General features: G+C 46.2%; 41 protein-coding genes. 6 read left to right on the top strand and 35 right to left on the bottom strand.

Features of this window, described 5'->3' with window-relative positions; genetic code table 11:
- Positions 1-679: 679 nt before the first annotated feature.
- Genes ASG89_RS29570 through ASG89_RS37045 form a run of 5 tightly spaced genes read right to left on the bottom strand, consistent with a single transcriptional unit; the run spans position 680 to position 3,538 of the window.
- The gene (locus ASG89_RS29570) at positions 680-1,279 is read right to left on the bottom strand and encodes a sulfatase/phosphatase domain-containing protein (RefSeq protein WP_157276861.1); all 600 of its coding nucleotides are present in this window, start codon (positions 1,277-1,279) and stop codon (positions 680-682) included.
- Positions 1,254-1,376, bottom strand: a complete 123-nt coding sequence (locus ASG89_RS35910) for a sulfatase-like hydrolase/transferase (RefSeq protein ID WP_082593697.1) — start codon at positions 1,374-1,376, stop codon at positions 1,254-1,256. The genes ASG89_RS29570 and ASG89_RS35910 overlap by 26 nt, the downstream gene beginning before the upstream one ends.
- Positions 1,373-2,188, bottom strand: coding sequence for a sulfatase-like hydrolase/transferase (locus ASG89_RS29575; protein ID WP_082593698.1), 816 nt, complete (start codon positions 2,186-2,188; stop codon positions 1,373-1,375). Before ASG89_RS29575 ends, ASG89_RS35910 begins: the two co-directional genes overlap by 4 nt.
- The gene (locus tag ASG89_RS29580; protein ID WP_057314943.1) at positions 2,185-3,312 is read right to left on the bottom strand and encodes a glycoside hydrolase family 43 protein; all 1,128 of its coding nucleotides are present in this window, start codon (positions 3,310-3,312) and stop codon (positions 2,185-2,187) included. The genes ASG89_RS29575 and ASG89_RS29580 overlap by 4 nt, the downstream gene beginning before the upstream one ends.
- A 34-nt stretch (positions 3,313-3,346) precedes the next feature.
- Positions 3,347-3,538, bottom strand: a complete 192-nt coding sequence (locus ASG89_RS37045) for an RICIN domain-containing protein (protein WP_057314944.1) — start codon at positions 3,536-3,538, stop codon at positions 3,347-3,349.
- Positions 3,539-3,760: 222 nt separating this feature from the next.
- Between ASG89_RS37045 and ASG89_RS37980 the strand changes: the two genes are divergently transcribed.
- A complete protein-coding gene (locus tag ASG89_RS37980) occupies positions 3,761-3,934 on the top strand; it encodes a hypothetical protein (protein WP_235549975.1) in 174 nt (57 codons plus the stop codon).
- A 106-nt stretch (positions 3,935-4,040) separates the two neighbouring features.
- On the opposite strand, the gene ASG89_RS29590 is transcribed toward ASG89_RS37980, so the two are convergent.
- From ASG89_RS29590 to ASG89_RS29620, 7 genes are all read right to left on the bottom strand, one after another.
- On the bottom strand, positions 4,041-5,477 hold the full coding sequence (locus tag ASG89_RS29590; protein WP_057314945.1) for a sulfatase: 1,437 nt from the start codon (positions 5,475-5,477) through the stop codon (positions 4,041-4,043).
- A gap of 119 nt (positions 5,478-5,596) precedes the next feature.
- On the bottom strand, positions 5,597-7,639 hold the full coding sequence (locus tag ASG89_RS29595) for a glutaminase family protein (protein WP_057314946.1): 2,043 nt from the start codon (positions 7,637-7,639) through the stop codon (positions 5,597-5,599).
- Positions 7,640-7,704: 65 nt separating this feature from the next.
- Positions 7,705-9,099, bottom strand: a complete 1,395-nt coding sequence (locus tag ASG89_RS29600) for a sulfatase (protein ID WP_057314947.1) — start codon at positions 9,097-9,099, stop codon at positions 7,705-7,707.
- Between the two features lie 87 nt (positions 9,100-9,186).
- Entirely contained in the window at positions 9,187-10,842 is a 1,656-nt protein-coding gene (locus tag ASG89_RS29605) for an ABC transporter substrate-binding protein (protein ID WP_057314948.1), read from the bottom strand.
- A 26-nt stretch (positions 10,843-10,868) separates the two neighbouring features.
- Positions 10,869-11,765 (bottom strand): carbohydrate ABC transporter permease, encoded by an 897-nt coding sequence (locus ASG89_RS29610; RefSeq protein WP_057314949.1) that lies wholly within the window; start codon positions 11,763-11,765, stop codon positions 10,869-10,871.
- A gap of 37 nt (positions 11,766-11,802) precedes the next feature.
- Positions 11,803-12,705: an ABC transporter permease gene (locus tag ASG89_RS29615; RefSeq protein WP_082593718.1), complete on the bottom strand. Its 903-nt coding sequence runs from the start codon at positions 12,703-12,705 to the stop codon at positions 11,803-11,805.
- Between the two features lie 275 nt (positions 12,706-12,980).
- The gene (locus ASG89_RS29620; protein ID WP_057314950.1) at positions 12,981-15,176 is read right to left on the bottom strand and encodes a helix-turn-helix domain-containing protein; all 2,196 of its coding nucleotides are present in this window, start codon (positions 15,174-15,176) and stop codon (positions 12,981-12,983) included.
- Positions 15,177-15,371: 195 nt separating this feature from the next.
- Here ASG89_RS29620 and ASG89_RS36820 point away from each other — a divergent pair, with 195 nt between their 5' ends.
- Positions 15,372-15,617 carry a hypothetical protein gene (locus ASG89_RS36820; protein WP_235549976.1) on the top strand — a complete coding sequence of 82 codons (246 nt, stop codon included), beginning with the start codon at positions 15,372-15,374 and terminating at the stop codon, positions 15,615-15,617.
- 538 nt (positions 15,618-16,155) lie between these two features.
- On the opposite strand, the gene ASG89_RS29625 is transcribed toward ASG89_RS36820, so the two are convergent.
- Positions 16,156-16,569, bottom strand: coding sequence for a DUF421 domain-containing protein (locus ASG89_RS29625; protein ID WP_235549977.1), 414 nt, complete (start codon positions 16,567-16,569; stop codon positions 16,156-16,158).
- A gap of 378 nt (positions 16,570-16,947) precedes the next feature.
- Between ASG89_RS29625 and ASG89_RS29630 the strand changes: the two genes are divergently transcribed.
- Entirely contained in the window at positions 16,948-17,451 is a 504-nt protein-coding gene (locus ASG89_RS29630) for a C40 family peptidase (RefSeq protein ID WP_057314952.1), read from the top strand.
- A 356-nt stretch (positions 17,452-17,807) separates the two neighbouring features.
- Here ASG89_RS29630 and ASG89_RS29635 read toward each other — a convergent pair whose 3' ends face one another.
- The 3 genes from ASG89_RS29635 to ASG89_RS29645 all read right to left on the bottom strand — a co-directional run bounded on the left by ASG89_RS29635 (position 17,808) and on the right by ASG89_RS29645 (position 20,969).
- Positions 17,808-18,659: a carbohydrate ABC transporter permease gene (locus ASG89_RS29635; protein ID WP_057314953.1), complete on the bottom strand. Its 852-nt coding sequence runs from the start codon at positions 18,657-18,659 to the stop codon at positions 17,808-17,810.
- Complete coding sequence (locus tag ASG89_RS29640) at positions 18,619-19,575, bottom strand: carbohydrate ABC transporter permease (RefSeq protein WP_057314954.1); 957 nt, start codon at positions 19,573-19,575, stop codon at positions 18,619-18,621. Before ASG89_RS29640 ends, ASG89_RS29635 begins: the two co-directional genes overlap by 41 nt.
- Positions 19,576-19,649: 74 nt before the next feature.
- Positions 19,650-20,969 carry an ABC transporter substrate-binding protein gene (locus tag ASG89_RS29645; RefSeq protein WP_057314955.1) on the bottom strand — a complete coding sequence of 440 codons (1,320 nt, stop codon included), beginning with the start codon at positions 20,967-20,969 and terminating at the stop codon, positions 19,650-19,652.
- A 229-nt stretch (positions 20,970-21,198) separates the two neighbouring features.
- Between ASG89_RS29645 and ASG89_RS29650 the strand changes: the two genes are divergently transcribed.
- Positions 21,199-23,523 carry a helix-turn-helix domain-containing protein gene (locus ASG89_RS29650; protein ID WP_235549990.1) on the top strand — a complete coding sequence of 775 codons (2,325 nt, stop codon included), beginning with the start codon at positions 21,199-21,201 and terminating at the stop codon, positions 23,521-23,523.
- Positions 23,524-23,603: 80 nt separating this feature from the next.
- On the opposite strand, the gene ASG89_RS29655 is transcribed toward ASG89_RS29650, so the two are convergent.
- The 13 genes from ASG89_RS29655 to ASG89_RS29715 form a co-directional block, all read right to left on the bottom strand.
- Positions 23,604-24,392 carry a class I SAM-dependent methyltransferase gene (locus ASG89_RS29655; protein ID WP_057314957.1) on the bottom strand — a complete coding sequence of 263 codons (789 nt, stop codon included), beginning with the start codon at positions 24,390-24,392 and terminating at the stop codon, positions 23,604-23,606.
- Positions 24,393-24,529: 137 nt separating this feature from the next.
- Positions 24,530-30,172 (bottom strand): hypothetical protein, encoded by a 5,643-nt coding sequence (locus ASG89_RS29660; protein WP_057314958.1) that lies wholly within the window; start codon positions 30,170-30,172, stop codon positions 24,530-24,532.
- A gap of 655 nt (positions 30,173-30,827) precedes the next feature.
- A complete protein-coding gene (locus ASG89_RS29665) occupies positions 30,828-32,042 on the bottom strand; it encodes a GDSL-type esterase/lipase family protein (protein ID WP_235549978.1) in 1,215 nt (404 codons plus the stop codon).
- Positions 32,043-32,056: 14 nt separating this feature from the next.
- Positions 32,057-34,273, bottom strand: a complete 2,217-nt coding sequence (locus ASG89_RS29670; RefSeq protein ID WP_082593702.1) for an FAD-dependent oxidoreductase — start codon at positions 34,271-34,273, stop codon at positions 32,057-32,059.
- A gap of 87 nt (positions 34,274-34,360) precedes the next feature.
- Entirely contained in the window at positions 34,361-35,980 is a 1,620-nt protein-coding gene (locus tag ASG89_RS29675; RefSeq protein ID WP_057314960.1) for a response regulator, read from the bottom strand.
- Positions 35,981-35,983: 3 nt separating this feature from the next.
- Positions 35,984-37,723 carry a histidine kinase gene (locus ASG89_RS29680; protein WP_057314961.1) on the bottom strand — a complete coding sequence of 580 codons (1,740 nt, stop codon included), beginning with the start codon at positions 37,721-37,723 and terminating at the stop codon, positions 35,984-35,986.
- An 89-nt stretch (positions 37,724-37,812) separates the two neighbouring features.
- Positions 37,813-39,399, bottom strand: coding sequence for an extracellular solute-binding protein (locus ASG89_RS29685; RefSeq protein WP_057314962.1), 1,587 nt, complete (start codon positions 39,397-39,399; stop codon positions 37,813-37,815).
- 71 nt (positions 39,400-39,470) lie between these two features.
- Positions 39,471-40,340, bottom strand: a complete 870-nt coding sequence (locus ASG89_RS29690) for a carbohydrate ABC transporter permease (protein ID WP_057314963.1) — start codon at positions 40,338-40,340, stop codon at positions 39,471-39,473.
- A 13-nt stretch (positions 40,341-40,353) separates the two neighbouring features.
- Positions 40,354-41,301 (bottom strand): ABC transporter permease, encoded by a 948-nt coding sequence (locus ASG89_RS29695; RefSeq protein ID WP_057314964.1) that lies wholly within the window; start codon positions 41,299-41,301, stop codon positions 40,354-40,356.
- A gap of 292 nt (positions 41,302-41,593) precedes the next feature.
- On the bottom strand, positions 41,594-42,481 hold the full coding sequence (locus ASG89_RS29700) for an ADP-ribosylglycohydrolase family protein (protein WP_057314965.1): 888 nt from the start codon (positions 42,479-42,481) through the stop codon (positions 41,594-41,596).
- 5 nt (positions 42,482-42,486) lie between these two features.
- The gene (locus ASG89_RS29705) at positions 42,487-43,530 is read right to left on the bottom strand and encodes an AAA family ATPase (RefSeq protein ID WP_057314966.1); all 1,044 of its coding nucleotides are present in this window, start codon (positions 43,528-43,530) and stop codon (positions 42,487-42,489) included.
- A complete protein-coding gene (gene pnuC / locus ASG89_RS29710; protein WP_057314967.1) occupies positions 43,506-44,171 on the bottom strand; it encodes a nicotinamide riboside transporter PnuC in 666 nt (221 codons plus the stop codon). The genes ASG89_RS29705 and pnuC overlap by 25 nt, the downstream gene beginning before the upstream one ends.
- 77 nt (positions 44,172-44,248) lie before the next feature.
- Complete coding sequence (locus ASG89_RS29715; protein ID WP_057314968.1) at positions 44,249-45,019, bottom strand: NUDIX domain-containing protein; 771 nt, start codon at positions 45,017-45,019, stop codon at positions 44,249-44,251.
- A 234-nt stretch (positions 45,020-45,253) separates the two neighbouring features.
- Here ASG89_RS29715 and ASG89_RS29720 point away from each other — a divergent pair, with 234 nt between their 5' ends.
- Entirely contained in the window at positions 45,254-46,144 is an 891-nt protein-coding gene (locus ASG89_RS29720) for a helix-turn-helix transcriptional regulator (RefSeq protein WP_057314969.1), read from the top strand.
- 65 nt (positions 46,145-46,209) lie between these two features.
- Here the strand turns inward: ASG89_RS29720 and ASG89_RS29725 are convergent, their stop codons facing one another.
- The 6 genes from ASG89_RS29725 to ASG89_RS29750 form a co-directional block, all read right to left on the bottom strand.
- Entirely contained in the window at positions 46,210-47,721 is a 1,512-nt protein-coding gene (locus tag ASG89_RS29725) for an alpha-N-arabinofuranosidase (protein WP_057314970.1), read from the bottom strand.
- Between the two features lie 187 nt (positions 47,722-47,908).
- Positions 47,909-51,037 (bottom strand): DUF5695 domain-containing protein, encoded by a 3,129-nt coding sequence (locus ASG89_RS29730; protein WP_414813309.1) that lies wholly within the window; start codon positions 51,035-51,037, stop codon positions 47,909-47,911.
- 335 nt (positions 51,038-51,372) lie between these two features.
- Positions 51,373-52,242, bottom strand: coding sequence for a carbohydrate ABC transporter permease (locus ASG89_RS29735; RefSeq protein ID WP_057314971.1), 870 nt, complete (start codon positions 52,240-52,242; stop codon positions 51,373-51,375).
- A complete protein-coding gene (locus ASG89_RS29740) occupies positions 52,239-53,162 on the bottom strand; it encodes a carbohydrate ABC transporter permease (protein WP_057314972.1) in 924 nt (307 codons plus the stop codon). The genes ASG89_RS29735 and ASG89_RS29740 overlap by 4 nt, the downstream gene beginning before the upstream one ends.
- Before the next feature lie 72 nt (positions 53,163-53,234).
- Complete coding sequence (locus tag ASG89_RS29745; protein WP_063868225.1) at positions 53,235-54,638, bottom strand: ABC transporter substrate-binding protein; 1,404 nt, start codon at positions 54,636-54,638, stop codon at positions 53,235-53,237.
- A gap of 161 nt (positions 54,639-54,799) precedes the next feature.
- Complete coding sequence (locus ASG89_RS29750) at positions 54,800-56,776, bottom strand: glycoside hydrolase family 127 protein (RefSeq protein ID WP_057314974.1); 1,977 nt, start codon at positions 56,774-56,776, stop codon at positions 54,800-54,802.
- A gap of 449 nt (positions 56,777-57,225) precedes the next feature.
- Here ASG89_RS29750 and ASG89_RS29755 point away from each other — a divergent pair, with 449 nt between their 5' ends.
- Complete coding sequence (locus ASG89_RS29755) at positions 57,226-57,561, top strand: hypothetical protein (protein WP_057314975.1); 336 nt, start codon at positions 57,226-57,228, stop codon at positions 57,559-57,561.
- Positions 57,562-57,671 lie beyond the last annotated feature (110 nt).

The raw sequence follows: 57,671 nt of genomic DNA on the forward strand, positions 1-57,671 counted from the left end.
CACCACGCGGACGTTCGCCTGGCAGCATCGCCCATTCGATTCGATCGATCAACCAATCCTTTTGTAAGAAATTCAAGTTCATCGCCATTTCCTCCTAAACATTAGTTAATAAGGGAATACTCCTGCTTGACTGTCTATATGCAGGGTAACTTCCTTGGACATCCACCACCTGAGCAGTTTGCGCTCCAGTTTGGAGCGAATGCCGTCGTATGCCTCGTTCTCGTAAAGATTCGAAGCTTACTGAATCCCCCACCGTTCACAGAAATATTAGAAAAATTGCAAACAACGGAGTTATTCAAATTAATATTTTACAATCATGCATTATATTGAATGTTTCCGAGCACGTACAGTATTGATAATGTTCATGACCTAAATTAGACACTCAAATTGAAATATCCTGCCTATTTGAGAAGGCTGCCGTTCAAAATTCTATCGGCAGCCTTCTCTTGATGTCTACTAAGCTATAGTTCACCAATAGGGCAAACGCATCTTTTTATTGAAGACTTCAAATCTTCAAATTAAATGTTGAATTAATCTAATCTATGATAACGGAGTTAGCTGTATTTTCTTTACTAATATTGCTTCCTTCTCTAAATAACAAAACCTCAGTCCAGAAACTATGTGGAATCACGCCATTTTTCACAAGGCTACCATATGAGTGAAGTAGCCTGAACGTTGCTCATGCATGCTTCGCTTTAACTTCTGAATAATTCAACTTCACTGTTACATTCAGAGGAAGGCGGTCCTCCTTCTCCATAGTCCAATACAGCAGCTTACGCTCGAACTCAGACCTAATGCTTGTGAATGTTGGGGCATCGAAGCAATTGTTCAGTTCTTCACGATCGTTCACCAGGTCATAGAGCTCGCAATCACCGTTGGCGTAGATGTTCAGCTTCCATTCCAGCGTGCGAATGCTCTTACCCTTTCCCATCCATGCTTCACGGTAGGCACACCAGACGAAATAGCGGTCATCAAACGGATGTTCCGGACGAACTGTAATATCGGAGACACGCAGTGGCTCTCCTTCCTCGCCGCTCTCGATGACGACATATTCACGTGGTGTGTAGTCCTGACCTTTCAGGTACGGCGCCAAGCTCTTGCCCTGAGTACCTGGCGGAATCGGGATACCAGCCATATCCAGGAAGGTCGGCATAATATCCACAAGCTCGACCAGTTGCTTCGTTCGCCGTGGCCCCTGATAGCCCGGTGCTGCAACAATGAACGGCACATGGGTAAAGGAGTCGTAAAACATATTATGCTTCTGAATCAACATCGCCATGGTCAGACGTAAAAACGATGACGGTATTGTCCGTTAAGCCCAGCTCGTCCATCTTCGCGAACACACGGGCGAGTGTATCATCGATGAAGCGAATCATGCCGTATGAATCCCTCGAACCTTACGAATCAATTCATCATCCGCTGTATCCATCGCATCCATCAGATAAGCCACCTTCTGCCGTTCCGGCTTCCCTTCAAGGTTGTCCTTGGGTGGAAGCGGTACCTCAGCAGGATTAATCATACTCGCATAGGGCTCCGGAGCTTGATACGGCGTATGCGGGTCCGGGAATGACAGCCAGGTGAAGAATGGCTTTTCCGGATCACGCTGATTCTCCAAGTAGTCAATCATGGTATCCCCAAGCAGGTAGGTACCGCATTTTTCCGGACGGGCAGGATTCGTGCCGTGCCCCATAGGGCTCACCCAGCAAGTATGGGACCACTCATGCGCTGCCTTGCTTTCGGGATCATCCCTATAGCCGTCAACCAAATGTCCATGATCAGCCAGTCGGACGTAATCAAATACTTGTCTCAATACACTTGCCTTTTCGCGGTCCACAATTTCACCCGGATAGTATGTCTTTGTGTTTTCCATAAAAGCATGATTCTTCCCGATGATAGCCGTCTGATAACCGTGCTTCTTAAGCACTTCAGGCAGCGTTACCTCCGCAGGATTAATCATCATATGATTAGCTTGGACTCCAATGGTAGATGCATACCTTCCCGTAAACATCGATGATCTTGACGGGGAACAAGCAGGATAATTGCAGAATGCAAATTCAAAAACAACACCGCGTTCGGCTAAGCTCTCCAGCATCGGCGTCTTTAAGACGGAGTTTCCGTATAGACTGAGTGTTTCCTCCGTTTGCTGGTCCGTCTGGATGAGAAGTAAATTGGGCCGGCTGTCCATCATGATCCTCCTTTGTAGCCACTGGATCGCGAGGGTGCTGGCTGTTCGGTATTTGTCGGTCCATGTACCTCGATCGAGCCGTCTTCAAGAAAGCTCATACGATCCAGGCACACTTGACGATTACCGCCGCCCTCCTGAGGATCGGTGTGTGTTTGGTAAATAATAAACAACTCCGTACCGTCTGGAGATTTGGTTACACTATGGTGACCTAGGCCGGAAATATCTGGTCTATCCGAAAATAAAATAGGATTATGCTCATATTTCTCAAACGTGCCAAGCGGCTGCTTCGAAATCACATAACCGACGGAATAGTCTCGGTGGGCAAAACAGTTTGCCGAGTACATTAAATAGTAGAGACCATTGCACTTCACAACGAAGGGTCCTTCATTCCAGCGAAATTCGTTTCCGGATTTGAGTTCCCATTGCTGATCCGGTTTGAGCAGTAATTGACCCTCCGATTTCACTGTCAGAAGATCTGAATTCAGCTCCATGCCATAGATGTGGCTTTCTTTTCGTCCGTCGACCACATTCTCCGAGCAGTCATGGGAGTAATACAGGAAAACTCGTCCGTCCTCTTCAAGCATCACATGAGCATCAATGGCCGCATATCCGAAATCGAACATAGGCTGATCGAATGCGTCCACGAACGGTCCAACCGGACTGTCGTTTACGGCAACACCAATGCGCAGGCTGTCCTTTTCTAGCCAACGGGCCGTGTAGTACATGTAGTATTTGCCTTCGAACTCAACTACCTCGGGAGCCCAGAACTGCTTATAGCCCCACGCCTTGGTGTTTTTGCTCTTCTCATATACGAAACCCTCCTCTTTCCAATCGAGGGAATTGAAATAATTACTGTGAATATCTTGCAGGACGTCCTGGACTATTCGGTCGTCCTTATCCCCATCAGTAAGAGCTGGTTCCGAAGCACGGAGCGCATTTGCATGGTAAGACAGCAGCAGCGTCTCCAGCTCATTACGCAACAGATCTTCCGAAAATTCATTCAGCCGCTCCTGCTGACCTTCTTCCTCCAATTGCAGCGATGACGCTTTGGCTCTACGGAGATGAGTCCAGCATAACCGCGATTTCAAAATTTGATTTGGACGCTGCTTGTACGCATGCTGATGCAAATATTGGCAGTGGATTCTGGATGCGCTTATAACTTCAGTCCAATCGGTACATGAACCAAAATTGCGCGGTCCCGCCGGGGACCCCTCCGTCGGTATCATCCCACATCCGTGTCCATGTCCCATCGGCTATACCTGCGCCGTTCATATCAAGCGCCTTTCCCCCGCTTGGGTTGACGAGCTTATATTCGGCTCCCGACTTGATCAAGAATGTGTTACTGCCCGACATCTCGATTTAATCGATCTCGAGGGCATGTTTAACCTTCGTGAATTCGATGACGTTGTTGTAGCCCTTTTTCAGATACACGGTAACTGGCTGTGAAAGTTGCCGAAAGCGCTTTCTTTAAGCGGTTAAACAAGCCGAAATTGAACTGATTTCGACGGTCGAATTCACTTTTGACAATGGGGCGCGAATGAAAAAAAAACGACCGAATGATAGCCCAACTGGGGTATGGTCACCTTTCCTTTAATGCCGGCCAAAATATACTTTGCCTCGATTGCGATTGATCGGCTGATGCTTGTTTTTGAAATCTATCTTGAACATATAAAAGATGAATTAAAAAGCCCTGCTCGATCGCTGATGTCGGATAACAGCAATTTGCCGTCGGAAGCTTTCAAAATATAAGGATCGCCGATTTTTTGAATGGGAAGCGGATTTTTGTAATGATCCGTGCTTACGGGCATGCCTGGTTTCTCTCTTTTGCTAGGACTGATTAGTTGGTGGGGCCGAATTACCACGGTGCAACCTTTTCCGGGAGAGGATCGACGGTTTCCGCCATCCGGTGGCAAAGCCGTTCCATCATCCGAAGCTTCAACGCCGCATGCTCGGCCGCATGCCATAAATTGACGGACTCGTTCGGATCATTCGCCAGATCGTACAGCTCTCCGTCATCCCGCGTATTGTAGAGGATGATTTTGCTGTCGCGGTCCCGAACCATCACGCTGTATCCGAGATTGTACTTCCCGGGAATCGTCTCGTAATTCTCGCAGTATACGTCCTCGCGGTGCTCGCCGGTCTCGCCGGTCAACAGCTTCATGAGTGACTTACCCTGCATGCCGGGATACAACTCGACACCGGCCGCTTCCAGGAACGTCTGCGCCAGATCGACCAGCTCGACGAGTGCGGGAACACGATTCTTTTCCCGGAACCGCCCCGGCCACGATACGATCAGCGGCACATGCACGGAAGGCTCGTAGAAATGCGGCCCCTTCAAATAGACCCCGTGATCACCCAGCAGCTCGCCGTGGTCGGACATGAACACGATGATCGTGTTATCCAGCTGTCCGGTCCGTTCCAGCGCGTCGATCATTTTCCCCACCTGCTCGTCGATCAGATCCACCATCGCCCAATATGCCGCGGTTAAATACCGGTGATCCGAGTCTGTCATTTTGACGAAAGGATACAGCTTCGGATTGCCGTAGGCTCCCTGATGGTCCTTGCGTTGATAACTCGTTTTTGAATCCGGCTCCCCGTCGGCGTAATTCGGAAGCGCGATATCGTCCAGCTTGTCTAAATACTTGCGCAAATGGCTTTCCGGCGGATCGAACGGATGGTGCGGAGCAAAGATGTTGGCCGAAAACAGCCAAGGCTGCTCCTTGCCGGTATGAGCTTCCATGAATTGAATCGCCTTCTCGGCGCACCACGCCGCTTGATGGTCTTCGACGTCCGGGCCGTAGACGACATATTCGCAGCCTTCCACCGGCCTCGTTTCGAATGTTTTCCCTTTGGCCCTCAGCCAGTTGCTGTATTCGTTGGAAGGCCAGTCGTCCTTAGGATGATGGGACCAGTGAAACATATCGTACCCGTCGTCGATTCGCCGTTCCGTTCCGTGGCAAACCTCAGGATGACAGGCGGACAAGTGCAATTTTCCGGCAAGCCCGCACGTATATCCGGCGTCATGCAAAATTGAGGTGACCAGCCTTTCATCGTCAGGAATATTTTGTCCGTTTTTGCGAAGGCGGACGGTTCTCGGATAGCGGCCGGTCAAAAAGCTTCCCCGGCTCGGCGCGCATACCGACGATTGGCAAAATGCGTTTTCGAACAGCGTCCCCCGTTCGGCCAAACGGTCGATGTTCGGCGTGCTGACATACGGATTGCCGTAGCATCCGAGCGAGTCAAAACGCTGCTGATCGGTGCATATCCATAAAATGTTCGGTTTGGTACTCATAGTGCTGTTAGCCTCCCAAAAAGTAGTTGTAGCTGTTAAATCTGACCCAGCAGTAAATGTCCTTCACGCTTTCCGTTATAAACAATCGGGATAAATACGACGGAGGCAGGTTTAAAAGCCTAGCCGTTACGATTTTTCCAGCTGCTATCCTTCATTAGACGAATGAATAATCCACCCACAACCGTCCGATTCACAAATGCCTGGTAAGTTCCGTCAATCGTATAATACCAGTCGGTAAGAGGAACCCGGCTGCGTGATTCGTTAAGGAAGTGCCATACCGGCTCGATGAGCCGCACGAATTCGTCTTTCTCTTCCGCAAGAGATGCCGCCCATACGAGCCAGTCCACCTTGGTATACGTCTTACGGCTGTCGAGAGGCGTACCGTACCTGTTCTGTTTCTTTTGGTAGTATCTAGTTTCTTTGGATGCTACTTCCTTCGGAAACAAGTTAAGATCGAACAGCGTGTCCCAAACCAGGTTATATTTCAAGCTCCAGCTGCCCGGCGAATCGAACGTTAATCGGTAATGATCACCATCGTCCGCCATCTTCACCCACTCGGCTGCCATTGTCTTAGCGGTTTGTAAATACCGTACAGCAGTGTCTGCTTGACCGAGCATGTTGCATAGCAGCGAATATCCGCCGATCCCTTCGATCGCTTTGATGGACAGGTTCGTATTGTGCGCCAGATGACCGGCAAAGTCGTCCGTACACAGCTGGTTCCCCGGATCCAGCCCGAATTCGACCAGGTAGTCGGCCCATTGGGTCAGGAGCGCCCAATTTTGTCGGGCGAAATCGCCATCGCCTTCCGCTAAGCATATTGCAGCGGTCATAATGAGCATGTTTCCGCATTCTTCAACCGGCATTTGCCTTTCGATACTTTTACCATAAATTTGACCGTTCGCGATCGGATACCTTCCTACGTCATGCGGTGCAAATTCATATGGCCAGTCTTCGGAGACGGCATATTTAAATATCGGGCGGAGCATGCCTTTTACAAGCTCAGGGTTGTAGAGCAAGAACAACGGGACGGATGGGTAGCTGACATCGACCGTTCCAATACAGCCGTTGCTGTCGCATTCCTTCGAGAAGAATAAAATATTCCCTTCCTCGTCCTCCACCAGCTTGTGTGCGGCAATCGCCTGCCTGTAGGCAAGACTGAGAACATCCGCATATTTGCTGCCGCCGACCGCGGTGGCATCCTTAATAAGCTGCTCATTGAACTTGCGGCACAATTCCATAATTTGCGGATATTCATCGACGGCCGCACGGATCGCCTCTTCAATAGAAACATGGAATTTATGCCAATAGCCCGGGAGCATCTTATGGAAATACTCGATCGAAAATACATCGTCGTAGGCTAACGCAACAAACCGGGAAACAGCGGTCCCGCCTATCTGACCTAACGACAAGCAGCAAGCCATCATAGGAGTACGTTCCTCTACCGGACGCGGCATATCCTCATCGTCTTCCATCCGCTCAAAACGCCCCGTCTGGGCAAATTGTTTACGGTAGCTGACCGGTGCGATTACCGTATCGTTACGGTCGCACTCGGGAACCGCCAAATAAAAATAGCCCCAATCGATTCTCGTCCTATCACCTTTGCGGCCCAGCACGTTCTGCTTTACCGTGCCCATGCGCATCGATTGAATGTCATCGCGAACTTCGACGCGACTCCACTCGATTTCCTGAACCGCCGTGTGCACGCACCATTCTCCGGTAGCATCGAAGTAAATTTGCACATCGTGCGTTTTCCCGTCGTTGGCAGCCGCTTCGAAAGTAACGTACGATACAGGCCTTGATAAAATATCGAGCCGATCCAGAAGCAGTGGCGAGGTGAAATCCAATGTCAATGTAATTCCGGCCGCTTCGAAGGTGTATTGGGTGGACGTCGGTTTCACGACAAGGGAAACCTGCTTCATGACGGCAGGCTCACTGAAGAAATCGTAATTGTCCTCATCGTAACTCAATTTCCCCATAAACCTGTAGACGGTGCCGTCGATGACAGCCATGCCGACCATGCCGTGCCTTTCTTCTTGGTCATGCCGTCTGGCCGTCCAATGTTTCGTATTTTCCTCGTGCAGCAAATTTCGTGTGGACCAAACGCTGAAATATGGATCTATAGTGACAAGAGGGACCGCCGGCGGCCTTAACTGAGTATTCATGATCGAACCCACATCCATTTCTAGTAGTAATTGCTTGATTCTGATTTATTGTCTATTGTCTATTGTCAATTACTGTTTCCGGATTGCTTTACCGCATTTACGCTCTCAAGCCATGACTTTAAGTTCTCGTCCAGCTTATGTGTAAGCTCCGGCTCGCTCCGGCTCTGATCGACAGATTCGGCTTCATCATTGCTAAGGTTGTACAGCTCCTTGCTCTCATCATCGAAGAACGAAATAAACTTCCAATCGCCTGTTCGATTAGCTGCCGATGACCGCCCTCCCAGGAAATGCGGTTTGTCCAGCGGATAGTGCCAGTAAAATGAGCGATCAACCAAATCAGCCGGTATTTCGGCACCTTCCTCCAGCCCGTGCATCAGAGGAGTAATCGATACGCCATCCACGATATGATGCTCCGGAATTTGGTAGCTAATTATTTCGGCAAAGGTTGGATAAAAATCCATATTAATAGTTGGGACGTGGCATTCCGTTCCCTTGGCCACCATTTGCGGCCAGCTCATCGCCAGCGGGATCCGCAAGCCGCCTTCGTAGGTCGTCGACTTGCCCTCGCGAAGGTGACCGTTCCTTGTAACCCTCGTCTCACCTCCGTTATCACTGGTAAAAATAATCAGCGTATTTTGATCCAAACCAAGCTCCTCAAGTGTTTTCCGAATCATGCCTACTCCGTCGTCAACGCTTTTGAGCATGGCGGCCAGGATCGGATTATGGTACTTGATCCAAGCCAGATCATCGGAGCTGGTTAAGCCTGCTTTTTCTGCAAAATATCGGACATCCTCCGGTTTCCCGACCAAAGCGGTATGAACGGCATAATGACTTAAATACAAGAAGAACGGACGATCCGCATTCCGGCGAATGAACCGGACGGCTTCTTCGTTCATCCGATCCACCAAGTACTCCTCTTCTTTGCCGTCAAGCGGCTGAATGGCAGGGTCAACCAGCTTGTACGGCCAAAAATAACTGCCACTGCCGATTCCGACCTGCTCGGAAACGATGGATTCATTAAACCCGTATTTCGTAGGACCGAATTTCACGCCATTCTGATCGTAGCCGGAAAGATGCCATTTCCCAATAATCCCAGTATGATAGGATTGCTGCTTGAACATATCCGCCAGTGTGACCATACTCGGATCGAGCCGGAATTCGGTATCCTCCGGCAGCTCGTTGTCCGCGAACGAATTCGGATTCAGCGGCAAATGCCACTCCGTATCCGGTCTTAAGTAGTCCGTAATTCCGTTGCGCGGAGGAGCTTGACCCGTCATTAACGCGGCTCTGGACGGACTGCACACGGTTGAGCTCGCATACGCTGTCGTGAACCGTATGCCGCCCGTGGCAAGCGCGTCAATATTCGGCGTTTCATTAAAGGTGTTTCCGTAGCAGCCCAGCTCCCCCCATCCTAAATCATCTACTAAAATAAAGATGACGTTCGGCTTATTCTGACTCATGACTTCTACTCCTTTCGCTTATAAAGGGATTTGCATCCAGTTTCGGCTTACGTGTTGCAGAAAAGAGCCCCGCAGGGCTCATCTTCATTATTTTTTATACACCGCGTCATAAGCTTCCTGGCGTATTTCAATAAACCGATTCAGGCCCAAGCCCTCAAGCTGCTTCAAATAATTGTCCCATTCCTTATTGATGTCCACATCGCCCATGATGGCTCTCGCCATCGTTTCATTCACATAATCGTAGATCGTCTTCTGTAAGTCCGCTATTTCCGTCGCTTGTTGCTCGTTGAAAGTGAGCGGTGGCACAATCTCTTCCTTCTTCGATTGATATGGAAAGTATTTCGTGGTCGATTCCTCGTACAGCACCTGCGCCAGCTCGCCCTTCTTCACCACTAGGCCGGAGCGCATTGGCGACGGCTGAACCATCGGCCCTTGGTTGTTCCAGAAGAAATTCTGCACACCCGACGGTACCACTAGCTTGGTCCACGTACCCTGCTTGCCGTCAAGCCCCAGCTCACCTTCCTTCGCTTTACGCCATTCGACGTCAGGTCGACCGTTAATGCCGCGCATCGTGAACTCCTCCGTCATCATCATATCTCCCCAGCGGAAGCATACATCGGGCTGATTGCACGCACTAGTCACAATGAATTGGCCTTGTACAATTGGGAAAGGCTTATACGGAGCTACCTGCAATCCGCTTGGACCTTTGAGCGGCGGTACCGCCTTGTAGCTGCTCCAACGATCTCCATTCAACGCCATAACCTCCGTAATGACGGCCCTAGGTACTGCACCAAGAATTGGGACGCCAGGATTCTCGCCCATGCGTTTGAGCTGAGTCGTATCCTGGGTGAACGTCTCCGGCGCCAGCAGCCCTTCCTTGTAGAGCTTGTTCAAATACAACAGCCCCTCTTTCCAGGCCGGCTTATTGAAAGCAGTTTCGATTTTTCCATTTTTGAGATACAAATTGTCATTTCCGCTTCCTTTATCATTGTAAATAAAAGCGTTCATCAGGAAGTTGTCAATGCCCGCATGGCCACCGTCTGTGGAGCTGGCCAACGGAATTTCATCAGCTTTGCCGTTTCCGTTCGGGTCCTTCGTCTTAAACGCCTTCAGCACCTCATAGAATTCGTCTGTTGTAGTAGGCATCTTCAGCCCAAGCTTCTCCAGCCAAGGTGTATAGATCCACATCCGCTGAGGAGCCATAACATGGGGATTCATATCGACTCTAGGCAGTCCGTAGATTTTCCCGTCCGGTGCGGTGATTACTTCCTTGGAGCCCGGAACATTTTTGTACATTTCCTTCACACCATATCCGTACTTCTCAATGAGATCATTAAGAGGCAGAAAAACACCTTGGGAGCCGTACACCATCATTTTGGAAGGAGAGACACCGAAATTCAGAATGATATCCGGGTAATCTCCACTCGCCAGCATAAGGTTCAACTTCTGCTCGCCATCCTTTTGGGGAGCAACTTCCCACTCGATCTCAATATTCGTCTGCTCTTCGAGCCATTTCGAATATTCGTTCGTTTTATAGTCTTCCACGTTGGTCGCTCCGAGCATCAGCACACGCAATTTGGTTTTGTTCTTGACGATCGGCAGCTGCCCGGCAGGGGTCACAATAGAGGATGTTCCCTCCGCTTGTTTGTTGTTGCTTGCACCGGAATCCTCCTTCGAACATGCCGACAATACTGGCATAAGCGCTAACGTCGATAATAGCGCAATAAGCACCATCTTTTTCATCCAATAGACCTCCCTTATTGTATGCATTACCCTTTTATAGAACCAATCATAATTCCCTTGACAAAATAACGCTGCACGAAAGGATACACGACCAAAATCGGAACGGTCGCTACGACAATGAGTGAAAACTTCAGCAGCTCCCGTAGTCCTGCCAGATCGGCAGCACTCTCCGCATCGCTGATCATTTCTTCCTGAATCGAATTCTGAATTAAAATATTTCGCAATACGATTTGGAGTGGATACATCTCCTGATCCTTTAAATAAATGAGAGCATTAAAAAATTGATTCCAGTGACCCACCGCATAAAATAAAGAAATCACAGCAATGATTGGACCCGATAGTGGGAGGACGACCTTCCACATAAAGTTGAAATCGTTGCAACCGTCCATTTGCGCTGCCTCCAGCAACTCATGCGAGATCGTTTGCTGGAAATAGGTGCGAGTAATAATCATGTTCCAGATGCTCAGCGCCCCTGGAATGATGAGCGCCCACCTCGTATTCAGTAACCCGAGATCTTTAACAAGCAAGTAATTCGGGATTAAACCGCCGCTGAACATCATCGTGAAGACGAACAGAAACATGAGCGCCTTCTTGCCATACAGGTCGCGCCGCGACATGGGATAGGCTGCTAGCAGCGTAAACACGACGTTAACGAGTGTACCGACTACCGTGTAAAATATGGAATTGGCAAATCCCACGCCAATCTGGCTGCTCTTGAATACTGCAATATATCCTTCTAAAGTAGGCTTGACGGGCCACAGCCAGACTTGGCCGGAGATAACCGCTTCAGTCGAACTGAAGGAAGCGCTTACAATTAATACCAAAGGATATAGCACCACTAAAAGCAATACACCCAAGAGTGTATGATTGACAAAATCGAACCTTCTGTCCCCAGCTGATTCTCGAATGACATGACGTGCCAAGTTTAATCCCTCCACTTTCCAAATTGGCGAAATAGAGCTACCAGAGACTCGTCTGGGTCAGCTTCTTTGCCAGCTTATTCACGCTCACCAGCAAGATGAGGGCGATTACATTCTTGAACAATCCGATCGCTGCAGCATAATCAAAGCTTGGAATTGTCGAGGTCAAACCGATCTTATACACGTAAGTGTCGATAATCTCTGAGGAGCGGAGATTCAGCGGATTTTGCAGCAGCAGCGCCTTCTCAAATCCCAAGTCCAATATATGACCCATGTTAAGAATGAGAATAATCATGGCAACAGGCATAATGCCGGGCAAATCGATATGCCACATCCGCCGGTACTTCGATGCTCCGTCCATGACTGCCGCTTCGTGCTGCTGCGGGTCGATACCCGCCAGCGCAGCCAAGTAGATGATGCAGGCAAAGCCGATGTTCTGCCAGATGTCCGACCAGACATAAATTGATTTAAAAAATTCCGGCTTTGCCAGAAAATTGATCGGCTCGAAGCCAAGAAGCACGATCAATTTGTTCAATGCTCCTGTCCGCGGGGCAAGGAACTGTGTGATGATGCCAGCCATAACAACCACTGAGATAAAATGCGGTGCGTAAGTCACCATCTGCACCGTTTTCTTAAAAAATTCATTTTTTACATAGTTGAGCGCCAAGGCCAGTGCAATGGGAAACGGAAAGGTTGCTGCCAGCTGGTAAAAGCTGAGTCCTATTGTATTCTCCAGCACCTCGTAAAATTTGGGATGGTTCAGGAAACGAACGAAATGATCGAATCCTATCCATTGACTGTCCCATATCCCCTTCGTAATGACGAACTTTTTGAATGCGATTTGTGCGCCGTACATGGGAACATACCGAAACACGATCAGGTACAGAAGGGGTAGCGCGAGCAGCACGTAGAGCTGCCAGCATCTAGCTAAAGACTTCCCCATGGCCAACCCTTTCTGTCTCGTTACTGTGTGCGCACCTGCTTGGGATCTCGATGTGAGCACAGAACGACCTCCTTTCTATAGTAAGGTTGAATATCCGAACAGTGCTGACCTACTTCGTTCAAGCATCGTATCGGATACCCTTAGTATAGAAACCGCTTTCACTTCTGGTATATAGGATTGTCATGCATTCGTGTGCTTTTGATAGCTTGGAGTTGTGTGCTATCGATGCGGGATTGTGCATTTCATATCCTGCATGAACAATAAACCCTGTTGTGTCAAGGCTTTCCGGCGCTGCGGAAGGAAGTGGCGCTGACACCGTATACCCGCTTGAAGGCCCGTCCAAACGTATTGGAGGACTGGTATCCGACCTCCTTAACGATCACGCTTACCGGTAAGTCCGTATCCTGGAGCAGCTCTCCGGCCCGTTTCATCCGCAGCTCCTCCAAATAATCTGAGAAGGCATGTCCTGTATGCTCCTTGAATATTCTTGACAAATACGTCTCCGAGAGCTGAAAGTAATCGGCAACGGCCGACAACGATAAATCCGGATTGGAATAGCTATCCTGCAAGTAAGTTACAAGTTGATGAACCAGCTCGATATTCCCGCTCTTTTTGCGCTGTCTGCCAGCATCCGTGATGGCCAAGAGAATTTCTGTCAGCTGGTGATACACAGCTCTGGCGCCCTCCAGCGAGTCGGCTTGCTTCGCTAGTACAGGAATAGCCTCGCCAAGGTCCGTCGTTAGGAGCTGCTCCGACAGCTTAAGCATATTTCCAATGAGATTGGCTATAAAGAGCTGCAGCATTTGCAACGATAACGTCCTATGGACAAAATTTTCATCGAACAGCTCTTCCATCATCTGCTGCAGCTGCTCTGTTTCTCCTGCCCTCACCACATTCATCAGTCGCTGCTCGGTATCTGTTGGGAAATAATACTTATGAGACTCCTTAGGCAACTGTTCGAACCAGACTGTGTCCTTGCCCCGATGCCAAATGTTATAATTCAGCGCGTATTTCGCCTCCTCATACGATCGGGCAATGCCTTTGTACGAAGGCTGCACGCTTCCTATGGCAAAAACAGGATGCATACCATGGAGCTGGCCCATCTCCTCCTTTGTCTCCTCCAACAGCTCTCGAATGAAGTCAATGCGCACTTCCTGACTCGAGAATGTTCCACCAATGATGGCAGCAAGCTTACTAGACTCCACATCATGTAGGTAGACTTCAATCTCCGTGCTTGTGGAGAAGTACTCCCGCAATAGCAGCCGATGCAGCTCACGCTGAAGCAGCATATCCGTGCTCAGCACTTCCTCATTATCATGGTCACGCAGATGGAGCAACACTACGACGAACCCGTTACCTTCCATCCGGATTCCCAAATGCTCCATCAGAAGCTCAATCTCACTATCTGAGGCAAATTCACCCTTGAGCAACCGTTCGAAGAAAGCATGCCGCAGGAACGGCATTTGGTCCTTGAGCTTTTGCTGCAATTGCTCATTATTCGTAACGAGACGACCGACTGGCCGCCAATTCCGGTAAGCCAGCACGATAGCAAGTCCAATGCCCAGAAAAAGCGATCCGATCGCTATAAAGAGCGTAATCCGTTTCACGTAGTTCACTTTTTCTAGAACAATATGCGTCGGCTGGACAGTTACATACTTCCAGCCGTTGTAGGTGGAGGTCGTGTACGTCACCATCATCTCCTTCGAACCGATCCCCATCTTGAGCACCCCCTTGTCGCCGTCCAGTTTGACGATCTCGGGAATCACATCCGATCCTTTCGTTACGTAACTGATAAGCCTTCCATCCTTATCCGCAATATAGGCCCAGCCATCAGTGGACAAATCCAGCCCTTCCAGCAGAGTCTGCACTTCCCTGTTATCGATAGAGACCGCAATGACGCCGGATGAAACCGGCGGCAATCCCATCGAATGAATGTACGTTAGCATTGTGTGCGGCTTGCCATCAAGCAGCATTGGCGATGCTGGCAGCACAGTGAACTGGCGAAACTTGTCGAATATCTCCGAATACCACTGCTCATAGGTCTTATCGGCAACTGAATAACGATACTCATAGAAAGCAGGCAGCTGCTCTGCCATCGTACGGTTAATGACCATGTTGCTGCGGCGGAATAATAAATAATAGTTGGTGATGAATTTATTCGTAAGCCCATGCTCGTACAAATGCTTGTGCATCTCAACAATTCGGTACGTGTTCGTCCCTTCAAGCGGGCGCTCCACCGTCAGAAACTGAGCCACCTTCGGATCTAGTTCCAGTTGACGCACAATGGAGGCAACCTCGTCTAGTCGCAGGTCAAGAATTTCTTTTCCTTGATCAAGCACCATCATATTCGCATCTTTCATTTGCGTCTCGACCACAGACAACGTCTGCTCATGCATGAACCATCCGATGAACAAAGCGAATAGCAAGAAAATCGCATATGGGATGAAAAATCTGATGACCATCGGCTTCATATTCCGTGACCCCCTCTTTTTTTGTGCATATTCCCGAATTTTATTGTGCCATACTTTTGTCCCGAGAGCTATCTTGGAAAAGAAGAAACACCCCCGTTGGGGGAGATGTCCCTTGCTTGACTCACGTGCGCTTTGATTTTCGCTGATAGGATGAGTGGTTTATTGAAGTAAGCGCCGGTGTCTTCTCTAAAGGAGTTGAAACAGTTCGTACTTTCTGTAATCCAATGCTCGCTTTACAAAGCGCTTGCCCCACAGACTGCGAAGTTGCAGCCTGGCTCAACCCATTCCGCAATGCCGATTTCAGGTGCCAATATCCGAATCGACATAGGAGCCGACCATGTAAAGTTAGTAAAAGAAAGAGGAACCAAAAACCAGGTCCTGCTGCAGCGCACGTGGGTGGTTGGGGGGCCGCTTTCTACGAAGGGTTCATCTGGAAATTGACGATATTTGCTCATCCAGTTGCTCAATGTCTTCGCTGAGATGTTCAATGTTCAATTCGTCTGCAATTTCCGAGGAACATTATTTGTCACTTCAAAACTTATTTGTCACCCGATACTTTTTCGTTAGTAGTGTATGTATCATCGATGGTTTACATTTGTTTGTTGTGTTGTTGTTTTTTGTTGTTCAAAACTCCATCTCCAATACGAGGATCGTACCACCGCTTGTGGTAATCTGTAACGACCTGAACGTCATGTCGCGGCCTTATCTCACGGAACATCTCGCTATTCTACATAAATTCTTCAATAAGTTCACTAACTTATCATCATTAGGGAATTGTGCTTAATCCGCACGAAGCGCACAATCATGACCTGCTCATTGGATTCCCAATCTTTGTTGTTCGATTTAATTGACGAATTCATCAAAAAACGTCTCAACCAATTTTGTTGTCTAAGCTTTTTTTACTTCCTTAAGCTGATAATATAAACCTCTAGAATCCGACCATTCCGCGAAAAGGACGTGCTCATGATGCGGAATTCCGCTAAGTTGCAAAAGCTGATCCACCCAAACCCGGTCTCTCCCGAAGCAGCATCCCCAATTGGGCGAAATCGAGATTGTAGCGCTTCATTGCCTTGAAATCAACCACGCCGTTTCGGATAATTAGGTCTGGTGTTCCCGCGGCATAGCGGGACAATCTGGGGAATCGTGCGATAAACTTTTCCAACCCCCACGCTAGAAGCGTCCAGATTACCAGAGCAAAAAGTAGATGACTCAAATGAATTTCATTATCATAAATCGTATTGCCGACCAGTTCACTGAGCATTAAAGAGGAAACGAAATCAAAAGCTGTCAATTGGGAGATCTCTTTTTTTCCCAGCAGTCTAGTCATGATCAAAAGACCTATTAAAGCGACTGTAAGCTTGACACCGATACTTACATACAGATTGGTATCCATCTTCATCTTTCCCTTCGGAGTATACATAAAGCAGAAATCATGTGTATGTGTTTGATATCTTTTTACCCAATAATTTAGAAAAATTATCATATGCTTGTACACCCAGCAGTAACTTTATCTACTGAAATGATCCGAACCAATTCGCGTACCATACCGATAATAATGGTTCAAAACATGGATAGATCAAGCTTTTTGTTGATCTAAGCTAGTCAAGAATAATTTTCAAAGAAGATTCTCATGGTTTTCTAATAAAGTGGGCTTATCCCCTCCAAACTCACGGTTTTCTCTGCTTCTAGCAAATTATAGGAGACTTCCAGTCTGCTATACTAGGCTCAGCTAAGAAAACAGCGCTCAAAAACAAGGAGGAGGACAATAACTATGAAATTACATCATAAATGGAGCAAACGCTTGGCAATTATGGCAATTGGAGCAACCGTTGCGATCTCAGGAGGGGTAATCAGTAGTCCAAAGCCTACTCAAGCTGCTACTGCTTCAATAACCTCAACAACGAAAGCTAATAGCATTATCTCATTAGGTAAAAGATATCTGGGCACGCCATATAAATTCGGTGCTAAAGTTGGACAAACGCGCAACTTCGACTGTTCGACATTAACGAAATACATTTTCGGAAAATACGGCATTAGCCTACCGCGGACAGCTGCTCAGCAATCTAAAGTCGGTAGTTATGTTTCGAAAAAGAATTGGAAGAAAGGCGACCTGCTATTCTTCTCTGTCCCTGGCAGATCAGGAGTCGGTCATGTAGGCGTTTACATTGGAAATAACAAAATGTTAAACACTTATGGTGCTGGCGGTGTGAAAATCACTACGATTAACTCCTACTGGAATTCTCACTACATGACAGCACGACGCGTGATTAAATAGTCAAAATAATTGTTATCACAGAACGTTTGACGAACTATTGATCTCTTTGAGATTAGTAGTTCGTTTATTTTATGTTACCCTAAATAATTATGTACTATAGAGGAAACAATAAGTCCAAACCCAGCTTTCAAAATTTTATTTCAGGGTTCCACTATATTGATTCAACTCTTTATCATGCAGGAGTTTGCCATATTGAAAGAGAGTGGGATTGTCATGGTTTTGTAAAGGAAAGGGCCGCCCCAATGGCAGATTTGCCAGGGACAGCCCTTATCCGAAAAGCTTTATAGATTAATTTGCGATAGGCTAACATCCTGCCATTTCCGTTATACATAATCGTAGCTCTCCGAACAGATCACTTATTCTTTGACAGCCCCTGCCGTCAATCCAGCCACCATATACTTCTGGAAGAAAAGAAATAAAATCACAATCGGTATCGTTGCGGTCACACATACGGTCATGATGTTCGCCCAGTCATAGGCCACCTCGCCCATGTACCGAACCGAAATCCCTGGATTCAATGTGCGTAAGTTGTCTTTATTAATGAGCGTTAGGGAGTATAGCAAATCATCCCAGGATAGAATAAACGTATAAATACCTACTGAGAATATACCTGGCTTGGACAGCGGAAAAATAATCCGAAACAAAATGCCGAACCGATTGCAGCCGTCTATTTTTGCCGCTTCTTCGAGTGAATGCGGAATGTTGTCAAAGAAGACTTTGATCATCCAGATTGAGAATGGTAAGGATGCTGTCGTCAAGGCAATAACGAGCCCTGCATGGGTATTCAGCAACCCATACGATTTATACATCGAATACAGTGCGATCAGAAGTGAGACTACCGGCAGCATCTGCGTCGACAGGATAGCGAACATCAGGGCATTCTTAAATTTAAAATGAAATCTAGAAAATCCATAGCCCGCAAACATGGCGACGAGCAGCGTAATCAGTGTCGTGCACAAGCTAACAAATAAGCTGTTGCGATAATAGATGAGAAAATAGTTATCTGAGAAAAGCTTGACGTAATGTTCAAGGACAGGCTTGGATGGCACCCATTCAGGCGGAATGTTGAACAGAACGGAATTATCTTTGAATGACGTGACGAACATCCAGTAAAGCGGGAAGATCAGAAAGGCCACAAAGACGAGTAAACCTGCGTATTGGCCGATATTATACAGCTTGCTGTTTTTGGGCTGAGCTGGACTTTGCATAATTCTTCCCCTTTCCTGGCTTGTCTTCTCCTAGAGCGAACAATTTATTGTAGAGTCCCGAAATTAGGATCATAATGATGAGCCACAGTGCGCCGATCGCTGCGCCTTTCCCCAAATTCATTTGCACGAAAGCCGCTTTATAGCTGTAAATGGCGAGCGTCGTCGTCTTATTCAGCGGGCCTCCCCCCGTCATGATCCAGAAGAGCGGGAACATCTTGAAATTCTCGATAATAGAGATGAGCGTAATCGTTTTAATGTTGTTTTTTAGCAATGGCAGTGTAATGTTAAGCAAAATTTGTGTACGATTCGCGCCGTCAATCCGAGCAGCTTCATACATATCTTCGGAGATCCCTTGCATTCCCGCGAGCAGCATCGTGCTCATGAAAGGCAGCTGGCGCCAAAGTGCCGTTACGATCACCGCAGGCAAAGCAAGATCCATATTCGTTAACCATTCCTGCGGTTTGTCAATGATATGCAGCTGCTGCAGGATGTAATTGATCAAGCCGTATTGCGGTTGGAACAGCCACATCCACAGCAATGCGGATACGATCGTCGGTACAATCCATGGAATGAGAATGAGCGTACGGAAAAACTTCTTGAATCGAATGGAACTGTTCAGCAGCAGCGCCAAGAATAGTCCCAGCACAAACTGAATGCTCACAATGCAAAAGACATACGTTAAAGTGACGCCCAGCGCGGAGAAAAATTCCCCGTCCTGCAGAATTTCTTTATAATTGGCAAAATCGTTCCATGGCTGCTGCTTCATACTCAGCAGTGAGACTTTAAAAAAACTCATATAAATGGACTTTACAATTGGAATGCCGATCGTAAAGAGCAGCATAGCCAGCGCCGGCAAAATCAGGACAAGGAGAAACATGCGATCCTTCGCCAGCTCGGATAATCTTTTACCTCTCATCTGTTGTCCACTCCTATCCGAACTTCCGTTCGAGAAGATCCCTTTGCAGGGACCCTCTTTCCGGAGGTTTCTCGTTATTTCAAAGATGTTTTCAGCTTTGCATCCAGTTCTTGAGCCGCTTTTTCTGGAGTTGCTGTATCCGTCGACACTTTTAGCAACGCATCAGCAATATCAATGTAAGCTTGCTCCATGCCAGGGTGATTTTTAGGCAGCGGTTGAATATTATTCATTTGCTGCATAAGCACCTTGTCAAAATCGCTCTCAGTGAACATCGAGCTCAAAGATTTGCGAGCGGAAATCACATCATTTTTCTGGTGATAGATCGAAATCGCTTCTTTGTCCGTTAAATATTTAATGAAATCGGCAGCAGCTTGCTTATGCTTGGAATCAGCAGAAACAACAAGACCGTGTGCTTCGCCGATGGATACGCTTTTGCCGGATACGCCTGCAGGAATTGGAGCCGCTCCCCACACTTTGTCAAACTCTGCGCCTTTGCCGCTCAAATTGCGGAATACCGCTTTCCCGTAGTTGCCGTCTACATACATGCCCAGCTGCCCGATGGAGAACAGGTTTCGCAAATCTTTCAGCTTCGCACCAGACGGGCCGATGCCATCCTTCACCAATCCTTTGTAATAGCTCAACGTATTGACCATCTCTGGCGTATTGGCATTTACTTTGCCTTCTTTATCTAGGATGGAGCCCCCGAAACTGTACAGGTTCCTCATCGCGATCTCGCCGTTAATCGCCAGCTTGTCGGTCGGCTCGCCGAAGCCGTAAATTTTTTGACCGCTGTCCGTTTTCAAGCTCGATATCGCTTTCGCGGCTTTCAATAGCTCTTCAACCGTTGCAGGGGCTTTATCCGGCAGTCCAGCTTTTTTGAATATTTCCTTGTTATAGTAGAGAATATAAGGCGTAGGCGCCCAAGGAACGCCCATCAGCTTCCCGTTATAAGAGAAATCCTCTTTGAAACTCGGCATAAGATCGTCGACATACGCTTTGCCCATCAGATCGTCGAGCGGCGTAATAATATCGGAAGCGGCGTAGGAGCCAAACCACGCTGGGAACGTTTGAATAATATCCGGCGCATTGCCAGTGGATGCCATAACGAACGTCTGCTGCTTGATATCCGCAAACGGAATGCCGACGAACTCTATCTTGACGTTCGTGTTCTTCGCTTCATAATTCTTGACCATTTCTTCTAAAGCGCCTTTCGTGGCAGCTTCACTAATACTCCACGATGCAAACGTCAATTTGATCGGTTCGCTGCCTTTCGCACCTGACGTTGCGGACGCTTTTGAAGGCGTATCGTTTTCTGTGCTCGCTCCGCATGCGGTAAGAGCGCCTGTCAATAATACCGCGGATAAGGTTACATATACTGTTTTTTTCATGTTCATCTAACATATCCTCCCTTTTGGTTAAAGCTTGCTTGTGTGTTCCGAAGACATCTTAATTATTGAGGAGTTCCGCTCTTTCGTATATCTGCAATCCGAGATGAAAGCTCATAAATCGTGACTTTTGGCATCATGAAGTCGTGACATCTCTCATCGATTCATGACTTTCCTCCTAAAAAACGTACGTATTCCGAACAAGTATGGCATAATAGGAGTACTTAAATTGAAGCAGGTGATGGCGCTGGTGCCGTTCAACAATCTCCGTACGTATGTACAAGGATTACCCAAAGTATTTTGGACTTATTTTGTTTCCTATCTAATTGTCATCCTGCTGCCAATCGTTGCGCTCAGCTATGCTTCCTATAACTTCACCGTTTCCACACTGGAGGATGAATTAAGCCAAGCGACCATCCATTCCTCCAAGCAAAAAAAAGGATCGATTGAGAACATGATCGTAGAAATGCAATCGATTGCCATCCGCATCGGTCTGGATGGTCGCATCGCCAGCTTTTTGAACGACTCGGCAAATTCGTTTCTTTTAAATGAAACGCGAGATATTCTGAAAACAGCCGCATCGGCGAATGAAGCCATTCAGTCCATCGATTTTTACGCCAAAGACGCAAATTTAATTATCGCTTCAGACGGATACACGCGAACATATACGGAATCCCAAAAGGATATTTGGATTAAAGAAGGAATGACCTCGGGCTCCTCCGGCATTTGGCTGAGCTCCAGACAAGGCAACGAAATCGATTTGAATAAAATTGTGACCTATGTCGTAAAAGTGCCCGTTCAGCGCAAAGAATTTCAAGGACTATTAGCCGTGCATGTCCATGAATTCGCGCTCAGCAACTTGCTGCAGAAGATGGAAGGTAACCGCCATACAGCTACTTATATCTTGGACAATCTTGGAAATGTGGTCTCTACGTCCAACACTGCAGCTCTGGATCCTGAGTATGTAAGGCAATTATTTGTCGAGAGCGGCAAAGATCAAGCTGTCAACGGCTACCGCATTATGAAACAGGATGGCAGCCGAAATCTCATTACCTATGATAAATCGCTTCATAATCAGTGGAGCATCCTCACCGAAACACCGCTGCACTATTTGCTTTCCAAGCTTTCGTATGTTCGCACCGTAGCATGGGTGACTTGCGTTCTCTTGGTTGTGCTCGGTATTATTCTATCCTATTTTATGTCCAGAAAAATGGTCAGTCCGATTCAGTCGTTAATTAATAAAACGCTTCCCTACAATAAAAAAGGCGATGCAGCAAAGGGAGCTCGGCCTCTGAAGAATGAATTGGATACGATCTCTCATATCCTCGATCACGTCTTTAGCAAAAACGAGTCTTGGGAGCAGCAATTTCGGATGAACCTCCCCGTACTGCGAGAGCGCTTTTTGCTTGCCTTGATTAATAATAAGTTCAACAGCATGCATGAAATCAACGGCAAATTGGACTATCTCCATCTACAGTTTCCATATGAGCAGTATGTGGCGTTTCTCATCGAAATTGACGATTTCAGCTTGCTTGTAGACAGCTATTCTGTGATGGATCAAAACTTATACAAGTATGCCATCATAAATATTGCCGATGAGATTGCCGCAGAGCGTCACATCTCCCTAGGGGCCGAATCCGATGAAAATCAATTGGTTCTACTGGTGAATGCGAGCGGCAGTCCGCAGGAGTTGAAACAAGACCTTGCGGCGCTTGGAGAGCAGATCAAAACAGTGATTTATCAACTGTTGAAAATTTCAGTCACCATCGGTATTGGCAATTCATATACCCAGATTATGCAAACCCATTATTCCTATAAAGAAGCCTCCGAAGTGATTCGCGCCAAAATTGTAGCCGGCATCAACACGGTCTTATTCTATGAGGATTTGGTCAAAGAGGCTGATTTCGAATTTTATTTGCCTCCTCATTTTGCCACTCACATGAATAACTTCTTAAAAGCGGGGCAATTGGACGAAGCACTAGGCAGCCTGGAGGAGCTTTATCTTCAAATCAAAACGAAGACGAAGCTGAATGAAGAAGTCATTTTTCGTACGTACAGCCTTATTATCGAAGATATTTTGCGCAATTTACAAGAATTCAATGTGAATACGGAAGCTATTTTCGGCAAAAATCACAACTTGTTTCGCGAGCTCGCTTCCAAAGAGACGATTCATGCCATTCATGAATGGACTTGCGGCATTGTTCGGCGCATCCATGAATCCTTGCAGCAACTGCAGCCCAAAAAGAATACGTATATCGATACGGTCTTAACCTATATGGATCATCACTTTCATCAGGACCTATCCGTCGAGATGATCGCTGAGCAGGTAAATCTGAACCATGCGTATTTAAGCCGGATGTTCAAGCAAGAGGTCGGCAAGACGATATTGGAATATTTAACGCTCAAGCGTTTGGAAGTCAGTAAAGTGCTGCTCAAGGAATCGGAACAAACGATCCATGAAATTGCCACAGGTGTCGGCTATAACAATGTGAACAGCTTTATTCGTTTTTTCAAACGGTACGAAGGATTAACACCTGGCGATTTCCGAAAATCGATTCGCTGACCATACGAAGAGCGCCTCCTTGACTGGGATAAACCAATCATACGGAGGCGCTCTTTTTTACCAATTAACAACTTTCAAAGTCAGGGAAATAATGGAGACAACTCCACTTCCAATTTATCCGCAATTAGGGTGTAAAACTCTGGAAATCTTGGATCTGCCTTACTTGCGATCTCTTCAAATGTTCGTATACATAGTCCTGCTGCGCTGATCGCAGTTATAATTTCACCTACTGTCCAACTTCGCACTAATACTTTGCCTAATTCAGAGCGCTCTTCCTCGGGCAGCAACTTAGCAAAAGCCACTTGTCCTTCCTTAATACGATCATCAAAGTAGTTTCCAGTTGGTTGTGTTAGATTACTTGTGTTCAGCCATGCACGTGCGAAGGGATGAAAGTCAGTCAGAATAAACCGACCATTTTTCCCAAGTCTACGACGAACAACGCTGAAGATAGCATTGAGGTCTGTAAAATAATGCAACACACCAAACTCCATCAACACGATATCAAACTCGCCTAGTGTTTCTTCATTTGGAATATTCAATACGTCAGAGCAAATATAATCAATTTTGATACCAGTGGCAGAAGCAACCTGCATCGCGTACAACCGATTTTCTTCCGATATGTCGACCACCGTCACTTCTGCGCCTAACAATGCTAAAGAAATTGCCTTTCGACCATGCGAGCCAAGTAGGTTAATAACACGCTTTCCTGCTGGATCGCCCATGTACTTCAGCCAGTAACGCAAATGATGCTTGTGTTCTAGTTTCAGTTTCTCTGCAAGTTCTTCTGGTGTTCCATAATTATGAACCCATGCCTGATAAGCTTTCGTTTCCCATGCCATTTTGTTCGCAGTTGACAGTTGTTCTTGCAAATTCATACCTCCCCGATTCATACAATCGACATTTGCTGGTATATAATACCATTCGCGTGCTAATTGTCAATATTTTTCTAAGCCCATAGAAAGTAAAGAGCCGAATGGATCGTTACTCATCCACTCAGCTCTTCGGGTTATTTTACAATAATTTGTAGTACATCACTTACCGTTGTGCCACTTCCATTAATAAACTCGCCACGATACTGATAGTTGCCAGGAGCTTTGCCCGAAATTTGAGTAATTGCTGATTGCGCACTTGGTGTGTGTGAAGATAAAGCTTGCGTATCAATAAGTTCACCATTTTCGTATAATCGATACGCTACTGCGTTCGTACCCCACCACATATTAGCAGTAATGGTATAGTTCCCATCTTGATCCCAGTTGTCACTGGACAACACAGGTTTGCCGGGATTCGCATCAACCACAGTGACAGTGTGTGGATCACATGAAGTCGTTCCATACACATTCGATAACTCACAGGTATACACATAAGTTCCGTTTGGCTTACCTTGAATAGGAACAATGGAGGTCTGGGCTGCTGGCGATGCATCGGTTAGTAGATTCGTTTGGATCAGCTGGCCATTCTCGTACAACTTATACAGTGATCCATTATCTCCCCACCACATATTCATTGTAATCTCATAATTACCATCCTGCAGGCCTGTCGCAACAACATTGTTATTCGATAGTATCGGTTTAGCCGGCGCTTTGTTCGCAAGCAATGCTGAGCTAAACGATTGGCGTTCGAACTTGACTGCATCAGCCCTCGTATAAATCATATCAGCAGGAAGGGTTGGCGGATCTACCGTTGTCGGAGTCTCTCTGACTAAACGAACATACTCGCTGCCGTCTCCTGTAAAATCGAACGTTCCAAGATTAACCCACCCCGACGAGCCGACTGTCGCATCGATATACGTGACATCAGTAACAGATTGATGCTTCACTTCCACCTTAACATGATTATCGTTTGCCGTTGTATGGACGATCTTGTAGATAGAGACCGTATATCTCCCCTCAGGAAATTGAGCCTTCCAGGTCGCCGATGATCCTTGAACGGTAGAGTAACGAGATTTAACACCAATTTTGTAGCCAGCTAAATTACTTTGACTCCAAGACCCTTCCGTCGTGTATAACCCAGCCGTATTCGTACTGTCGACGATAACCGTCAGATCCCTGATCGCTATGGTCAAATGCGGTGTTGTTAACGTCACTCCATCCATCGTGACCGAAGCCCACACTTCGATATGATCCGTCACTCCATCGAGGTTTTGGAGAGTCAACAAACCGCTGCTGTCAACTGTAGCCAGATCGGTTCTATCAACGAAATACTGCACATTAGCCTGGGTTAGATCAGCGATCAATCCGTTGTCCAAATGGCCAGTTACGTTCAGTTGAGCCTCTTGCGTCATCTGCAATTCGTTCCGATCTGATTTGATGGCCACAGATTCCAATTGCAGCGTCCGATTAGGATCCACCCACATCATGGCATCGGCAACTACCCGTGACTTGTTGGCCTTATTGGTTAATTCAACATACCCGCTATCCCCTGCTGCAAAAGGATAAGCTCCCAGGAATACCCACGTCCCATTAGCCGTTGTCTCATCAACGGTAACTGTCTCGGAGCCCCCGCTGTAATAAACGGTAAATGAGGCGTTGGTTGCCCAATTTTCGCTTGTGGCTGTTATTTGCGGAAGCTTGTAATACACGCTATAAGTGACAGTTTCCGGCAGCTCCGGCCGCCAGGCAATGGTGCTTGTAGCTGTGCCCGCAGTCGATTTGGCATACACATAGTTATCATAATAATAGTCATTAGCCGTTGTATCCCGTATCCAGATGCCTTCTGTCACAGCTTCCGTATTATCCACAATGATGGTTGATCCATCGTGCCATTCCGGTTGAACTGGCGTTACTGCAACATGATCAGGCAGATATAGCGTCCGCTTGCGTGTCTGTTTGCCGTCTGATTCCACATAATAAGTGAACGTTTGGGATAAATCGTTTACCCGTATCGACCATTCCATCGGATAAATGGTATCTGGAACGGTTGTATACGTGGCCCCGCCGTCCAAGGAGTAATGGATCGTTGCTGGCTTCGTCGTTTTGGCCTGCACATAAGCATCGTAGGACGTTTCGTCAGGCTTGACGATGAGCATGCCTTTAACAGCATCGATTGGGCTGTGAACATCGAAGAAATAGCTTGCATCCGATGTATCGGCCGTTCTAACCTGATGCAGCGGCACATCAATGTCCATTCCCTCTACAATGAGGGCTGTTATTCCCTTGCTTGAAACCGTAGCCTGAATAATTCCGTCATGCATAACCGCTTGCTCTGGTGTCCCGTTATCACGGATGATGGTGACGTTATAATCTTGTGCTGGGTTGAACCCGATCATTTGAGCATTCAATTCGATCGGAGTCTGCACCTCAACGGTCGATTCGTTACTTAAACTGATGTAGAACTTATTGCCGCTTTCTCCCGTTATCCAGTTCAATTGCGGATGGTTAGTCTCAATAATTCCTTTGGGCATCCAAAGCCACACGTTGGAATTGCCGTAAAATTGACCTGGTTTATTTCCATAGAGGTGATACTTAAACCATAAGAAATTCGTTTCGAATACGGAAGGGAACGTAATATTCCCATTCGATTTCAGCGATTGTTCGCTGATCAAATAATCCATCGTTTGACCGAGCTGCGCCGGCATATGGTGATAATAGATGGATGTAGCTCCGCTTGGACCTTCTTTAGGAAAATCCGGTTGGAGTTGACTAACGGCGAATCCCTTATAGTAGTAACCAGGATAGTTGGAATATCGCCCGATGACCGCATTATGCGCGATATCCTGCAATAGTTTATCGCCTGTATAGAGCGACAATCTCAGCATGAATGGCGCCTCCTGCGCATTCATCCGATAATAGCCGGTTGTACTTCCCGCTTCAAAGGTCAACCCATTGGGTGAAACAAGCCAATTGTCCGCTTGCACGCCTCCGGCTACATCTTCAGGGAGCTTGCTCCTAGGATATGCGTACTTACCACTTTCCGGCCAATGGAACGACTCCGCGTAATTATACGTCTCCGGCTGCGGAATCGTAACAGTGCCTTCAGGAACTGGACGAGCAACGAACATGGTGGCGTATTGTTTGGCTTCCTTGTATGCGGCATTCAAGTATTTGGGATCTTTCGTTTCCTCGTAAAGCTCCAAGATCTCCATCCACAGCTTGCTATAATAGTAAATAAACTCATTTTTACTTACATTCACAGTTGCAGGCGTATCGATATTTTGAGCGATATAACTGTCGGCTGCATCCTTGGCTGCCTGCAAATACTGCGCATCACCTGTCATGCGATACATCATAAGGGGTTGAATGACAGGCCCCCGATCTTTCTGATCAGGATCTCGCACAAGGTACTCTTCCTGCCCCAGCGCCCCAATTCCTGCCGAAGTGCCCAGCATTTGATTGACAGCGGCGACACTTGAAACATCGAACGGCAAGGTTGCCATTTTCCACAACGAGGGTACGCTGTATACGGGCTTTTGTGTCGGCGACCAACCAATACCATTACGTGATACCCCATACTGTATGGACGGCAACGCCCTCGTATCGTAAAGTTGGTCATCCCCAGTCAAATAATAAGCTCCCAGAAGAGCCGCATTCGATGTTGTTCTCACGCTATCCTCGTTCTCGATATCAATGAAGCCCTTGGCTCGGCTCCACCACCCGCTGGGAGACGGAACATAATTAACAGAGTCGTCACCCTCAGGCTCTATTTTGAGCAGATCAATCATATTGAACATCGCGTCCGTCAGCGACTGGTCAGCGACATTTTCCCGGTATGCCGAATACTCGTATTCACTGCGCAGAATCTCCTCGTAGGCATCATACAGACTGCTTCGCTGAGCAATGAGCCCCATATGAAACTGATACGTGCTTTCCGCGGTCATCTGTGAATAAGTCCCTAGTTGAGGCGCATAAAGGATCGGCTGCACGCCCCCTTCATTGTTGACAAGACTCATGCCAAGCCGCTGCTGGGAGATGCCTCCCGTCGGTTCAAATTCGACCGGAAGCTCTTCAGATGGCACAAATACGCCATATGACAAAGGGTTCCCTGCTCCATCATTCTTCTCAATCAGACTCATCGGAGCGCTTAGCTCCCTCAAACTAGTTGATTCAACCGAACCTACCATTTTGGCATGCGCCCTGAAGCCATTTAACACTTCATTGACGCCAGAGACGACCTCTGTTGTAAAAGATTGATAGCCAATAACATAATTACCATTCCGACGAGGTGTAAAATCGAAGGAAACATCGGGTCTCTCCCCCGACATCGACCAATTTACTTGCAAATCATAATCGCTGCTATGCAAGGAATCCGTTAATATGGCAGTCTGGCTATCTGGAAAAGTAACCCCGTCGAATGTAATCCAACGTTTATTCATCGTATCGTAGTAGTTGGTTCGACTTCCCGCATTTCCATCCAATAAGACCCATTGTTCTTCAAGTCTTTCTTCCACATTATTGATGGATACCCAGTTCCCCGTATCCGTGTCCTTGTAGAACAGATCGCGAACGATGGATTTGCCTCCATCCCAAGCCGCTTCATAGAAGGTCGCCTTATAGTTGGCATTTGCGATGCTGCCTTTCTCCGTATAACTGAGATTCGCCAATGTGCGGCTGCGCAGCGGAGGCAACGGTGGTGCTTGCTGCCGGATATTTCCTTCGAACTTGAGCGCGTCTGCCCGCGTAATGATATTTCCGGTCGTAGGTTGTGTTCGTGTCAGCCTGACAAACTCCGTATCATCACCACTGAAATAATAGGTCCCCAAATCAACCCAGCCGGCAGCCGGGCCTGATGAGGGTCTTAGATCCATAAACATGACATCCGTAATCCCATTATGCACAATTTCAATTTTCACATTACTATCTGCTTTATCCGCCCAATCCAGCTTGTAGAACGATATTTTCGCCGTTCCTGCTTCCAATCGCGGATTCCATGTGATCGTTCTCCCCACAGCATCTGTATAGTTGGTACTAGAATTGTTGTACCCTTTCACTCCCGTACTTGTGCTCCAATAAGGAGCCGAGTATCCGTTATTCTTATTCTCCACATCGACGGTAACCACACCATCCGTTGTGATGCTTCCGTTATCAATAATGATCGTCTTATGAGGCTCTTTTTGCTGGATATTTCCTTCAAACTTAACCGCGTCTGCACGCGTGAGAATCGTGCTCGTACTGCTGGTAGACCGAGTCAATTTTACGTATTCTTCACCTATTCCGGAAAAATAGTATTCTCCCAAATCAACCCATCCCACAGCCGCTCCGAATGAAGGTCTCAGATCGATAAATTGAACATCCGTCGTGCCATTATGAACAATTTCGATTTTCACATTACTATCTGCTTTATCCGCCCAATCCAGCTTGTAGAATGATATTCTCGCCGTACCTGCGTCTAATCGTGGATTCCACGATATGGTTCTGCCTGCTGTACTTGTATATTTGGAACTGGAATTATCATAGCCCTTCACCCCTGTACTTGTGGTCCAATTCGGAGCCGAGTATCCGTTGTTCACGTTATCCGCATCAGGGGTCACAACACCATCAATCGAGATGCTCCCGTCATCGATAATGATCGTTTTATACGGTAAGGTATCCGCACTAGCCGTTTCTTTTCCAAAAAAGCTTAGTGGTATTATCACCGTTATCATCAAAACGATTAAGAACAGCTTCTTTATTATCATATTACTCACATCCTCCCCATACATTGTTTGCGCTTTCAAAACATCATTTCCTCCTTTGTTAATCTGATCGCAAAGAAGCAATAGCCTTATTCGTCTGGCTAATTCCCCTCCGTCTTATGTATCATAGCATCTCACACGACCCCGAAATTTCTTTGATTTCTAGAATTTCTTATAAGATTTTAAGTGAAAAAACTTTCTACCGAAGTACTCCGAAGAGAAGCGACCGCATTCTAAATGCTATTGTTATCACCAATTTAGCAAGATGTGGCAGTCCCTTACCTCCTCCATCGAAAGGGAACTAGGATGTCCTAATTGTGGATAAATAGGCGAAATCATCATCGAAGGGGAACTACAATGCCCTATTCTGCCGAAAACCGCGATAAATTACGAAATTCGGCCAATTAGCGCATCTACGTTCCCTTTAGACTCAATTTCAGCTGACATCAGCCAAATAAGACATCTAGGATCCCACTGGGCAAAAAAGAAAAATAAACAGCTACACCGTCCTCTTAAACATATCAAAATGTTTATGAAGACATATAGCCGCCTTATCACATGAAACACATACATTCTTTATTTTCACAAAAGCTTCTATAGTCGCAACCAACATATCCCCATCCTCTAAAAACTACATGGTGCCTGACTGCTCAACAGCAGTCAGGCACCATGTAGCTCTTCCAAAAGGACAGATCCCTTACACTGGCGGCTGCACCACCAACAACTTCCCAAGCTGGATCACCGTTTGATTGTACCATTCCGGATGCTCCCGAACATGCTCCCTGCTTCGCTCATTGCCGGCGGCCTCAAACGCAGCCGCTTTGTCTGTCTTCTCGGTATCGATTTCGAAACGAACCGTATGGCTTCCATTCGGAAGCTCCGGCAAGAATACAAACTGATTACGATTATGATCGTTATAGAGTGTGAATCGGTCGACAAGGAACGGTTCCCCGCCATCTACTGTCACTTTCAATCTGCCGGAATCAGGTCCTCCGATATCGAACAGCCCGATGTGCGTGCCTTCGAATTGGACCGTGAAAGATTCACCAGGATCGACTGCTCGCCATAGTCCGGGGAACAACCAATTATAATCACGCGCCAACGCAAAATCATCAGGAGTCACGTAAGACCATCCTGCAGATAACTGGGCATAGCCTTCCAGCGGCCGCATAGCGGCGTACTCCCACGGATTGGCCGGAACCAGCGTGTCCTCAGGCAGGTTATGTTCCAGACTCTCCGATCTAAGTTCACGAATCTGCTCCAATGACCGAGTAATCGTATCCGTATAAATCTGATGCCCTTCCGGAATGATCGGATGGATCGAATCATGCGTAAACACAATAGCCCCGGGAATCGACTTGTCTGCCCCTAAACTCCCTGAGGTAAATATAAGCTTACCCTCCGTCACCAATTGACTGACCGCTACGCCCAGATGAATCGAAGGTATACCATAATAGTCGGCGACTTCCTCTTGCATAAGCGCTCCCTTCTGGTATTCCCCAGCTTGAAATCCTGCCACATCCCGCTCCTTCAGCGTATAAACGAACAGAATGTCGGTAAACCGACTCTGCTTGCGGATTTGACGGACGATTCCTTCGATCCGCGCCTTGGACTCAGGTACTCCGCCATCGTTACCGACAAACTCAACAAACACGAGATCAGGCTGATGGCGCAGCACATCCGTCTCCAACCGGGCGCAGCCCAGATCGGATCCCGTACCGTCAATCCCAGCATTCACGGTGCGGATATCCGCCTTGGGGTATTGCCCCTGCAGCCAATCCGCCGTCATCACCCTGTATCCCTGAGAACGCGTATTACTGCCGCCAAAATAGACGATGGTCACGTCTTCCCCATTTTCCAATTTCTGAATGACATTAGGTAACCCTCTTCGAGGGAATAATTCCTGCATCATGACTTCACCTGTCCTCACTTATCGCTAATAGGAGCGAACAATTTTATAGCAAACACTTCATGATAAGGCGAACCATACGTAGCGCAGAAATCAATCCGAATTCGGGTTACATGTTGCGCATCCACCTTATGTTTATTCAAGGTGAGATAATTCCCACGGATACTAATATTCTTCTCCGTTCCATCTTCGAAGGTCAAGGTCACATCATAATCTTGCATAAGGGGTTCAATCGGATCATCAAAATGCTCCAAATCCAGCTGTGAATTGAATACGAGATGAATTTCGTCCACATGTTTAGGACTTGCCAAACTGAGTTCCAACCACTCCTGTCCTTCCGTACGTTCGGAAATCCAACCGTTAGGCAGACCATAGGGTCTGGAGTAACCATTGACGACATTCTCGGGGTTATACATATTCTGCGCTGGCAGCACGTCCTTGAAGCAAATGCTCTTACCCAATTTCTTCAACTTGGACGGCTCTTCCGGCCTATAATGGAAGCTAACCGCTCCTGTTATTTTCTCTTCATTACCGTGTACAGCAAGACTCTCCGTACCTTCCAGCACGATGTATATTTTATCATCCGCTGGCTTCACGCAACCCAAGTCCAGCGTGATCCAGTCGTCATGACCACCTGCAATTGCCAAGTTGTACTCTTTCAACAGGCTAGTTGGAATGTAGTTTTCCTTCCGATCCCCGCCAAACAATTTCACATGCAGCGTTTCCGAATGCTCGGAACTGTTTTTAATTGAAATCTGTACACTTTCCGCTACGGCAGTCTGAATGGGCAGAACCAAACATACCCCTTGATCCAGCGGAATCGCTTCAGTTAGGTGTAGATTCTCATAACTGCGCTGAGACGAGGCACTTACGCTTAACCCATCAGCGAAGTAAGGATCCAACTCTTCTTTAAGCCCTACAATCGTCTGCCCGTCTCGAAGCAGCAACGCCTGCAGCTCTCCCATATGAGCTCGGGCGATATCTGCGGGGTCTACTTCATATTTCAGGCATAGCGAAGCGGCCGTTCCAACTGCCTGCCCCATACAACCGCAGGTTGCCATTACCCTTGTCGATCCGAAAGCAACATGCGTAGCGCTTATATTGCGACCAGCGAACATGAGGTTAGGTATATTTTGCGAGAATAAACTACGGAACGGAATATTGTATAAACCCGGCACGAAATTCCAGGCTGTAGCTGGTCCCTCATCGTAGATACCCTTCGCAGCATGTAAATCCATATACCAACCACCGACGGATACAGCATCTTCGAAGTGCGGCTTCTCTATAAGATCATTCTGGGACAACATGTGATTCCCAATAAACCGCCTCGACTCCCGCTTGCCCGGAATTGGGCATACATAATCCAAGATGAGATTGTCGACATCATCAAATTCACCGCTATTTTTGATATAATCCCATATCCCGTAAACCAATTTGCGCAGCTCCAATGCGATGTCTTCATTATTGGTGATAATATCCATATGTCCGCCGTATTCCAGCCACCACAATCCGCCAAGTCCGTTGATTTTCCTAGGGAAAGCCCGATGGTTCAAGCCCTTCCTGATGCTATCGAAAAAGGGCAACTTCGTAATATCATACGCAAAGCCAGGCCTTTTGAACGGAACCGAATATTCTACATCGCGAGCTTGGAAAAGGATCGTGTCTCCCATGGTGTAATGGTCCGCCACTTCAGGAGCCAAGTTTTCGTTGTACTCATGCTTCGCTTCCCTCCCCCATCGAAAGTGCGCGCCTGCCTGAAATCCAACAACCCCATCTCCAGAGCAATCGATGTAGGTTCGGCTTTCAAACCGAAATTTCCTTTCGGAAGCCAATTGAAGACCCTCCACCCATGCAATTCTGCCGTTCTCCATGCTCGTTTCATGCACACATGTATTCAGATAGAGAGCAATGTTAGGCTCCGCATAAACCATATCCAACAAGACCGTATCCGAAAGCGAAAGCATAAGCTTTTTGTTATATAGGGGATTATAATGAAAAATCTTCAACTTGAGCTCTTCCACTAACCCGCCTTCACGCGCATAATAGGATGGACTTTTGCCGAGATAAGCCGACCCGTTGATATGAACCCTAACCTCGCTGCTGGCATTGCCTCCAAGCACCGGTCGATCATTAATAAGTGACACTTGCAGCCCTTGACGAGCAGCAGCAATAGCAGCACATAGCCCAGCAATTCCTCCGCCTACGACGGTAACATCCGCTTTAATAAGCTCCATTGTAATAACCTCCATGATAAGATACATCTATCATGGTAGTCCTTTTGCACACCGTTTATTTACATGATTTCAAGAAAAAATCATATTTTATTTAGATTCATACCTTGTCATTTTTATCCGATATTGCTTAGGTGTATCACCCGTATATTCTTTGAACAGTTTGCAAAAATACCCTTCATTTACAATGCCTACTTCCTCGCACAATTCTAAAATAGAATAATCCTGAGCATTTAGCAGTTCGAGCGCCAATTGGATTTTTTTACGATTGATGTAGCTAATCACGCCTTCATTCATTGTTTTCTTAAATAGACTGCTGAAATACGATGGCGCTAAGTTCACATCCTCAGCAATCGCCTCCAAGGTTAAACGTTGTCTCAGATTCTTCTCTATAAAACGCATGGCTCCCATGATTTCTGCCCGATGTAAAAGTTGGCCAGCGTGTACATATTCGAATGTGAAATCGCTAATATAGGTTAGCTGCTCCCGAAATGTCATAAATTCGATGGGAAACTCGGCTATTTCCGTGGTCGACGTGTTCCCTGATTTAAATTTCATAACAATGTCTCTGTACAAATCTCGAAGCATAGGCGCCATGATGGACTTATGAATTTTATGATCCGTAACAAATTGGTTTATATCCCCAATTTCTTTCTCCAGTTCTTCCTTGGAAACCTGTCTCTGCACCCATACCAGAAAACCAGCCAATTTCTGCTGAATTTCCTCTCTTCTGTTATTCCGGTAATGGAACCGATGCGCGGGTGTTTTGACTACTTTCTCCCCATGATAATAGAAATCCTCACTCACATTGTGAGCTTCCGTGTAAGCCTGTTTGATGGATTCCCAACCTCGATGCGGACCGCCGAAAGCGACAGATACGCGTTGATTCAAATACTGCTGCAAATGGGTAACAATCTGACTCCCCAATGCCTGACAGGCATATTCGGTATCCATATCGCTGCGATTATTTTCCCAGGATAGGAAGCCAATAAAACGATTATCAGATAGATCCGTAGCTACCCCCCTGCCACAATTCATCACCGTTTCTTCAATGACATTCGTAATTGCATATTTCAAGATGTTTTGGTCAACCGCTGAATATTCATTGCGAAAATTTTCATACAGATTCATCTCTACAATAAAGCAGCAGTAGTTGGCTTGAAAGAACTGAGACTCCATGCGATTGGTGAAATTCGATACTCGATGAGGGGGTATTTCGCCTCTGATCAGCTCGTTGAAAAATTGCTTACGAACTCTATATTTATTTTCAAGTACGGATATGTTTAATAATTGAAACTCTTCTTCTTTTTTCTTAACCTCATCCAGAATTCCGGCTGCCCGAACCAAAGCTCGACTCAAATCAGCTTCATTCAACGGAACTTTAACAATGTATTCCAAGACGTTGGCATGAATTGCTCGCTGTGCATATTCAAAAGTCGAATAGGCGGTCAAAAGAATGAATTGGGTATGCGGCAGCTCCAGCTTTAACTGCTCAATCATGGCGATCCCATCCATTCGCGGCATAACGATATCGGAGATGACGATGTCCGGTTTTAGCTTCAAAATCTCCTCTATCCCCTTCTGCCCGTTATTCGCCTTTCCCACTAAATGGAAGCGTCTTTCTTTATGGGAGAGCTCGCTAAAAAATAGTTCCAAGCGTTGAATGATTAAGTCTTCATCGTCAACAATGAAGCAAGTGTAGTCTCTCACTTTTCATGCATCTCCTTTAAACGAACCTACCGGGAATACGGCGCGGACACAGGTTATTTCCTGAGGTGTGCTTATAATTTGGAGCCCGAACTGCTCCCCGTAGTGTAGTCTTATTCGACCATGAATATTATTTAACCCGATTCTTTTTCTTTTTACTTCCAGATCACTCGGGTCTGCGATTAAAATATGCGGGATGCGATCCGCTGGAATTCCTTCGCCTTGGTCAATGACTTCGATCATGACATTGCTGCCATTCCTGTACGCATGAATCGTAATCGACCCTTCGATTCCACCTCCGCTATAGCCATGGAAGATACTATTCTCCACAATAGGCTGCAGCAGCATTCGAAAAACCGGAAAATCCATCAAGCCCTCTTCAATATGCTCAATTAACTGGAAGTGCCTGTTATAACGAATGTTCTGTATTGCGATATAGTCTGATACATTGCTCAACTCCTGACGTAGTGAAACCTTCTCCGACGCGTCGGCGATCCCGTATTCCAATATGGAAATGAGAGATCCGATCACCACATCTACTTTCTCTATTTGTCCAAGACGTATGACATTGCTTATAGATCCAAGCGTATTATATAGAAAATGAGGGTTTATTTGCGATTGCAGCACTTGGATTTCCAGTTTCCGCTCCAGTTCATTATGAAGTTCTCCTCGCCGAATCAGCTCCACGATTTGCTGAAGCATACGGTCGAATGCTAGAGAAAGGTCACCGAATTCATCGTTTCGCTTAATCGTAACTGTTGTTGTCAGATCGCCTTGCTCTACCCGCTTCATTTTAGTTTTGAGCGCATAGAGCGGATTCCTTATATATTTGGCAATAAAAAAGGAAATAAACAAACTTAAGAGCAGGCCTGCAACTAGCAGTCCGAGATAATAGTTTTCCAATCTGGACAACGCAGCTTCCATACGAGATTCATCATTGATCGAGATGAGGAACCAATTAAATTTCTCCGTCGGTTTTTTCAAAATAGAAACCGGGATGCCATCTTTTGTATGCAATTGAAGGCTTGTGCCTGTCGTATCCAAAATTTGTTCTGCCGATGTTTCCCCGATGGAAAAAGTGTGATCTTGAATACTTAGGGGTCCTCTATTTTCCGAAAACCCAGCAATAATTTTACCCGATGTGGTCATCAAAGCTAGATTCATTTGTTCTTTTTTATTAATCTTAAACAAGGTTTCTTCAATCGCATTTAGATCCAAATCAACGGCAATGGCCATTGGAGTCGGAGCGCCGTTCAGATATCGCACCATCGTAACGGTCCAGCCGGAGTACTTCGATTTATAAGGATCACTGACAAATGTTGTCCGTCTGTTCTTGTCGGCCGCATCAAATAAAGGTTTTCTGTCAGATAACGGTTCATCGAAAATTCGCGTAGTCGTACTTCCGCCTAAAATGGATAAATCACGATTGATCAAGTAAATGTTACTCACGTAATTACTGTTGAGTTCATAGAGCTCTCTTAGTTGCTTTTTAATGACTTCCGTATTGGTAAGGTTTGCTTTCACCGATGTTTCGACCGAGAACAAGATCGTCTGAAAGGAGGAAAAATTAACCGTTAAATACTGGTCAACTTTGTCTAAGATTTGGTTTGTGTAATAAATGTCGTTCGTTCTGATTTCCTTCTGAACATAGCGATAGGACAATTGACTTATCAAGATGATGCAGCTTAATACAAATGCAAACACAATCATAAATAGTTTTATAGGCAAGCTGATTCTTCTTCGCATCGGTCATCTTCCTTTGGAATCTGTATTAAACTAAGCATAGCATAGGACAACAAAGAGAGGGGCTATTTATCGCCACTCTCTTCGTCTTATTACTTGATTAAGCCTGCTTCTTTAAACTGTTTAACGGCTGTATCCTTATATTTCTGCATGTCGAACTTGGTATCCAATGTTTTGAGGAAATTGTCCCAGTTGGTTAGAGGGTCTTTGCCCGACATGAACTTAACTAAGCTTTCATTAATGAAACGTGTACGGTCTGCTGCCAACGTATCGCTCGGGTCTGCTGTCAACAGATTTCCAGCCAAAGTAAGACCTACATATTGCTGATTGTTCGTGAAAGCTTCTGCCGTCTTCGGATTCTGGAAGCTGAAGTACTCGGCATCATCGCCACGACGCGGCATTCTATAATGATCCACCCATAGGTACTTTTCTTTCATGTCTTTGGATAATTCAGAGGTTTTATTTTTGATTTTGCCGTCTACGACATCCCAATGAATTCCTTTAATTCCGTATGCGAAATTCGGATAGGCTTCTTTGTCCGTAAACATATATTCCAGCATAGACAAGATCCGAATGATTTTGTCCTTATCTGCTTTCTTGGAAATGGCCCATGAATTGCCTTGGAACGATTTTCTCTCCACGATTTGATCGCCGTATGGCCCTTTCATTGGAGGAATCACGATCCATTCTGGTACCTCTCCGCCGATTTCTTTCATCTTCTGCTGATAATCCGGTTCAAGTCTGCGGGCATCTCTAATCATAAAGCCAACTTTACCTTTAAATAACTTCTGATCTAACAAATCTGGTGTATTCATCGTCACCCAGTCGGGGTCCACAACTTTGGCTGTCATCATTTTATTGATGTAGCCGAGTGCTTCTTTCATTTTAGGATCGATAAATAAGAATACCGGTTTATTGTCTTTGATATCAATGGCTGAAGGCGGATTAACGCCGAACATCCACATCAAGCTATCGAAGCCATAGGTTTGCAGATTACCTTCTTTATTCATACCGCCGATGAATCCGTACGTATCGTTCTTCCCATTTCCGTCTGGGTCTTTCTCCGTAAATGCTTTCATTACTTCGAATAGCTCGTCAGGCGTAGTCGGCACTTTCAAGCCTAGCTTTTTTAACCAATCGTTGCGGATGAAGAAGCTTCGACTAATACCGTTTACATTATCATACCCTGGAACTCCAATGGTTTTTCCTTGATAGGACGTCGCTTCCCAGGAATCATTACCAAAACGCTTCTTTAGTTCAGGAAATTGATCCAAGTACGGCGTCAAATCCGCAAGAACGCCTTGATCATAATATTGTGCGAGATCGGAGCGACTCTTCAGGAAGAGCAAATCAGGAATATCTCCACCTGCAATGAGCGTATTCAACTTCGTTGTTGCTTGCCCAGCTTGAGGAATCGTCATATCCAAATCGATGTTCATTGCCTTTTCCAACATTTGGCGTTGAATATCTTCTTCACGTGGAGGTATTGGAGCGGCAGCATTGAAAGTACCTTGGTTAAACATCGAGATCTTTATTTTGTTCGCAAACTTGTTAGCCTCGGATTGAGGGCTGCTTGAAGCTGCAGGCTTCACTTCATCTTGGTTCCCACATGCTGACAATAGCGTTCCCAGCCCTACGATAGCAGCCAGAACAGTAAATGTAATCTTTTTACGTTCCATATTGACCTCTCCTTTTGCTTGTATATATATTATCACGGTGTCCCCGTAACAACCTAGGTAGGAATTGCCTTTTAACCTTTAATCGATCCCATAAGCACACCTTTGGTAAAATGCTTTTGCATAAATGGATACACAATTAAGATCGGAACCGTCGTCACGACGACAGCAGCCATTTGCACAGCGAATTTGCTCACCGTCCCGGAATTGGCCATCGAATCGGCATTTTGTGATGAAATGTTAAGTAGAATGTTGCGCAAGACAACTTGAAGCGGCATTAAGTTCGCATCATTCAAGTAAACAATTGCATCGAAATAACTGTTCCAATGTCCCACGGCGTAAAATAAGGATATCGTGGCAAGCACGGGCATAGAGAGGGGTAAAATAATTCTCCAAAGCGACTGAAGCTCACTTGCACCGTCCACCCTAGCCGATTCCTCGATTTCAGGAGGCAATTGTTCGAAAAAGCCTTTAATAATGACCAGATTAAATGCACTAATGAGATGCGGAATAATCAATACCCACGGACTGTTCAGCAATCCTAGAGAGCGGATTAACAAATAGCTTGGAATTAAGCCTCCGCTGAACATCATCGTAAACACAATAAATATTAAGAATGTGCTGCGTCCTGGCAAATATTTTTTGGATAACGGATAAGCAGCTGCGACCGTAAATATCACATTAAGCGCAGTACCTACGATTGTTCGAAACAACGTAATTTTATACGCTTGCCCGATACCATGCGAAATGAATACTTCTTTATAGGCTAAGAAAGTAAAGGTTTCTGGTATAATTACAATCCCTTTTCTTACGACTTCCGATTCCGGTGTTACTGAAACAGCAACCACATATAAAAAGGGAAGTAAGCAAAGTAGGGCTAGTATTACAAGAATAGAATAGACGACTACTTGCCATATTTTTTCCCCGACCGTCAAATTAATCATGTAGAAAACCACCTCACCAAATTTGCCCATCGAATTTTTTGGCAATCTTATTCGCAGCCAAAACTAAAGCAAATCCGATGATCGCTTTAAACAATCCCACAGCCGTAGCCAAGCCAATCTTCAAACGCTCCAACCCTTCACGGTATACCCATGTGTCGATAATGTCGATTTTCTCTTGGTTGAAACTGTTCGCAAACATGAATATCTGATCAAAACCAGCGTCCAAAATATGACTTAATTTAAGGATCAGCATCAGAATAATGACGCCCCGAATGCCAGGTAATGTGACATGCCATAGCTGTCTCGACTTGGAAGCACCATCAATCCGAGCCGCTTCATATAAGCTGGGATCAATGCCCGCCAATGCGGCAAGGTATAAGATTGCCCCCCAGCCAATATCCTTCCATATTTCAGATAGGATGATCAGCAGTCTACCCCAGGCAGGTTCCGTTAGAAAGGAGATGGGCTCAATCCCATTTTCCTTAAAAATCATGTTAAAAAGGCCATCCCCTGGTGCTAATAACGCCACCATCAGTCCATAAACAATGACCCATGACAGAAAATGGGGGAGATACGTGATCGTTTGTACAATTTTCTTAAACCATTGGGTATACACTTCATTGAGAAGCAAAGCCAGTATGATCGGAGCGGAGAAACCGAACAATAGCTTATACAACGATATGATGATCGTATTTCTCATAATGTCCCAGAAATAAACGCCGTTAATAAAATCTTTGAAATTCTTCAATCCCACCCATGGGCTGTCCCATAGTCCTAAGGCTAGGTTATAGTTTTTAAAAGCAATAATGATCCCCGCCATAGGAATATATTTGAATACCGCAAAGTACACTAATGCCGGAAATAAGAGAGCATACATGACTTTATATCTTTGTATTGTTCTTATCCATGAATCCCGTTTTTTCGGGGTGGGAAGGGCGTCCGTTGCCAGTTTTGCTTGCATATCATCACCTCGTCTTTGTTTATATTTGTATAGTAGCACCCCCCTATCGAATAAATTTCTGTGATTTCTAGAATTTCTTACAAGATATTAAGTAAGAGCAATATCGCCAACTTATCTTACCGAGACTTGGGAGCTTATGGGGATTAACTGGATTTCCTACATCTAATTTTGCTTTACACGTTATTACATGAAAAAACGGACAGAGTTAGCGCAACCTTCTAAAGGTGCTTTCACTTGTCCGTAAGTTATTTTCACATTCACAGCAATCCATACTGATCATACATTAACTTAACTATGCCAACCCATCCCTGACCCCAACCAACCTCACCGCGATCTCATCCAACCGCTTCTTAATCAGGATCGACTCGGCATACTTTGCAGGAATCTCCTCATAGCCATAATAAATGCCAGCCAACCCACCAGCAATGGCACCTATCGTATCCGAGTCATCGCCTAAGTTAGCCGCCCTTTGAACAACCTCGCTAAAGTCGGAAGCTTCCAGCAAAATATGGAGCACCCAGCGGAACGTGTGCACAACATAGCCATTGGCAGCGCAATTGGGCACAGATGTGAGTATGCTTTCATACGCCGTTCCAATCAGCTCCTGCTGGATCACTGCTTTCATCGCTTCTCCCTGCAGCAGCCGATAAGCAATGCGATTATAGAGGATGCAAGCTTCGTTGCATCTTTCGTCATAGTGGGTCATTTTCGATTGCATATGGGAAACCCGCTCAATATCCTTCCAGTCCGTGTACGCCAGAGCTACCGGCAAACAACGCATCAACGAACCATTCCCTGCACTTTGCCCCATCTCAATATGCGTTACATAAGCAGCCTCGAACCAACTGTCCTCCACATTTTCAAAAGTATGTCTAATAATATTGCCGATATCTTTCGGCCTTGTTTGGTACCATTTCATAAACTGTTCACCGATCGCAGCCAAAGGATCATCTGGTTTCGCCAAAATCCCCTCCGCCACACACAACGTCATCATCGTGTCGTCCGTCACTTCACCAGGCTCTAAGCGCCAGACGCCTCCGCCAATGATCTCTGTCAAATACCCATATCTCGCTTTGATCTCCGGGACACTCATGAACTCGGTCGTGCCGCCCAACGCATCACCGATTGCGACGCCGTAGATTCCGCCTTTGATTTTATCCAATAAATCTGTTCTACTCATATTCCTTACTCCCTCCCACGGCTACCAGTTTGCTTCATTAACCATTCACTCAGGCTATGATATTTATGATAGGTGTTCAAAATATGACTTACTTGTTCCGCCCGCTCCTCGAGCGTTCCTTGTAATAGGAAATACGGAATTTGTCTCATTTTGAGATCAGCAATAATCTGCTTCTGGAACACAAACCGCTGCACCTCCCCCGATCGATCCCACGTATCTGCATAAGGAATATCAGTATCGCAGACAAAAACAAGCTCATACCGCGACGCCGCATCCACGGCCAGTTGAGTCAAACGCGGCGTAGCCTTACCTTGATAATAGTGAGAAAACATATACGTTGTAATCGCGTTGGTATCCACGAAGAGGACATCTCGTGCTTCTTTCATCAGAAGCTCTTCCCTTTCCAAATGCCCCTCCGCAATCTCCTCAAGCTGCTCTAACGATAATCTGCGATCTACCTGGTGCTTCTCCCAATATTCCCGTCCATACTCCGCCATCCAAGTTGTGTTCATCTGTTTCGCCATGTAAGCGGTAAGAGTGGATTTCCCCGTAGAAGGAGCGCCAAGAAATACGACTTTTGCAATCAGATCCCTATAAACAACTGGACTCAGAAATTTGCGATTGTCAAAAGGGTTCCCCCGCACTTGCGTGCCCGATATCGGAAACGTGTTCCGATCCGGATCAACCTGACGATTCTCCGCCCCCAAAGCTGCACTCATGTGTTCACCATAAAACTCACTGGAGTAGAAATGTGTGATCTTTCGCCCCTCCAGCTTCTGCAGGATATAGGCCTCATGCATCCTTTTGATCGCTGGCGTATCGCCGATTTCATGGGGACCATCCCACGCTTCGATAACGTGCACCTGCGGATAAAGGGTACGAATCCAATTGGACCGCACACGCAAAGGAATATCCGTCGTTTCAGGGCAATCGTAGATGACAACGATCACTTCATCCATCTCCTTGATCGCAGTCTCGATCATGAATTGATGACCCGCGTGCAGCGGGGCAAACTTCCCTAGCGTTAAGCCTGTTCTGTGTTGTGACATACAAGATTCCTCCGTTCTACGGTGTGTAGTTCACGTTTCCATGAGACATATCCAGCCGTTGCGATGAACAGGAAAATAAGGTAGAGAAAAGCAACAGCATATAAATCTTTGTAAGCATACATCGCTACCGACATCACGTCGACGGCCATCCAGATGAGCCAGTTCTCCAGCACTTTCGATGAGAGTAAATACTGCGCAATGAGGCTTAATGTAGCAATGAAAGCATCGGCGTATGGAATTGAGGCGTCCGTGTACGTTTGCAGCACATAGCCCCAGAGCAGGGTCATCACTACCAAACATACACTTAATACGAGCGTGAGTCGTAAGGTTATTTTTCTAGTCGGACGCACTTTAGTACCTTCCCTTTTCGTCAGCCAGATGATCCAACCATACACGCTCAATATGAAAAAGAACACCTGCAGCATCGTATCCGCGTATAGCTTCGCCTCCCAGAACATCACGAAGAAACAACCCACATTAACCAGTCCAACTGGCCATGACCAGATGTTCTCCTTCGCTGTTAACCATACGCACAACAAGCCTGTCGTAGTCGCGACGATTTCAATGGCCGTTGATGACGTGTAGATCGCAATGGCAACCATAAGGATGAATAATGCCAAGAATGACCATGCTTTTCTCATACGTAACGCCTCCTTAAGTTTAACTTCAGATCGCCAATACTTTCAATATGACATTATCAAAATGTAAAGAGAAGCGCCTAGCTGTAAATCGACAGCTGAGGCGTCAGATCTGTAAACCGATAGAGCTGTGCAGCTCTCTGCGAGTAGCGATTGGAAAGCTTCGGCTCTCCGTTGCGATCCACTGCTTCTTCAATAATGCCTTTGCGGCTTTGCGTAGAGGTAATTTTGCGGATGAAGTTGCTTTCCTCAAAATGCGGCACAACCGTTTGAATCACTTGGTACAACTCACCGATCGTGAATTCCTCGGGAAGAAACTCCTTGGCAATCGTCGTTGTGAGCATCTTCTGCTGAATCTGATGCAAGGCATCCGTCACTATTTGCCGATGATCAAAAGCCAACGTCAGCTCAAGCGCCTCCTCCACGGTAAATAAACGTACATCAGAGGCATCCGAATCAGCACGTCTTTCAGCCAACCATCCCTCATGAACTAAGGCGTAGAAAGCATGAGAAATGATCCATCCCCTTGGATCACGCCCAGGTTCACTGTAGACGTTAAAGTATTCCATATGAACATCCGCGACACCCGTCTCCTCTTGTAGCTCCCTCCGAGCACACGCATACATACTCTCCGACTCTTGGCAAAATCCGCCAGGCAAGGCCCATTGGCCTTCAAATGGCCATTGTTTTCTCTGTATGAGCAGGACCTGTAGCTCCCGAATGGGCAGCGCCTTTTTGGTCGTGTTCTTCTCCTTTGAGGTAATGGTGAAAATAACAATATCACTCGGTGCACCATCTGGTGTCCGGTACTTTTGGGAAGAGTAGTTCGACCCATTTTCGTTAGTGTCCAATGCGGCACCTGCTTTCACAACTTTAATGTCGATTTGATATTATCATTATGACATATTTAATGAGGATGTCAAGTGGGCTTTATCCCTTTTGAGCATGTCCATCTGTAAAATGACTCATCATCTCGCTATATTTCGCCAAAATCACTTTCTTTCACAGGGCACATCACGTAAAATATAAGTAAGCATATCCATGTCAAATATTGGATTACAAATACGAACTTATTGAGGTAGGCCATGAAACCAACCGTCCTTCACTTCATTGCTCCACCAATTCCTTATTTCCTAGATTGCGGAAACGCTTACTACGAAATTGGGGAGAGCCATATAAGCAGAACTAACATTGGTGCATTTGATCTAATCGTCGTCAAAAAAGGGACCATATACATCGGAGAAGGCGCGAATGAATGGACTCTCCAGCAAAATGACGCCATTATCCTAAGACCTGATCTCTCGCATTTTGGAACGGCTCCTTGTGAGCAGGAAGCCGAAATCCTTTGGATTCATTTCCACACGTATGGCGCATGGGATGAGTACATGGATATGGATGCGTGTTTACAGAATCAGAATTCCCTCATTGAGGATCACAAACAAAAGGCTTTCCTAAATCATGCGGAAGTGAACTCCATTTTTATCCCCAAATATATGAAACTCAATCACAAAGCCTTAGAAATATTAGAATACTTCTTCGATTTGGAACAGGAAGCGCGCTCCCAACGTAATTGGAGGAAACAGAATACCTTTCAATTGTTTATGCAGCATATTAACCGTGAATTAATTTCAACAACCGACATGACTGCGTTTCATTTAGCTGAGAAAGTCGAGTTATTTATTCGTCAAAATTACACGAAAAAGATATCCAATGCCCTGTTGCAAGAGCATCTTAACTATCATCCTAACTACATTGCCAAATGCATGTTGAAGGTATTCGGGATGACACCCAATGATTATTTGCTTCAATTTCGCATCGAGCAGTCCAAGAAACTGCTGATTCAGACCAATTGGACCATGACGCGGGTTGCAGAAGAAAGCGGCTTTCAACACGCCTCCTACTTCTCACACTGCTTCTCAACCAAGGAAGGGATCTCTCCCTTAAATTTCCGTAAAAACTATACAGGCCATTTATGACGGTCATGCAATCAAAACAGCCAGCAACCTAGACATCTCAAGGTTACTGGCTGTTTGCCCTCCTATTATTTACACAGTCGTATGACATTCCAAGATAACCTTGGCAATGTTCCAATCACCATATCGTCACGTATGGCAGCATCGCCACCACTATGCGGTGTAACACGATTAGGATGACTCATCGAATTCACGGCTTTCACATCCTTATTTTCCAATACAATGTGTTCCACCACGCGGTATCCCTCAAAGCTACGCAAGTCGCACGTCATAACTAATGAGGAATCCAGACTTTTATTAATGGCAAATATCGTAAGTTCATCCTTCTCTTCTTGGTAAACAACAACGGTATCCAGGAAGGGGACATCCGTATAGTCCTTCGTATCATATTTAGGAGCATCTATGAATGAATGCAGCACCGTTCCTCTCCCATAGACGGAGGTGTGCATATACGGATAAAAGATCGTTTGACGCCATGCAGGACCACCCGTTTGTGTCATAATCGGTGCGATGACATTCACTAATTGTGCTAAACAGGCAATTTTCACGCGATCCGCATGTTTTAATAGTGTGATCAGCATAGTCCCTACCATTAAAGCATCTTCCAAGGTATACACATCTTCAAGTTGTGGAGGTGCAAACTGCCAAGGTTCCATCTTTTTGTCAGACTCCAACGTATGGAACCATACATTCCATTCATCGAAGGAAAGCATCATCGTTTTTTTGCTTCTTTTTTTGGCTTTTATATAATCACACACCGCAATGATCTCTTGTATAAAAGCTGTCATATCCAGCGATTTGGCCAAGTAATTGGCAGTGTCATTATCTGCATTTCCATAGTACGTATGCAAGGATAGATAGTCGACATTGTCATACGTATGGTCAAGCACGGTGGCTTCCCAATCCACAAAGGTTGGCATTCCCCGGAAAGAACTTCCACATACCACCAACTCGATCGATGGATCAACGAATTTCATCGCTTTCGCTGTTTCATTCGCCAATTGACCATAGTCGTCTGCCGTTTTGGCACCAATTTGCCAAGGACCGTCCATCTCATTTCCTAAACACCACGTCTTAATCCCATAAGCCTCTGGATAGCCGTGAGCAATTCTTAAATTACTCCAATACGAACCCGAGGAATGATTACAATACTCCACCAAGTTTCTGGCGTCATCTATCCCTCTAGTGCCTAAGTTAACGGCCATCATCGCTTGTGCTTTTACTTGTTTGGTCCATGCGAGAAATTCATTGGTTCCAAATAAATTAGGCTCTAGAACACGCCATGCCAGCTCCAGCTTAGCAGGTCTTCCGCTAATCGGTCCAACACCATCCTCCCAGTTGTATCCTGAGACGAAGTTGCCCCCTGGATAACGAACGATAGGGACACCGATTTCATTGATCATCTCCCTAACATCCTGCCTAAATCCTTGTTCATCTGCTGCCGGATGTCCAGGCTCATAAATGCCGCCATAAACGGCACGTCCCAAGTGTTCAATGAAAGATCCGTAAATACGTTTATCGACTTCAGCAATTCGAAAACTTTTATCCAACTTCATACTCGCTTTTAACACAGTCGTCATCTCTCTCTTCCTCCTAATGTAAGCGCTACAAGCTAAGTATAGCCCCCGGATAAGGGATTATCGATACATGATATCAACCTATTCTTTAAAAATATCAACCTATTTCAAGCTGCCTTCTACCTGTACATACGCAAAAAGCTGCCCTGCAGATCAACGAAGATCCGAAAGGCAGCTTCTCGTACATGGATTAGGTTCCGAATACTCGCCAGGATTCAATTCCTGAAGATGTCGTCGCTTTGGCTGTGATGTTGACACGAATTTTGGTGGTAGAAACAGGCGTAAATGTCGTCGTGTTGTATTGATTCGCAGCAACCCCTAATCCTGATGGGCTTGCTACATTGACCCATGCTGTTCCATTCCAATACTGAATGGTATAGGAGGCTGGCAGATCGATACCTTGATCGTCGTCAAACCAATAAATCGCTGTACTGGATAATGTTTTTGCTGAGGCAAAGTCGTATTGAACCCATTGCGTCGTACCTGGATTATCCCAGTTTCCATACACGGAATGCCCTCTGTCATTTGAACTTGTTGGTGCATACCCATCGTTCAGACCTGCCAGACTTTCCCAAGACGATACGAACGAAGTCGTCGCTGTCCCTTGCGGTGCAACATCCTGAGGACCTGACGGTGTGCCTACTTGCAGTTTCACATCGTACGTAGTATTCGTTCCAATGCTGAGATTGACAATGGTTTTAGCACCTGATGTCGCCGTCACTGTGCCTGTTTGCACGTTGTTCACAAGCACATTATACGTACCTGCTGCAAGCCCCGTAAATGTAACTTTCGTCGTGTGGGCAGCTGTTGTCATTGAATTTTTCAACGTAAAATTAACGTCATTCTTTGCTATTGCCACAATAGCTGATGTATATTGGTCACGCTCAAGCTCCATGGAGAACTTCTCCGTAATGAGATGCAATCGTTTGAACAAGCCATCCTTCGGCGTGATCGTATATTTCCCGTTGCTTGAGGTCACGTCCGCCCCATAGCCATACAAGCCAAAGATAGGGTCAACAGCCACATCCGCACTTAGAATTTTCAAAGCACCGAACAGCCCAAGATCAGCCTCTCCACTCATCCCGCGCCAGCCATTAAATAGAGGACCGCCGTCAAGCCCTAGAGCGCCGTTATTTCCTTTACTTGCTTGATACGTCCAAGAAACAGCACCGATATTCGCTGGATCACTACTGATTTGACCAGAATTAATCGCACTGATATTCGCTATTTTGGCCGCATAGGATAACCGCTGTTCCCTCTCAGGCGTCGTGGAATTCGTACGAATCCAGTCATCCATCGCATAACCTGCAAGTGACGTACTGTATTGGAAATTCCACCAGTTGTCCCCCGTAATCGTTACAGGATCTGTGTAGTAATACCACACTGGCATATGTCCGCGTGCTGCTCTCGTTTTGGCATTGATTTTACCCTTGATGGTATTGTTATTATTCATCTTAGCCAGCATATAGACAGATTCTTCTCCTGTATTATCGTAGCTGTATTCAGAACCATACGGATAAGCATTTGCCGAAAAATTGTTGTATTTCGTTGCCATTTTGCTAATAATATCATTCGCTTGTGTTGAATAACCTTCGTCTTGCAGTGCTTTAATGATGTCTGGCGTTGTTAACTCACCCATTAACCCCGTCTCCCAGTTGTAAGCAACAGGTCCATCATACAAAGCTTTGAACACATTATAGGCACGCAGCAAATACGTATTTTTGGGATTCTTGTAGGTCACAAGATTCGGGTAAAGCTTTGCGATTTTATACATACTGAAGTACGTGTTATAAATATGCGGATACGCATAACCCCGATAAGTTGGTGTTGTGTTCGGCTGTGCCATTAAGAAATCGGGTACCAGATAGTCGGTATGATGGCCATTCATCAAATTCGTCCATACCGCCGTTTCCAAATAATTATCAACCGCTGTTACTTCCGAAGCGATTGGTGTAATGGCATTTTTCTCAGCAAGGAATTGACCATGTGTAAGCCCCCAATCATCTCCCCACCCCCAGTATCCAGCGAAATTGTTTCGCTTCGCTTTGGTCTGCATCATCCAGTCGTCAAACACTTTATCCCGAATATCCCCTGGCACATTCCATTGTTGATTATTCACCATGAACGTCGAATGCCGTTGTAATGCCGCATCGATAGGTTCAATGGCATAGAATTGGAGGACTGTTTTCTCTCCATTGCCATACGTAACCGTAACATTGTTCTGTCCCAAATGGGTCATCATCATCTGATATAATTTGTGATTCGTTCCCGTCGTACCTAAAGAAGTAATCGTCGTCTCTGATGGGTATTGCGGCGTAACGGCCGTTATTGTTTTGGAGGTGTGCAAATCAAATTTAGCCGTCTGATTCGTTGGCACAATCATGCCAGGGACCACATTGAAATCGACCATTCCTTCGCTATATAACCTGTCTTGAACAGCATACTCATCCGCAGCTTTAAAGAATTTGAAGGCGTACGTTTTGCTTGCGCCTGGTGCAAGTGTCAAACTGGTGTTCGGCAAATATCCGCGACCGTTGCTTTTAATCACATTGGAGTGGATATAGTACACATTCAGACCCTTCGCATAGCCGCCTTGATCCGCTGCCCACTTGCTGCCCGGATGCTCCTCAACGCGCCAATTATCTTGATACTCAAGTCCTGCTCCCGTCGTCGTGTCAGGTACCATGAGCAGGGAAGGACCAATACCGCTAGGACGCTGCGCCACGATATACGAGCTATTGTTACCGATAAAAGCATGTGTAATGATGCGTGTCTCATAGATGGGGTCATTATTGCCGGCAGTGAAGAACTCATTGAAGGGGAGCGGGAGGCCGAAATCTCCGATTTCCAAAGATTGCGTGCTCGTATTCGTAACGGTGATTCCCCATTTCAAATAGTCACTTACAAGGGAGTAGGATTCATCGACTTTAAAATTTTTAATACCTGCACTGTTGGTTGAATTCTGATAGGTAATATTGACGGTATTGCCCGTCTGGGAAGTGGTTCTACCATCCGCCGATTTACTCGATAACGCTTGCGTCCAAGCTCCTGTTCCAAGCCTGTAAGTAAACATCAGCTCCCCAACCCATTGATGATCAGCCGTATTCTGATTGGGTGCATTCGTTGCATTCATGACATAGTTGGTTGGGTATGTATCCCCGCCAATTTGTAGAGAAGTAATTTCGCCATTCGTGCCCGTCTGGACCGTAAAATTACTGTTCGTAATGGTATTGGCGGAAGCGAGTTGCGGCACCAACAGGATGGCTGCTGCAGTAAACGTTGAAGCTGCAAACAGTTGCACGCGTTGTGACTTCGACATCTTGCTCCAATACTGTCTAAGCATTTGCTTCATTAGATAGCCTCTCTTTCTCATTTAAGATTTCATCGACATCTAGCAGGGATACCATTGGGCTTTAATCCTGGCAGTATCGTGCTGTCATCCTTTGCGGCGCACCCCCTATCATCCATTGAAATTGTAGCGCTTACATTTCCTATCATATCTAAAAATTGTGTGATTTAATTTCATTTTCACAACCTTTTTTTACACTATATGAACTAATATCACCGCAGATTTATTTAAAAATCTCAACCTGAAAAACCCCTAAAGGATTATCCTTCAAGGGGTTTTTTAGCTTCGCTTCTTATGGCAGAATATTAACTTTTCATACCGGTCAACGTGATTCCTTCTACAAAGTACTTTTGACCAATCAGGTAGAAAATAACGCCTGGAGCAAAGGACAGGCACGTGGCTGCCATCGTCAACGACCAATCTTGCTTTAATTGACCTTTAAAATTGGTAAGCCCCAACGCGATAGTGAATTTTTCGCTCGAATTAATGTAAATCATCTGTTGGAGCAAATCATTCCATAAGCCGATGAAAATAAACAATGCGACGACAATCATGGCGGGCTTGATCGCCGGCATAATAATGCTGAACAAAATCCGGAAGTACCCGGCCCCGTCAATCGTTGCCGCTTGGTCGAGTTCTCTCGGTATGGAGAGAATAAACTGTCGTATCAAAAAGATATTAAAAGCGCCGCCGCCGCAAAAATATGGCAAAATCAATGGCAGATAGCTGTCATGGAGCCCCAACCCCCGTGTCCAACCGATGTAGAGGGGAATGAGCGTAACCATGGCAGGCAACAGCATAGAACCGACGCAAAGCATCCAGATCAATTGTTTGCCTCTAAACCGCAACCTCGCAAAGGCATATCCGCACAAGGTAGCCGTGAACGTCCCCCCCAAGCAGGAAGGAACAATAATGATCATCGTATTCCACAAATATTTCCAAAATTTAAATATATTCAATGTTTTTTCATAATTGGAGAACAACCAATTTTTCGGTATGAGAGACGGCGGATATTTGTAAATCTCGGGATTCGTCATCAGTGACGTACGGAATATCCACCAAATCGGGAAGAGCACGATGAGGGCAAATACAATGACGACTATAAGTGTAAGCACGTTCATCGTTCGTTCACTGCGTTTCTTGCTCTTATAACTGGTGTATGCGACTTCGCTCATTTATCGTCGTCTCCTTCGGAAAAGATCCACCGTTTAGACGTCTTGAACAAAACGGCAGTAAAAGCGGCAAGAATGGCGAAAATAATAAAGGTCGTCGCGCAGGCATAACCCAGCTTGTAGTTGACGAAAGCCTGATCATACATCAGATAAGTCATGAATCGAGAAGAGTTGCCCGGACCGCCATTGGTCAAAGCAAGAGCAGGCGTAACGACTTGGAGATTGGCGATTAGGCTCAGCAACAGGTTGTAAAAGATAATCGGCGTCATACAAGGCAAGGTAACATGCAGGAAGCGATTCCATCCATTCGCGCCATCCATTTCAGCTGCTTCATGATAGACGCTTGGAACGCTTTGAAGCCCAGCCAAAAAAATAACGATTAAGTTCCCCGACAGCCAGACCGCAATCAATGAAAGAGATGGGATTACGTAATTGGAATCCGCGATAAAAAGGACTTTGTTCAAACCGATTTCGGAGAGGAGATAGTTGAAGAAACCAAAATTCGCCTCGTAAAGCCAGGACCATCCTACATATATAGCGGCAGCAGGCAAAACGAAAGGCACATAGAATATAGCTCTGAAAAAACCTCTTGCCGGAATTTTACGGTTCAACAGCATCGCTATGAAAAGGGAATAAATCATACTTCCGGCTACAGATAAAAATGCGAAGTAGAGCGTTGCTATAATTGAATCTTTAATATAAGGATCGGTGGTAAATAGCGTAATATAATTGCTGAAGCCGACGAATTCAGGGTTTTTTAGTCCCGTCCAATTCGTCATACTAATTCCCAACACGCCAAGAAGAGGCAGATATGTAAGGAAGATCAGTCCGAGTATTGCTGGAATCAAGCATATATAAGCAACGCTTGCCTCACTTGAATGAAAGCGGGAACGGCGTTGCTGAGGTTTATTAAAGGTTTCCATGTCTTGCCCCCCACCTCATATTTGAAGGATGACCACCGCTTGCAAGTTCTTGGCGGCCATCCTTCCGATACGTTATTTTTTGCCTTTATTGGCTGCTTTCAGAGCTTCGAGATTTTTGGTAATGGCATCCTTAGCGGTAGCTTTACCAGTCCATACATCCCCCAAAGTCGATCCCAGCAAGGTGTTAAAATCCGTCGTATGATTCGTATAGAACCAAGCAGCTGGTCTGGCGGCTGAGGATTGCGCATAATCGACTACAGCTGACTTGTATTCGGCATACGGAGGGAAGTTCTTATTGTCGACCCACTTATGCGTAAGTGTTTCATCTGTATACCACTTCTTCAGTGTTGGCATCCAAATGCCCGATGAGATCAGTCCCCAGTTGTTTTCTTCAGCCGTGTACCATTTCAGCCATTCCATCGCTTCTTTCGGATGCTTGGTCTGGGAGAATACGACATTGGCACCGCCGGTGTTGAGGGTAACTTTTTGCTTAAAGTATGGTAATACGGCTACGCCATATTTCAGTCCTGCTTCCTTGGCTGCATTCAAGCTAGTTCCTATGTTCCACTGGCCGTTTGTGGCCATGGCAACCGTTCCTGCGATGATGGTACGCTGAATGCCATCATCGGTCTGTCCAACAGACAACGGGGCAACTTTGTCTTTCAAGTACAGATCCGCGACTTTCTGAATCGCTTCGATACTGGCGTCTTCCCCAATTCTTACCGCTGTACCGTCATTGTTATAGAAACCCCCGCCATTGCTAAGCACCCAGGCTTCCAATTGCCATGCCAGGTTTTCGACGGATGCGCCATACTGAACGATGCTCTGCGGATTAAAGCCAGCCTCGTCAGCATGTTTGCCATTCTTGTCGACCGTCAGCTTCTTCGCCGTTGCTACGAATTCGTCCCATGTCCATGCTTTATCCAATGCGGATGGCGGATAAGGTACCTTCGCTTTATCAAACATGTCTTTGTTGTAATAAAGAAGGAGGATTTCATTCGCAGCAGCATAGGCTACGGTTTTGCCTTGATATTTGTAAGCAAGGCTATCCAGCGGCTTGCTGTCACTACCCGCGTACATTTCACTAACATCTTTCAGCATGCCATCGGAGGACCACTGGATGACGCCATCCTCTTTCAATATTCCCGTATCTGGCAATTGACCTGCCGTCGCCTGCGTATTCAACTTCGTCATGTAGTTTTCCCAAGGAATCGCTTGCACTTTAACTTCGATTCTGTTTTGAGAAGCATTAAATTTATCCGCCGCTGCCTGGGTTGTGCTTCCTTCAGCCTCGCTTCCCCACATCGAATAGGTAATCTTAACCTTCTCCGTGGAAGGAGCTGCCGTTTTCTCTGGTGTTTTTGTAGCTGCTTCTCCCGTTGGCGATGCGCTTGGTTTATCAGTATTCGTGGAGCATCCAGCGACCAAACCTAAGATTAATACCATAGACACGCTAAACATGAATTCTTTTTTCATTGTTTTCACATTAACCCCTCCATCATATATAATTCAACGTCAATCCTTAATTCCTCCCGCGTTGGCAGGGAATATTTCATCTGACTATAAGGACTGCTATCGAGTAGTTTGCTCCCTTCCCTCCTTGACCAGAGTCAATAATTGTCATCTATCCTTGCACCTCATGAGGGTAAAACCGTATTTTCTCTGATCCACACTCGCATTTCGCCGCTTCCCCGATTCGCCCAAGCAAAGTATGGGATGAATCGAGCGGTCGTAGCTACCAAATGATCTTCGTCTTTCACGCGGTACAGTTGATCCTTCCAGCCCTCGTCTTGGATCCGGTAAGCAGTTAAGTCAATGGTAAGTAGTCCGCCTAATAAGCTGCTATCAAAATTAACTTGATCTTCGAAGCCCGGATGGATGATCAGCTTATGCAGCCCTTTGCCATTGTCAGCTTCCTCCAAGCAGTACACCATCGGCCCTCGCTGGATGGCGACCATGCCTACGGTCTCGCGAATCTCAGGATTGCCTTTCATCGGGCTAACCTTCATCGGTAGAACTAGATCGACGATATCGCCTGCGTTCCATGTCCGTTCAAGATGCAGATATCCGTTAATCAGGCGCAGATCGGATTCCGCTACCGGTTGCTCGTTAACCCTGACATCCCAAGACCCGCACCAGCTCGGTATCCGCAAAGCCAAGGAGAAAATTTTGGGCCCATCCATCGTTAGCTCGAATCTGATGTTACCGTTCCAAGGCAAGTCGGAATGCTGGGTGAGCCCAATAGCGCTGCCATCCACATCCACCGTGACTTGACTCCCAATATATAAGTGAGCATAAAGGGCATGCCCATGGAACGAGTAGATATAGTTGCCGAGAGAGGCAAGCAGCCTAGCGATATTAGGCGGGCAACAAGCGCAACCGAACCATCGCTGCCTTTCCATCTTCACGTGATCGAAATTCTGATTCTTACCGCTCGCTTCAGGCCAAGCTTCCAAAGGATTCACGTAGAAGAAGTGCTGTCCGTCGCGAGACATTCCGCCGATAACGGTGTTGTAAAGCGCTCGCTCCATGACGTCTGCGTATTCGCTTCTTGGCTCGATCTGAAGCATGCGCTGGGCGAAGAAGATCAAACCGATCGATGCGCATGTCTCAGCATAAGCCGTATCGTTCGGCAAATCGTAATCGAGCGTGAATGACTCACCATAAGACATCGAGCCGATCGATCCCGTAATGTACATTCGCTTGTTCACGATGTTATGCCAGAGCGTCCGGCATGCCTTCAGCAACGCCTCGTCTCCGGTCGCTGCCGCTACGTCGGCCATCCCGGTGCACATATATACGACCCGCACCGCGTGTCCTTCAGCCGTCTGCTGCATGCGAATCGGGAGGTGCGCTTGGCTGTAAGATTTGTCCTTGGCTATCTTCAACGCTTGGAAATGAATCTCGCCATTCCGGCGATCGAACTCTACGTCGTAGAAGTGGGGAGTCTGCCCTCTCTCGTCCAAGAAGAATTTCGCCAGCTTCATATATCGCTCGTTGGAGGTCGCTCTGTAGAGCTTCATCAGCGCCAGCTCGACCTCTTGGTGACCATCATAGCCTTTAATCTTGCCATCCTCTGGCCCGAACGTCGCATCGATGCAGTCGGCCAGCTTGCAAGCCACTTCCAGTATCTTGCCTTTCCCCGTGGCCTTCTCATAGGCGACCGCCGCTTCGATTAGATGACCCGCGCAATAGAGCTCGTGGCACTCCGCGAGATTCGTCCATCTGCCTGCTTTTTCTTTAAGTGTAAAATACGTATTCACGTATCCGTCCGCATGCTGCGACTTCGCGATCAGATCGACGACTTCGTCCGCTACTTTCTCCAGATCGGGATCAGGCATTTGCTCCAACAGATAACCGACGGCTTCAAGCCACTTGGCCACGTCGCTATCTTGGAACACCATGCCGTAGAAGTCACCTTGCTCTAATCCGGCGGCGATTCTGAAATTCTGGATGGCGTGACTCGGCTCGTTGCCTTCGATTCGGTCATTCAGCGCCTCCCATTGGTAAGGGACTACCACATCGCGAATTAATGAAATATAAGGGGACCAGAAGTCATCCTGGATGATCACGTTCTTCAATTGAACAGGTGTTGAGATGGATAAGTTGCTCATCAAGTATGCCCCTTCACTTAAATTTCGCTTTCCTCTTAATGAAAGCGCTATATTTATAATACATGTGATAGCCTGGTATTAATTAAAGTTTTACAACCACTTTTTTAAAAATAACAACCAATAGAAACCATCCCAAATAAGCTCTCCGCTTATCCCATCTTTCATCTTTTGCGTTCCCAGACTGGGTAGATTTTGGGATTAACTGGATTTTATACATCTATTTCCGGGTAAAACTTGCCTTTGGGGAGTTTAACTGGATTTTATACATCTAATTTTGCCCGAAATGTCCCATTTGGCGAAATTGGCATGAAATAACGGGGAAACGAGCACCAAGAACAACACCTACCCCCTAACATGTAAACTCTTATTTTTATTAATAAGATTCGCTCTTGTAATTCCTTAAATTCCGAGTATAATACTAGGTATAACGCCGGAATGAGGTAAACGCCATGCTAAAAACCGTGAAACTAGAGCAACGCTGGAAAGATGATTACTTGGATTTGTTGAATTATGCGAAGCAAATCGGGGACGTCCAATGGCAGAACGACATTATACAGACGCTGAGTAACTCAGCCTTATATATGCAACAAACGACACTTGAATATCAAATAAGCCAATTATGGCAACAGTTCGATGCCGTCAATACGAAGATGTTGGAGCTGTACAAACAGCTGAGAGAAACAGATAACGCGTATGCCTCTTTTCGGTTGATCGAGGAAGTCTGGGGATTGAAACTACAGCGGGTTGAAATTGGTAAACAGTTGAACGCGACTTACCATAGCTAGAAAATGCAAAAAATCCCGTATGCGGTTTTCCGCTCTACTGGACATCGGTTCCTGCCTATTCGTTATTTCCTTGCATGCAGTCATCTGCTCTGCAGAATTGCTTTTCATGG

Source organism: Paenibacillus sp. Soil766, assembly GCF_001428105.1.
GTDB lineage: Bacteria > Bacillota > Bacilli > Paenibacillales > NBRC-103111 > Paenibacillus_E.

Coding starts and splice junctions, on each gene's coding strand:
- ASG89_RS29570 (WP_157276861.1), bottom strand. CDS start 1,279: ATGGCGATGTTGATTCAGAAGCATAATATGTTTTACGACTCCTTTACC.
- ASG89_RS29750 (WP_057314974.1), bottom strand. CDS start 56,776: ATGAGCAACTTATCCATCTCAACACCTGTTCAATTGAAGAACGTGATC.
- ASG89_RS29735 (WP_057314971.1), bottom strand. CDS start 52,242: ATGAGCGAAGTCGCATACACCAGTTATAAGAGCAAGAAACGCAGTGAA.
- ASG89_RS37045 (WP_057314944.1), bottom strand. CDS start 3,538: ATGTCGGGCAGTAACACATTCTTGATCAAGTCGGGAGCCGAATATAAG.
- ASG89_RS29720 (WP_057314969.1), top strand. CDS start 45,254: ATGAAACCAACCGTCCTTCACTTCATTGCTCCACCAATTCCTTATTTC.
- ASG89_RS29635 (WP_057314953.1), bottom strand. CDS start 18,659: ATGCAAAGTCCAGCTCAGCCCAAAAACAGCAAGCTGTATAATATCGGC.
- ASG89_RS29575 (WP_082593698.1), bottom strand. CDS start 2,188: ATGATGGACAGCCGGCCCAATTTACTTCTCATCCAGACGGACCAGCAA.
- ASG89_RS29690 (WP_057314963.1), bottom strand. CDS start 40,340: ATGATTAATTTGACGGTCGGGGAAAAAATATGGCAAGTAGTCGTCTAT.
- ASG89_RS29755 (WP_057314975.1), top strand. CDS start 57,226: ATGCTAAAAACCGTGAAACTAGAGCAACGCTGGAAAGATGATTACTTG.
- ASG89_RS29685 (WP_057314962.1), bottom strand. CDS start 39,399: ATGGAACGTAAAAAGATTACATTTACTGTTCTGGCTGCTATCGTAGGG.
- ASG89_RS29725 (WP_057314970.1), bottom strand. CDS start 47,721: ATGACGACTGTGTTAAAAGCGAGTATGAAGTTGGATAAAAGTTTTCGA.
- ASG89_RS29730 (WP_414813309.1), bottom strand. CDS start 51,037: ATGTCGAAGTCACAACGCGTGCAACTGTTTGCAGCTTCAACGTTTACT.
- ASG89_RS35910 (WP_082593697.1), bottom strand. CDS start 1,376: ATGATTCGCTTCATCGATGATACACTCGCCCGTGTGTTCGCGAAGATG.
- ASG89_RS29700 (WP_057314965.1), bottom strand. CDS start 42,481: ATGAGTAGAACAGATTTATTGGATAAAATCAAAGGCGGAATCTACGGC.
- ASG89_RS29630 (WP_057314952.1), top strand. CDS start 16,948: ATGAAATTACATCATAAATGGAGCAAACGCTTGGCAATTATGGCAATT.
- ASG89_RS29745 (WP_063868225.1), bottom strand. CDS start 54,638: ATGAAAAAAGAATTCATGTTTAGCGTGTCTATGGTATTAATCTTAGGT.
- ASG89_RS29620 (WP_057314950.1), bottom strand. CDS start 15,176: ATGAAGCCGATGGTCATCAGATTTTTCATCCCATATGCGATTTTCTTG.
- ASG89_RS29695 (WP_057314964.1), bottom strand. CDS start 41,301: ATGCAAGCAAAACTGGCAACGGACGCCCTTCCCACCCCGAAAAAACGG.
- ASG89_RS29740 (WP_057314972.1), bottom strand. CDS start 53,162: ATGGAAACCTTTAATAAACCTCAGCAACGCCGTTCCCGCTTTCATTCA.
- ASG89_RS29640 (WP_057314954.1), bottom strand. CDS start 19,575: ATGAGAGGTAAAAGATTATCCGAGCTGGCGAAGGATCGCATGTTTCTC.
- ASG89_RS29680 (WP_057314961.1), bottom strand. CDS start 37,723: ATGCGAAGAAGAATCAGCTTGCCTATAAAACTATTTATGATTGTGTTT.
- ASG89_RS29600 (WP_057314947.1), bottom strand. CDS start 9,099: ATGAGTCAGAATAAGCCGAACGTCATCTTTATTTTAGTAGATGATTTA.
- ASG89_RS29605 (WP_057314948.1), bottom strand. CDS start 10,842: ATGAAAAAGATGGTGCTTATTGCGCTATTATCGACGTTAGCGCTTATG.
- ASG89_RS29615 (WP_082593718.1), bottom strand. CDS start 12,705: ATGGGGAAGTCTTTAGCTAGATGCTGGCAGCTCTACGTGCTGCTCGCG.
- ASG89_RS29665 (WP_235549978.1), bottom strand. CDS start 32,042: ATGATGCAGGAATTATTCCCTCGAAGAGGGTTACCTAATGTCATTCAG.
- ASG89_RS37980 (WP_235549975.1), top strand. CDS start 3,761: ATGGTCACCTTTCCTTTAATGCCGGCCAAAATATACTTTGCCTCGATT.
- ASG89_RS29645 (WP_057314955.1), bottom strand. CDS start 20,969: ATGAACATGAAAAAAACAGTATATGTAACCTTATCCGCGGTATTATTG.
- ASG89_RS29705 (WP_057314966.1), bottom strand. CDS start 43,530: ATGTCACAACACAGAACAGGCTTAACGCTAGGGAAGTTTGCCCCGCTG.
- ASG89_RS29670 (WP_082593702.1), bottom strand. CDS start 34,273: ATGGAGCTTATTAAAGCGGATGTTACCGTCGTAGGCGGAGGAATTGCT.
- ASG89_RS29595 (WP_057314946.1), bottom strand. CDS start 7,639: ATGAATACTCAGTTAAGGCCGCCGGCGGTCCCTCTTGTCACTATAGAT.
- ASG89_RS29625 (WP_235549977.1), bottom strand. CDS start 16,569: ATGGATACCAATCTGTATGTAAGTATCGGTGTCAAGCTTACAGTCGCT.
- ASG89_RS29590 (WP_057314945.1), bottom strand. CDS start 5,477: ATGAGTACCAAACCGAACATTTTATGGATATGCACCGATCAGCAGCGT.
- pnuC (WP_057314967.1), bottom strand. CDS start 44,171: ATGAGAAAAGCATGGTCATTCTTGGCATTATTCATCCTTATGGTTGCC.